Source organism: Microbaculum mangrovi, from assembly GCF_051390635.1.
Classification (GTDB): Bacteria; Pseudomonadota; Alphaproteobacteria; order Rhizobiales; family Tepidamorphaceae; genus Microbaculum.
The window spans coordinates 66,877-123,014 of record NZ_JBPODT010000001.1; the positions used below are offsets into that span (position 1 = coordinate 66,877).

The 56,138-nt window shown below is 67.8% G+C and carries 54 protein-coding genes (1 of these 54 running past the window's edge); 28 read left to right on the forward strand and 26 right to left on the reverse strand.

From position 1 onward, the window contains the following. Positions 1-238: 238 nt before the first annotated feature. The 4 genes from ACSF9G_RS00320 to ACSF9G_RS00335 all read right to left on the reverse strand — a co-directional run bounded on the left by ACSF9G_RS00320 (position 239) and on the right by ACSF9G_RS00335 (position 6,195). Positions 239-1,441, reverse strand: a complete 1,203-nt coding sequence (locus ACSF9G_RS00320; protein WP_436636962.1) for a glycosyltransferase family 4 protein — start codon at positions 1,439-1,441, stop codon at positions 239-241. Between the two features lie 19 nt (positions 1,442-1,460). Continuing rightward, on the reverse strand, positions 1,461-2,606 hold the full coding sequence (gene wecB, locus ACSF9G_RS00325; RefSeq protein WP_436636964.1) for a non-hydrolyzing UDP-N-acetylglucosamine 2-epimerase: 1,146 nt from the start codon (positions 2,604-2,606) through the stop codon (positions 1,461-1,463). Then, positions 2,603-3,763: a polysaccharide biosynthesis C-terminal domain-containing protein gene (locus ACSF9G_RS00330; RefSeq protein WP_436636966.1), complete on the reverse strand. Its 1,161-nt coding sequence runs from the start codon at positions 3,761-3,763 to the stop codon at positions 2,603-2,605. Before ACSF9G_RS00330 ends, wecB begins: the two co-directional genes overlap by 4 nt. A gap of 74 nt (positions 3,764-3,837) precedes the next feature. Continuing rightward, positions 3,838-6,195 carry a DEAD/DEAH box helicase gene (locus ACSF9G_RS00335; RefSeq protein WP_436636968.1) on the reverse strand — a complete coding sequence of 786 codons (2,358 nt, stop codon included), beginning with the start codon at positions 6,193-6,195 and terminating at the stop codon, positions 3,838-3,840. Between the two features lie 376 nt (positions 6,196-6,571). On the opposite strand from ACSF9G_RS00335, the gene ACSF9G_RS00340 reads away from it, so the two are divergent. From ACSF9G_RS00340 to ACSF9G_RS00350, 3 genes are all read left to right on the forward strand, one after another. Next, a complete protein-coding gene (locus tag ACSF9G_RS00340; protein WP_436636970.1) occupies positions 6,572-7,369 on the forward strand; it encodes an adenylate/guanylate cyclase domain-containing protein in 798 nt (265 codons plus the stop codon). Positions 7,370-7,471: 102 nt separating this feature from the next. After that, on the forward strand, positions 7,472-8,482 hold the full coding sequence (locus ACSF9G_RS00345; RefSeq protein ID WP_436636972.1) for a polysaccharide biosynthesis protein: 1,011 nt from the start codon (positions 7,472-7,474) through the stop codon (positions 8,480-8,482). A 68-nt stretch (positions 8,483-8,550) separates the two neighbouring features. After that, entirely contained in the window at positions 8,551-9,459 is a 909-nt protein-coding gene (locus tag ACSF9G_RS00350; RefSeq protein WP_436636974.1) for a pirin family protein, read from the forward strand. A gap of 70 nt (positions 9,460-9,529) precedes the next feature. Here ACSF9G_RS00350 and ACSF9G_RS00355 read toward each other — a convergent pair whose 3' ends face one another. From ACSF9G_RS00355 to ACSF9G_RS00365, 3 genes are read right to left on the reverse strand one after another with little or no spacing between them, the layout of a single operon-like run. Beyond that, positions 9,530-10,123, reverse strand: a complete 594-nt coding sequence (locus ACSF9G_RS00355; protein ID WP_436636976.1) for a sugar transferase — start codon at positions 10,121-10,123, stop codon at positions 9,530-9,532. Between the two features lie 9 nt (positions 10,124-10,132). Next, complete coding sequence (locus ACSF9G_RS00360) at positions 10,133-11,005, reverse strand: sulfotransferase family protein (RefSeq protein ID WP_436636978.1); 873 nt, start codon at positions 11,003-11,005, stop codon at positions 10,133-10,135. A 7-nt stretch (positions 11,006-11,012) separates the two neighbouring features. Next, on the reverse strand, positions 11,013-12,194 hold the full coding sequence (locus tag ACSF9G_RS00365; protein ID WP_436636980.1) for a DegT/DnrJ/EryC1/StrS family aminotransferase: 1,182 nt from the start codon (positions 12,192-12,194) through the stop codon (positions 11,013-11,015). Positions 12,195-12,377: 183 nt separating this feature from the next. Here ACSF9G_RS00365 and ACSF9G_RS00370 point away from each other — a divergent pair, with 183 nt between their 5' ends. The 3 genes from ACSF9G_RS00370 (at position 12,378) to ACSF9G_RS00380 (ending at position 16,813) form a co-directional block, all read left to right on the forward strand. Further along, a complete protein-coding gene (locus ACSF9G_RS00370; protein ID WP_436636982.1) occupies positions 12,378-13,673 on the forward strand; it encodes an O-antigen ligase family protein in 1,296 nt (431 codons plus the stop codon). Positions 13,674-13,859: 186 nt separating this feature from the next. Beyond that, positions 13,860-15,728, forward strand: coding sequence for a polysaccharide biosynthesis protein (locus ACSF9G_RS00375; protein WP_436636984.1), 1,869 nt, complete (start codon positions 13,860-13,862; stop codon positions 15,726-15,728). Positions 15,729-15,772: 44 nt separating this feature from the next. Then, positions 15,773-16,813 carry a ribonuclease Z gene (locus ACSF9G_RS00380; RefSeq protein WP_436636986.1) on the forward strand — a complete coding sequence of 347 codons (1,041 nt, stop codon included), beginning with the start codon at positions 15,773-15,775 and terminating at the stop codon, positions 16,811-16,813. Here the strand turns inward: ACSF9G_RS00380 and cutA are convergent. Next, on the reverse strand, positions 16,791-17,123 hold the full coding sequence (gene cutA, locus ACSF9G_RS00385; protein ID WP_436636988.1) for a divalent-cation tolerance protein CutA: 333 nt from the start codon (positions 17,121-17,123) through the stop codon (positions 16,791-16,793). The two genes, ACSF9G_RS00380 and cutA, sit on opposite strands and share 23 nt — an antisense overlap. A gap of 74 nt (positions 17,124-17,197) precedes the next feature. Here cutA and ACSF9G_RS00390 point away from each other — a divergent pair, with 74 nt between their 5' ends. Further along, positions 17,198-17,992 (forward strand): NAD kinase, encoded by a 795-nt coding sequence (locus tag ACSF9G_RS00390; RefSeq protein WP_436636990.1) that lies wholly within the window; start codon positions 17,198-17,200, stop codon positions 17,990-17,992. A gap of 139 nt (positions 17,993-18,131) precedes the next feature. Further along, positions 18,132-18,524, forward strand: coding sequence for a hypothetical protein (locus ACSF9G_RS00395; RefSeq protein ID WP_436636992.1), 393 nt, complete (start codon positions 18,132-18,134; stop codon positions 18,522-18,524). A 33-nt stretch (positions 18,525-18,557) separates the two neighbouring features. Here ACSF9G_RS00395 and ACSF9G_RS00400 read toward each other — a convergent pair whose 3' ends face one another. Then, positions 18,558-19,700, reverse strand: a complete 1,143-nt coding sequence (locus ACSF9G_RS00400) for a DUF2336 domain-containing protein (RefSeq protein WP_436636994.1) — start codon at positions 19,698-19,700, stop codon at positions 18,558-18,560. Between the two features lie 118 nt (positions 19,701-19,818). After that, on the reverse strand, positions 19,819-20,820 hold the full coding sequence (locus ACSF9G_RS00405) for a transglycosylase SLT domain-containing protein (RefSeq protein ID WP_436636996.1): 1,002 nt from the start codon (positions 20,818-20,820) through the stop codon (positions 19,819-19,821). A gap of 144 nt (positions 20,821-20,964) precedes the next feature. Between ACSF9G_RS00405 and ACSF9G_RS00410 the strand changes: the two genes are divergently transcribed. Continuing rightward, entirely contained in the window at positions 20,965-21,423 is a 459-nt protein-coding gene (locus tag ACSF9G_RS00410) for a MaoC family dehydratase (RefSeq protein ID WP_436636998.1), read from the forward strand. Between the two features lie 7 nt (positions 21,424-21,430). Next, positions 21,431-22,321, forward strand: coding sequence for an HpcH/HpaI aldolase/citrate lyase family protein (locus tag ACSF9G_RS00415; RefSeq protein ID WP_436637000.1), 891 nt, complete (start codon positions 21,431-21,433; stop codon positions 22,319-22,321). Positions 22,322-22,328: 7 nt separating this feature from the next. On the opposite strand, the gene ACSF9G_RS00420 is transcribed toward ACSF9G_RS00415, so the two are convergent. The 4 genes from ACSF9G_RS00420 to ACSF9G_RS00435 form a co-directional block, all read right to left on the reverse strand. Further along, a complete protein-coding gene (locus ACSF9G_RS00420) occupies positions 22,329-25,580 on the reverse strand; it encodes an adenylate/guanylate cyclase domain-containing protein (protein ID WP_436637002.1) in 3,252 nt (1,083 codons plus the stop codon). A 139-nt stretch (positions 25,581-25,719) separates the two neighbouring features. Beyond that, entirely contained in the window at positions 25,720-27,663 is a 1,944-nt protein-coding gene (gene thrS / locus ACSF9G_RS00425; protein WP_436637004.1) for a threonine--tRNA ligase, read from the reverse strand. Between the two features lie 202 nt (positions 27,664-27,865). After that, positions 27,866-28,207, reverse strand: a complete 342-nt coding sequence (yidD, locus tag ACSF9G_RS00430) for a membrane protein insertion efficiency factor YidD (RefSeq protein WP_436637006.1) — start codon at positions 28,205-28,207, stop codon at positions 27,866-27,868. Beyond that, positions 28,204-28,653, reverse strand: coding sequence for an iron-sulfur cluster assembly scaffold protein (locus ACSF9G_RS00435; RefSeq protein WP_436637008.1), 450 nt, complete (start codon positions 28,651-28,653; stop codon positions 28,204-28,206). Before ACSF9G_RS00435 ends, yidD begins: the two co-directional genes overlap by 4 nt. A gap of 237 nt (positions 28,654-28,890) precedes the next feature. Between ACSF9G_RS00435 and folE the strand changes: the two genes are divergently transcribed. The 3 genes from folE to ACSF9G_RS00450 all read left to right on the forward strand — a co-directional run bounded on the left by folE (position 28,891) and on the right by ACSF9G_RS00450 (position 31,834). Then, complete coding sequence (gene folE / locus ACSF9G_RS00440; protein WP_261618353.1) at positions 28,891-29,520, forward strand: GTP cyclohydrolase I FolE; 630 nt, start codon at positions 28,891-28,893, stop codon at positions 29,518-29,520. A gap of 698 nt (positions 29,521-30,218) precedes the next feature. Next, the gene (gene hisI, locus ACSF9G_RS00445) at positions 30,219-30,647 is read left to right on the forward strand and encodes a phosphoribosyl-AMP cyclohydrolase (protein ID WP_436637010.1); all 429 of its coding nucleotides are present in this window, start codon (positions 30,219-30,221) and stop codon (positions 30,645-30,647) included. 218 nt (positions 30,648-30,865) lie between these two features. Beyond that, positions 30,866-31,834, forward strand: coding sequence for a patatin-like phospholipase family protein (locus ACSF9G_RS00450; protein WP_436637012.1), 969 nt, complete (start codon positions 30,866-30,868; stop codon positions 31,832-31,834). A 58-nt stretch (positions 31,835-31,892) separates the two neighbouring features. On the opposite strand, the gene ACSF9G_RS00455 is transcribed toward ACSF9G_RS00450, so the two are convergent. Further along, entirely contained in the window at positions 31,893-32,321 is a 429-nt protein-coding gene (locus ACSF9G_RS00455) for a CBS domain-containing protein (protein ID WP_436637014.1), read from the reverse strand. A gap of 122 nt (positions 32,322-32,443) precedes the next feature. On the opposite strand from ACSF9G_RS00455, the gene ACSF9G_RS00460 reads away from it, so the two are divergent. Further along, entirely contained in the window at positions 32,444-33,769 is a 1,326-nt protein-coding gene (locus ACSF9G_RS00460; protein WP_436637016.1) for a DUF2157 domain-containing protein, read from the forward strand. Further along, positions 33,766-34,377 (forward strand): GDYXXLXY domain-containing protein, encoded by a 612-nt coding sequence (locus ACSF9G_RS00465; RefSeq protein WP_436637018.1) that lies wholly within the window; start codon positions 33,766-33,768, stop codon positions 34,375-34,377. Before ACSF9G_RS00460 ends, ACSF9G_RS00465 begins: the two co-directional genes overlap by 4 nt. Here the strand turns inward: ACSF9G_RS00465 and ACSF9G_RS00470 are convergent. After that, positions 34,374-35,132 carry a rhomboid family intramembrane serine protease gene (locus ACSF9G_RS00470; RefSeq protein ID WP_436637020.1) on the reverse strand — a complete coding sequence of 253 codons (759 nt, stop codon included), beginning with the start codon at positions 35,130-35,132 and terminating at the stop codon, positions 34,374-34,376. The genes ACSF9G_RS00465 and ACSF9G_RS00470 overlap by 4 nt on opposite strands. A 136-nt stretch (positions 35,133-35,268) precedes the next feature. Here ACSF9G_RS00470 and ACSF9G_RS00475 point away from each other — a divergent pair, with 136 nt between their 5' ends. From ACSF9G_RS00475 to ACSF9G_RS00505, 7 genes are all read left to right on the forward strand, one after another. Then, a complete protein-coding gene (locus tag ACSF9G_RS00475) occupies positions 35,269-35,913 on the forward strand; it encodes a PAS domain-containing protein (RefSeq protein WP_436637022.1) in 645 nt (214 codons plus the stop codon). Positions 35,914-36,221: 308 nt separating this feature from the next. Continuing rightward, positions 36,222-37,739, forward strand: a complete 1,518-nt coding sequence (locus ACSF9G_RS00480; protein WP_436637024.1) for a DUF4153 domain-containing protein — start codon at positions 36,222-36,224, stop codon at positions 37,737-37,739. A gap of 34 nt (positions 37,740-37,773) precedes the next feature. After that, positions 37,774-38,472 carry a response regulator transcription factor gene (locus tag ACSF9G_RS00485; protein WP_436637026.1) on the forward strand — a complete coding sequence of 233 codons (699 nt, stop codon included), beginning with the start codon at positions 37,774-37,776 and terminating at the stop codon, positions 38,470-38,472. Continuing rightward, positions 38,469-39,476 carry a HAMP domain-containing sensor histidine kinase gene (locus ACSF9G_RS00490; protein WP_436637028.1) on the forward strand — a complete coding sequence of 336 codons (1,008 nt, stop codon included), beginning with the start codon at positions 38,469-38,471 and terminating at the stop codon, positions 39,474-39,476. Before ACSF9G_RS00485 ends, ACSF9G_RS00490 begins: the two co-directional genes overlap by 4 nt. A 123-nt stretch (positions 39,477-39,599) precedes the next feature. Continuing rightward, positions 39,600-41,120: a fused MFS/spermidine synthase gene (locus ACSF9G_RS00495; protein WP_436637030.1), complete on the forward strand. Its 1,521-nt coding sequence runs from the start codon at positions 39,600-39,602 to the stop codon at positions 41,118-41,120. A gap of 98 nt (positions 41,121-41,218) precedes the next feature. Further along, entirely contained in the window at positions 41,219-41,863 is a 645-nt protein-coding gene (locus tag ACSF9G_RS00500; protein ID WP_436637032.1) for a PilZ domain-containing protein, read from the forward strand. Between the two features lie 292 nt (positions 41,864-42,155). Then, positions 42,156-42,794 carry a transglutaminase-like cysteine peptidase gene (locus tag ACSF9G_RS00505; RefSeq protein ID WP_436637034.1) on the forward strand — a complete coding sequence of 213 codons (639 nt, stop codon included), beginning with the start codon at positions 42,156-42,158 and terminating at the stop codon, positions 42,792-42,794. Positions 42,795-42,937: 143 nt separating this feature from the next. Here ACSF9G_RS00505 and ACSF9G_RS00510 read toward each other — a convergent pair whose 3' ends face one another. Further along, a complete protein-coding gene (locus ACSF9G_RS00510) occupies positions 42,938-43,465 on the reverse strand; it encodes a gamma carbonic anhydrase family protein (protein WP_436637036.1) in 528 nt (175 codons plus the stop codon). Between the two features lie 69 nt (positions 43,466-43,534). Next, the gene (locus ACSF9G_RS00515) at positions 43,535-43,852 is read right to left on the reverse strand and encodes a DUF6949 family protein (protein WP_436637038.1); all 318 of its coding nucleotides are present in this window, start codon (positions 43,850-43,852) and stop codon (positions 43,535-43,537) included. 213 nt (positions 43,853-44,065) lie between these two features. Here ACSF9G_RS00515 and ACSF9G_RS00520 point away from each other — a divergent pair, with 213 nt between their 5' ends. Next, on the forward strand, positions 44,066-44,758 hold the full coding sequence (locus ACSF9G_RS00520) for a hypothetical protein (RefSeq protein WP_436637040.1): 693 nt from the start codon (positions 44,066-44,068) through the stop codon (positions 44,756-44,758). A gap of 83 nt (positions 44,759-44,841) precedes the next feature. On the opposite strand, the gene ACSF9G_RS00525 is transcribed toward ACSF9G_RS00520, so the two are convergent. The 4 genes from ACSF9G_RS00525 to ACSF9G_RS00540 all read right to left on the reverse strand — a co-directional run bounded on the left by ACSF9G_RS00525 (position 44,842) and on the right by ACSF9G_RS00540 (position 47,902). After that, the gene (locus tag ACSF9G_RS00525) at positions 44,842-45,051 is read right to left on the reverse strand and encodes a DUF3126 family protein (protein WP_436637042.1); all 210 of its coding nucleotides are present in this window, start codon (positions 45,049-45,051) and stop codon (positions 44,842-44,844) included. A gap of 72 nt (positions 45,052-45,123) precedes the next feature. Beyond that, a complete protein-coding gene (gene cysE, locus ACSF9G_RS00530; protein ID WP_436637044.1) occupies positions 45,124-45,960 on the reverse strand; it encodes a serine O-acetyltransferase in 837 nt (278 codons plus the stop codon). A gap of 303 nt (positions 45,961-46,263) precedes the next feature. Further along, positions 46,264-47,136: an alpha/beta fold hydrolase gene (locus ACSF9G_RS00535; RefSeq protein WP_436637046.1), complete on the reverse strand. Its 873-nt coding sequence runs from the start codon at positions 47,134-47,136 to the stop codon at positions 46,264-46,266. Positions 47,137-47,143: 7 nt separating this feature from the next. Continuing rightward, positions 47,144-47,902: an alpha/beta fold hydrolase gene (locus tag ACSF9G_RS00540; RefSeq protein WP_436637048.1), complete on the reverse strand. Its 759-nt coding sequence runs from the start codon at positions 47,900-47,902 to the stop codon at positions 47,144-47,146. A 207-nt stretch (positions 47,903-48,109) separates the two neighbouring features. On the opposite strand from ACSF9G_RS00540, the gene ACSF9G_RS00545 reads away from it, so the two are divergent. Beyond that, on the forward strand, positions 48,110-48,355 hold the full coding sequence (locus ACSF9G_RS00545) for a zinc-finger domain-containing protein (protein WP_436637050.1): 246 nt from the start codon (positions 48,110-48,112) through the stop codon (positions 48,353-48,355). A gap of 25 nt (positions 48,356-48,380) precedes the next feature. Continuing rightward, entirely contained in the window at positions 48,381-49,625 is a 1,245-nt protein-coding gene (locus ACSF9G_RS00550; RefSeq protein ID WP_436637052.1) for an FAD-dependent monooxygenase, read from the forward strand. Between the two features lie 42 nt (positions 49,626-49,667). Here the strand turns inward: ACSF9G_RS00550 and ACSF9G_RS00555 are convergent, their stop codons facing one another. From ACSF9G_RS00555 to ACSF9G_RS00565, 3 genes are read right to left on the reverse strand one after another with little or no spacing between them, the layout of a single operon-like run. Beyond that, complete coding sequence (locus ACSF9G_RS00555; RefSeq protein ID WP_436637054.1) at positions 49,668-50,462, reverse strand: ABC transporter ATP-binding protein; 795 nt, start codon at positions 50,460-50,462, stop codon at positions 49,668-49,670. Then, a complete protein-coding gene (locus ACSF9G_RS00560) occupies positions 50,459-51,340 on the reverse strand; it encodes an ABC transporter permease (protein WP_436637056.1) in 882 nt (293 codons plus the stop codon). Before ACSF9G_RS00560 ends, ACSF9G_RS00555 begins: the two co-directional genes overlap by 4 nt. A gap of 56 nt (positions 51,341-51,396) precedes the next feature. Continuing rightward, entirely contained in the window at positions 51,397-52,350 is a 954-nt protein-coding gene (locus ACSF9G_RS00565; protein WP_436637058.1) for an ABC transporter substrate-binding protein, read from the reverse strand. A 336-nt stretch (positions 52,351-52,686) separates the two neighbouring features. Here ACSF9G_RS00565 and ACSF9G_RS00570 point away from each other — a divergent pair, with 336 nt between their 5' ends. Beyond that, a complete protein-coding gene (locus ACSF9G_RS00570; protein WP_436637064.1) occupies positions 52,687-53,256 on the forward strand; it encodes a hypothetical protein in 570 nt (189 codons plus the stop codon). A 58-nt stretch (positions 53,257-53,314) separates the two neighbouring features. On the opposite strand, the gene ACSF9G_RS00575 is transcribed toward ACSF9G_RS00570, so the two are convergent. Continuing rightward, positions 53,315-54,760: a TrkH family potassium uptake protein gene (locus ACSF9G_RS00575; RefSeq protein WP_436637078.1), complete on the reverse strand. Its 1,446-nt coding sequence runs from the start codon at positions 54,758-54,760 to the stop codon at positions 53,315-53,317. A gap of 351 nt (positions 54,761-55,111) precedes the next feature. Between ACSF9G_RS00575 and ACSF9G_RS00580 the strand changes: the two genes are divergently transcribed. Together ACSF9G_RS00580 and ACSF9G_RS00585 are read left to right on the forward strand one after the other, a co-directional pair. After that, entirely contained in the window at positions 55,112-55,525 is a 414-nt protein-coding gene (locus tag ACSF9G_RS00580; RefSeq protein ID WP_436637080.1) for a hypothetical protein, read from the forward strand. Between the two features lie 144 nt (positions 55,526-55,669). Continuing rightward, positions 55,670-56,138, forward strand: the 5' portion of a protein-coding gene (locus tag ACSF9G_RS00585) for a hypothetical protein (protein ID WP_436637082.1). Its footprint extends 11 nt past the window's final position; only the first 469 of its 480 coding nucleotides appear in the window; the start codon lies at positions 55,670-55,672; its stop codon lies off the right edge, out of view.

Consider the following 56,138-nt stretch of genomic DNA (forward strand, 5'->3'; position numbering starts at 1 on the left):
CCTTTGTTCGTGGGGCACTGCCAGAGCAACAAATACAAGCCGCGTGTACCGGGCTTGTCCCGGGACCCATACGGCCATACCGCGCGGAGATTCGGTGGTGTCGCGATCCGGGTTCGTCACGCGCGTTGCGCGCCCCTCCCACGTCATTGCCGGGCGTGACCCGGCAATCCCGGGCGTATGGCACGAGATGCCGGGGTCACGCCCGGGCATGACGAGTGTTTGGATAGGGCACGGCCCCTCAATCCGACACGAACGTATCGATGAGGTGCGTCCAGCGTTCGCAGGCGGCCTTGCGGCCGAAATCGCGCTCGGCGAGCGCCGCGATGCGGGGCTTGAGGCCCTGGTCCGCCGCGAAACGATCCCGCGCCGCGCGGATGGCAGCGGCGACCGCCGCCGCGTCGCCCTGAACGGCGATGCCGGCATCGTTGTCGTCGAGATAGTGCGCCAGCGCGCTGTCGGTCTCCATCAGCGCCAGCACCGGCAGGCCGGCGGCCATGTAGGTCATCAGCTTGCTCGGATAGGAGACGCGGTGCATGTCGGGAACGAGCGAGATCACGCCGAGATCGGCGGCGCGCGTCAGCCGGAAGGCCTCGTTGGAGGGCAGCCGCGGGGTGAAGCCGACATGGGCGAGGCCGCGCCGCGTCACCGTCTCGCGCAGCTTGTCCTCGGCAACGCCAGAGCCGATGAACTGAAGCGTGATCCCCTCGTCCGGCCTGATCAGCGCCATCGCCTCGACCAGCAGGTCGAGATTCTGGAAGCGGCCGAGATTGCCGGAGAACACCAGCCGGAAGATAGCGTCGTCCCGCGGCGGCGGCGGTTCGTCGCCGGACAGTTCGGCCTGGACGAAGTTGTTGACGACGTGGAACGCCACCGCCCCGTTGCCGCCCCTGTCGGCGATGGTGCGCATCATGTCGTCGGACAGGACGACGACGGCGGCCGAGCGCCGGCAGGTCCACGAGTCGACGGAGGCCAGCAGCCGGATCCAGAAGCGCTTCAGCGCGCCCGGGGTCTCGCCCGAGGCGTAGCGCCAGACCTCCGGATAGATGTCCTGGACGTGATAGAGGAAGCGGGCGCCGGACCCGCGCGCGGACAGCGCTCCGTAGAGCCCGCCGACAATCGGCGGCAGCGTGTTGGTCCACACCAGGTTGAACCGGTGGCGCGCCGCATAGGACAGCACCGCGCTTTCGAACAGGACCACGTTGAGAAGGCGGCGCAGGAAGCCGCCGGTTTCCCGCAGTAGCGGCAGTCGGATGATGCGCACGCCGCCCTTGAACTCGCGTTTCGGCAGCGTCTCGCCCTGCCGGCCCTGATAGGAGGGCTGGCCGGTCACGACATAGACCCGGTGCCCGCGCCCGGCGAGGTGCTCCGCCAGCGTGCGCAGCATCGAGCCGAGCGGCGGCGTGTCCGGCCAGTAATGCCGATAGATGATGAGGATCTTCACCCCGCCCCCCGACGCGCGATCAGGAGGGGCGCGGATCGATGCCGACCCAGCGATGCATCAGGCCCGCGGTGCCGAGCACCAGCGACACGACCCGTGCCGACGTGTCCGCGATCGTGTAGTCGGGCGGGCACACCGGCCGCTCGCCGGCGGCGAACCGCGCCGTCTGCCAGGACACCGCGTCGACGACGGTCTGCGCGTCGATCCCGGTCAGGAGCATCGCGCCAGCCTCGACGCCTTCGGGCCGCTCGGTGGCGTTCCGGAGCGACACCGCCGGAAAGCCGAGCATCGCCGCCTCCTCCGACAGCGTCCCGGAATCCGAGATCGTGCAGAAGGCGTTCTTCTGCAGCTTGACGTAGTCGAGCAGCCCGAACGGCTCGTGGAAGCGGACGCCGCCACCGATTCCGGTGCCACCGATCTTGGTGTCGCCGGCCTCCTCCAGCCGCCGCTTCAGGCGCGGATGGGTCGACACCAGCACCGGGCGCTCGAAGGTCTCCGACAGCCGCGTCAGCGTCTCGGCCACCTTTGAAAGATGCGCCGGGTTGTCGACGGTCTCCTCGCGGTGGACGCTGGCGACGAGATAGTCGCGCGGCGCGATCTCCAGTCGCGACAGCACGTCGGAGGCCTCGATCCGGTCGGCGTAATGCTCCAGCACCTCGCGCATCGGCGAGCCGGTCAGTGCTATTTGGCGAGCGGGCAGCCCCTCGGCGATCAGGTTGCGGCGGGCGTGCTCGGTATAGACAAGATTGACGTCGGCGATGTGGTCGATCATCCGCCGGTTGATCTCTTCCGGCACGTTCCAGTCAAAGCAGCGGTTGCCCGCCTCCATGTGATAGATGGGCACGCGCATGCGCTTGGCCATGATCGCCGACAGCGCCGAATTGGTGTCCCCGAGCACGACCAGCGCGTCGGGCCGTTCCGCCGTCAGCACGCGCTCCGCGCCCGCCAGGATGTTGCCGAGCTGGGCGGCGAGGCTGTCCGCCTTGACGTCGAGATGGTGGTCAGGGGCGCGCAGGCCCAGGTCCTCGAAGAACACGTCCGACAGCGTCCGGTCGTGGCTCTGGCCGGTATGCACCAGCACGTGCTCGCACGCCTCGTCGAGCCGGGCGATAACGCGCGACAGGCGGATGATCTCCGGCCGCGTGCCGAGGATGGTCATCACTTTCATCGCGCGATCGCCTTTTCGGGGGGCTCGTTAACCGCCGCCTCCAACTCGACCGGCACCCGGTAGGTGTCCGGCGCGGCGGGGTCGAAAAGCTCGTTGGACCAGAACATCGCGATCATATCGCCGGACCCGATATTGGTCAGGTTGTGGGTATGCAAGGTCGGCATATCGACATAGACGGGGTTTTCGCCGGAGACCCGGAAGCGCATGATCTCCGCGCCGCAGATGCGCCGGATCGCGATCTCGGCCTCGCCGGAGATGACGACGAAGCGCTCCACCTTGCGGAAATGGAAGTGTTCGCCGCGGGTGAAGCCCGGGTGCGTGTTGGAATAGTGGATCTGCCCGCCATTGCCCTCGCGGATCGCTTCGACCAGCGTGCCGCGCTGGTCGGTGTGCCGCTCGAACGCGACCGGGTAGTGGTCGGGATAGAGATAGCTGCGATAGGTGTTGAACAGGTCGCGGGCGAAGGGATCGCGCAGATCGGGAATGAAGTGCGCGCGGTAGCCCGAATCCATTTGCTTCAGCGTGTCGAGCAGCGCCGAAACCGTGATCCGGGTCCCGGACGGCCGCCACTCTTCCGTGGCCCCCTGCGCGATCAAGTCGCCAATTCCGCGGGCCACCTGATGGGCATGCAGGAACGCGATCTCGTTGTCGACATCGACCGTCGGTTCGCCGCCGGTCGCCAGCAGGTGGCAGAAGGTCGAGACCACCGAGTTGTGGAACGGCCTGCCGCCCTCGCCAAACACGTTCGGCAGGATCATGTCGGTGAACGCGCCACCGGACGTCGCCGCCCATCGCGACAGGATCTCCGAGGACTCACGCTTCGACCGGCCATAGGCCCCGTGCGTGCCGGTGTCGCGCTCGGCCAGCGTCGACGACGAATGCAGCACGTGCGGCGTTTCGCCGAGACGATCGAGCGCGTCCACGAGCGTGCGTGCAAGTCGCACGTTGGTTTCGCGAATCTCCGCGTCCGCGCCGCGATTCATCGCCGCCAGATGCACGACGGCGCCGCAGCCCGCGAGCAGCCCGGCGAGCGACTCCGCGTCGTTCCACGCGGCTTTCGGCACGCGCACGACCTGTGTTTCCGGCTGTACCGACAGCCAGGCGCGCGTATGCCAGCCGATCAGGCCCCTGGCGCCGGTGATGGCGATCTTTCTCATGAGCGCGAAAAGGACGGTGTGGGCGTCCCAGAGTCAAGACGGCGCACTCGGGACGCGCGCCCGACGAGCCACGATCAGCGCGGCGTGCCCGGCCCCGACTTCCGCTTCAGCCCGCCGGCCCCGGACGTACCACCGGACACACTGCCCTTGCCGCCCTTCGGCCGGAACGCCTTCGCGGCACCGGGCTTGCCACCCGGTTTGCCACCCGGTTTGCCCGCGGGCTTGCCACCCGGTTTTCCGGGCCGCTTGCCCGCCGGCTTTCCGGTCGCCTTCCGGCCGGGCTTCCAGTTTGGATCGAGCGCGGGATTCGGTCCCTTGCGCGCCGGCCGCTCATCACCCGACCGACGTTCCGAATCGTCGGTGCGCTTCGGTTTCGGGGCGCCGTGGTCGTCCTGCGCGCGGTCGTCGCGTTCGCGGGGATCGTAGGGCTTCGTTGCGAACGGCTTCTTCTCGTAGGGCTTCTTCTCGTACGGTTTCTTGTCGAACGGCTTCTTGTCGCTGCGCGGCGGCCGGTCTCCATAGGGTTTCTTCTCCCCGAAGACTGTCTTCTCATCGGAGACTGGCTTATCTCCATACGGCTTCCGATCGCCGTAGGGCTTCCTGTCCCCGTAGGGCTTCCTGTCGCCATACGGCTTTTTGTCGCCATACGGCTTTTTGTCGCCATACGGTTTCTTGTCGCCGTACGGCTTCTTGTCTCCGTAAGGTTTCTTGTCCCGGGGCGGCCCCTTTCGCGCATAGGGCTTCCGCTCACCGTCCGCGTGCCCCTCGGATGCATCCCGGGCCTCCGGCCGCGGCGCACGGGTCAGGTCCGGCATGCCCTCCAGGCGCGACACGCCGACGTTGCGCTCCAGCATCATCTCGGGGCCGAGCGCGGCCTCGAAGGCATCCGCGCTCTCCGCCGCGATCTGGATATAAGTCGCCTCGTCCTGCAGCTTGATTGCCCCGACGTCGCGCTTGGTGATCCCGCCGGCACGGCACACCATCGGCAGGATCCAGCGCGGCTCGGCGCGCTGCCTGCGCCCGATAGACAGAGAAAACCAGACGCTGTCGTCGAAGTCCTCGCGTGACCGTCTCGGCACCTCCGGCGCCCTCTTTTCCGGCTTTCTCAGGTCTTGCGGGGCGATTTCGGCCAGTTCCTCCGGAGCCGATTGACCGGCGCGGCAGCGGCGCAGGAAGGCGGCGGCCACCTGTTCGGCGCCATGGCGCGCGAGCAGGTCCTGAACGAGCGTCTGCTCCTCCTCCAGCACAGGGTCGCTGAGGGAGGGGTCGGCCAGCAGGCGCTCGTCGTCGCGCCGGCGCACCTCGTCGGCGGTCGGCGGCTTGCACCAGTCGGCATCGATGCCGCCATTGGCCAGCAGGCGCTCGGCCTGCCGGCGCCGGTTGTTGGGCACGATCAGGACGCTGACACCCTTGCGCCCGGCCCGGCCCGTCCGGCCGCTGCGATGCACCATGGTTTCGGCGTTCGTCGGCAGGTCGGCGTGGATGACGAGCTCCAGGTTCGGCAGGTCGATGCCGCGCGCGGCCACGTCGGTGGCGATGCACACCCGGGCGCGCCCGTCGCGCATGGCCTGCAGCGCGTGCGTCCGCTCGCTCTGGCTCAGTTCGCCCGACAGCGCCACCACGGCGAACCCGCGATTGTTGAACCGCGCGGTCAGGTGGGTGACTGTGGCGCGCGTCGCGCAGAACACGAGGGCGTTCCTGGCCTCGTGGAAGCGCAGCACGTTGATGATCGCGTTTTCCTTGTCGTAGGACGCGACCGGATGCACGCGGTATTCGATGTCCAGGTGCTGCGCCTGTTCTTCCGTAGTGGTGACGCGCACCGCGTCGCGCTGAAATGTCTTGGCCAGTTTGGCGATGGTGGGCGGCACCGTGGCCGAGAACAGCAGCGTGCGCCGCTCGGACGGCGCGGATTCCAGGATGAACTCGAGGTCCTCGCGAAAGCCCAGATCGAGCATCTCGTCGGCCTCGTCGAGCACCACCGCCCGCAGCGCGGAGGTATCCAGCGATCCGCGGCGGATGTGGTCGCACAGGCGGCCCGGCGTGCCGACGACGATATGGGCGCCGCGATCGAGCGCGCGCCGCTCGGTCCGGTAGTCCATGCCGCCGACACAGGAGGCGAGCCGCGCCCCCGTCTCGCCGTAGAGCCACTCGAGCTCGCGCCCCACCTGCATCGCCAGTTCCCGGGTCGGGGCGACGACCAGCGCCAGCGGGGCGTCCGGCTGGTCGAACTGGCCGGCGTCGTCGAGCAGGGTCGGCGCCAGGGCCAGACCGAACGCGACGGTCTTGCCGGACCCCGTCTGCGCCGAGACCAGCAGGTCCGCGCCGCTCAGTTCGGGCGCCAGAACGGCCTTCTGCACGGGCGTCAACGCAGTATAGCCGCGCTTTTCGAGCGCAGCGCCGAGCGCCGGAACGACGCCTTCAAAATCTGTCATGTCGTGTCTTTCGGGATTCCTGTTTCAGGCGCCTGCCCGTGGCCAGTCACGGGAAAGGCACCTGTCGCCGCGATCTTGAAGAAGGCGGATCGATGTCGTCCGGCTTAGTTAAGTGTCGGCGCGTTGAATGTACAGAACGACGCGCACCGCCTGTCGTCCGGTCAATCGCTAAAAGCGCCGGTGACGACGATCCGTCTCATGGCGGCGAAAAGGACGGCGTGAGGGGCGTAAAGTCAAGGTGCCACAGAGGGAAATACGCGCGATCGATTCGCCAGCCTCCGTTCTAGGCCCGCACCCCCTCCGGCCCCCCGACACCACCAAGACGCGTGATGACCGGGTCGCGGAAACGTGCTATTGATTAGGTGGCGAAATAGCCATGTCACAGCAACCCAACACCGGCGAAGAAGCCAAACTGGAGGCGTGGCGGGAGGTTCTGAGCGAGGGCCACCCGTTTCACAAGAACCTGCGCCGCGCGATGCATCTTCTGCCCGGCACGCCGCGCTGCAAGATCTGTCACAACCCCTTCGGCGGCGTCGGCGGCCGTATCTGCGCCGTGCTCGGCTTCCGGCCGTCCAAGAAGAACCCCCATATCTGCAGCCTGTGTTGCGAGAAGATGCCCTTGGGCGGGGCGGAAATCGAGACCGCGATCCTCTTCGCCGACGTTCGCGGCTCGACGGAGTTGGCCGAAAAGCTCGGCCCCGCGCGGTTCGCCGAGATCCTGAACCGGTTCTACGTGACCGCCACCGAGGTTCTGATCCGTCACGACGCGACGGTGGACAAGCTCATCGGCGACGAGGTGATGGCGTTCTTCATTCCCGGCTTCTCGGGTCCCGACTTCAAGATAAAGGCGGTCGAGGCCGGCATGGACCTGCTGCGCGCGCTCGGCTACGACGGTCGCCATTCCCCTCTGTTGCCCGTGGGGATCGGCATCGACGCCGGCACGGCCTTCGTCGGCAATGTCGGCCGCGAGGATTACTTCGACTTCACAGCGCTCGGAGATCCGGTCAATACCGCCGCGCGCATCCAGGCGGCTGCCGCCCCCGGCGAATTGCTGATCGGCGAAACCGTGTTCAGGGCCGTTGCCGCGCGGTATCCGGGCTGCGAAGCCCGAATGATCCGGGTCGCCGGCAAACAGGAGCCGCTTTCGGTCCATTCCCTGCCCCTTGCCGCCTAGACGGCCGCTCCCCGTATACCGCACCGCGCCGCGCGGGCGGAAACCTCTCAATTGCGCCCCGCGTCCGCTTGTGGCACATGAGCAGCCGCACAAGGCGTTGATATGCAAGGCAAGACCATCCTCATCACCGGCGGCACCGGCTCCTTCGGCGGGGTCATGGTGCGGCATGCGCTGGCGCAGGGCGCCGGCGAGATCCGCATCCTGTCGCGCGACGAGGAGAAGCAGGACGCCATGCGCAACCGTCTGCGCGAGCCGCGGCTGTCGTTCTACATCGGCGACGTGCGCGATCCCGGCAGCGTCGACATGGCGATGGCCGGCGCCGACATGGTGTTTCATGCCGCCGCGCTGAAGCAGGTGCCCTCCTGCGAGTTCTTCCCGATGGAGGCCGTCCGCACCAACGTCGTCGGCTCCTCCAACGTCATCGAGTCCGCGATCAAGTATGACGTCGATCGGGTCGTGTGCCTGTCGACCGACAAGGCCGTGCTGCCGATCAACGCCATGGGCATGTCCAAGGCGATGATGGAGAAGCTCGTCCAGGCCGCCTCGCGCCGCCGCAACGGTGAAGGCACCGTCGTCGCCTGCGTCCGCTACGGCAACGTCATGTACTCGCGCGGCTCGGTGATCCCGCTGTTCCTGAAGCAGCTCCGCGACGGCGGGCCGATCACCGTCACCAATCCGCAGATGACGCGGTTTTTGCTACCGCTGATCGATTCCGTCGCCCTCGTCGAGCACGCCCTCACCCACGCCGAGCCCGGCGACGTGTTCATCAAGAAGGCGCCCGCCTGCACCATCGGCACGCTGGCCGAGGCGATGAAGGCGCTGTTCGAGGCCGACGTCGATATCCGCACCATCGGCGTCCGCCACGGCGAGAAGCTGTTCGAGACGCTGGCGACCGCCGACGAGCTGGCGGGCGCCGAGGACCAGGGCGACTACTGGCGCATCCGCATGGACGGCCGCGACCTCGATTACGCGTCCTATTTCTCCGAAGGAAACCCGGACGTCGCCGAGATCGAGGACTACACCTCGCACAACACCGAACAGCTCGATCTGGAAGGTGTCGTCGACCTCTTGTTGACCCTGCCGGAGATCAGGGCGGAGCTGGGCACGGCCTAGGGACTGGACAGCCGGCGTTCCGTCCCCATCTATGGCGGTACCGACCAGTAACACCCCGGAGGTCTTCGATGTCCATCCGCCCCGTCAAGAGCATCCACGAGGCAAGCCCGACGATGGAGGGCGCCGGCGTCAAGCTGCACCGCGCCTTCGGCTTCGGCAACACCAGCGAATTCGATCCCTTCCTGCTGTTCGACGATTTCCGTAACGAACGGCCCGAGGACTACCTCAAGGGCTTTCCCTGGCATCCCCATCGCGGCATCGAGACGATCACCTACGTCCTCTCGGGCACCGTCGACCATGGCGACAGCCTCGGCAACACCGGTACGCTGGGCGCCGGCGACGTGCAGTGGATGACGGCCGGCAGCGGCATCATGCACCAGGAAATGCCCAAGGGCGACGCCAAGGGACAGATGCACGGCTTCCAGCTCTGGGCCAACCTGCCCTCGTCGCTGAAGATGACCGAGCCACGCTATCAGGACATCGAGTCCGCCGCGATTCCCGAGATCATCGACGACGACGGCACCATCGTCCGCGTCGTCTGCGGCGACTTCTGGGGCAAGCGCGGCCCCGTCGACGGCATCGCCGCCGATCCGCGCTATCTCGACGTGTTCGTGCCCGCCGGCGTCCGCAAGCGGCTTCCGGTGGAAACCTACCGGCAGGCCTTCGCCTACGTGTTCGAGGGCTCGGGCACGTTCCGCGACGCGTCGAAACCGTTCGGCGTCCTGACCGAGCGCGGCACGCCCGAAAACGAGGTGCTGGTGCGCGAGCAGACCGGGAATCGCTCCCTGGTGCTGTTCGATTCCGGCGACGAGGTGACCGTCCAGGCCGGCGACGAAGGCATTCGCTTCCTGCTGGTCTCCGGCAAGCCGCTGAAGGAGCCGGTCGCCTGGTACGGGCCCATCGTCATGAACACCCGCGACGAACTGCGCCAGGCGGTCTCCGAGCTGAACGACGGGACGTTCATCAAGCACCGCTAAAGGCTTGCAAGGGACCCGTGTCGCGCCGCCAGCCGGGCGCCGCCGACCGGGCCCCGTCAGCCGGGCCCCGTCAGCCGAACAGCCCCTTTATCGTCCGGCCAATGATCGCCAGGTCGAGGCCGAAGCTGCGCCGATCGAGATAGTCGAGGTAAAGCGCGATCTTCTTCGGCACGACCTCCTCGAGATAGACCGTCTCCGGATCGGTGGCGCCGGCGAGCACCGCCTCCTCGTCGCGGAACTCGAGCGTGGCGAGATCGGTGATGCCCGGCCGCACCGAGGTGATCCGCTCGCGTGCCTCGGCGGGATAATAGGCAAACATTCCAGGCACTTCCGGCCGGGGGCCGACAAACGACATCGCCCCGCGCAGGACGTCCCAGAGCTGCGGCAGCTCGTCGAGCTTGGTGCGGCGCAGCACCGCGCCGACGCGGGTGATGCGCGGATCGCCGCCCGCGGTGACCTTCGGGCCCGCGACCGGCCGCATGGTGCGGAACTTGTGGATGCGGAAGAGGCGCCCCCGCAGCCCCACCCGATCCTGGCTGAACAGCACCGGTGCGCCGGAATCGACCAGGATCGCGACCGAGATCGCGACCAGCACCGGCGACAGCACGATCAGCCCGGCCAGGCTCGCGGCGATATCGAAGGCCCGTTTGGCGAAATCCTGCACAGTTTCCCCTCAGCCGTAGCCGTATTCGGCGATCAGCGCCTCGACGGCGCGCCGCGTGTCGCCCTCGATCGCTTCGGGCAGCGCCGATTGGCGGTTGCCCGACGCCCTGACGCGCTCGGAGAACACGCGCGCGGCAAGCGCGTCGTCGTCAACGCCGAGGAACGACCAGATCCGCCGCAGATCCTCGGGGCCGCCGACGAGTGCCTCGTAGTTGACCGAAATCCCGCGCTCGGGCGGCAGATCCGCGAAAAACCGGTCGATCGTCCGCACCGACGAGAGCCACTGGCGGGCGCAGACGGTCTCCAGGCTCTCGGTTTCCAGATCGGCGCGAATGCCGGGATAGCGCGCGCCCCACATGTGCAGGCCGCGCTTGTGGCCGAGGCGGCCGCTGAGCGCGTTCAGCGCGTACCAGCCCATGTAGCCCAGGTCGGCGGGCCCGAACAGCCGCAGCTTGCGCCGGAGATGGCCGGTATCCGGCGGCGCCCTCCAGGCGTCGATGGTCGACCCGATGACGCGGCGCGGATCGCGCGTGATCCGCACGTAAAGCGCGTCCGGCAGAACCGCCTCGACGAAATCCGGCCTGAGCGCGTTGCCGACGGTCTTTTCCACGACGAACCGCACCTGCGGCCACGACGCACCGGCATTGCGGCGGGCAATGCCGGTCAGCCGGTCGCGTATCCGCCGTGCCACGGCCGGGGTCGCGGTGCCCGGCGCGAACGCATCGTCGGGCCGGCGGTCGTTGCCGATCCGCCAGATATGGTTGACGTCGAAGGGAATGGCGGCGATCCGCGGATGCGCGGCGATCAGGTCGCGCAGCATCGAGGTGCCCGAGCGCGCGGCCCCCAGCACCACGACGAAGCGGCGATCCGGATTGCCCGCCACGGCGGCCTCAGGCCCCGGCGACGGCGCGCCGGCCGGCCGTCAGCGTGTCGCGCACCGCGCCGATCACCGCCCCGATCTCGGCCTCCGTCATGTCCGGGAACAGCGGCAGCGTGACGAGGCTGTTGAACGCGTCCTCGGAAACCGGGAAATCCTCCGGCTTCAGGTCGTAGCGGTCCTTCCAGTAGGTCATCTGGTGCAGCGGCGCGTAGTGCATGCTGGTGCCGATGCCGATCTCCGTCATCCGGGCGATGAAGGCGTCGCGGTCGAGCGGCGCATCCGCGTTCAGGCGGATCGGAAACAGGTGCCAGGAATGCCCGCCCTGCTCGCCCCTCACCGGCAGCCGCGCCGGCAGGTCGGCGAAGGCGTCGAGATAGCGCTCGGCGATGGCCGCGCGCTTCTTGCAGAGGCCGTCGGTCTTCTCAAGCTGGCGCACGCCGACGGCGGCGGCGAGATCGGACAGGTTGTACTTGAACCCGGGCGCGACGATGTCGTAGCGCCAGCCGGCCCCGGGCGTGCGGAAGCGGTCGAAGGCGTCGCGGTCGATGCCGTGCAGCCGCATGATCCGCGCCCGTTCCGCCAGGTCCCGGCGAGGCGTCACCAGCATGCCGCCCTCGCCGGTCGTGATCGTCTTGTTGGCGTAGAAGCTGAAGACGGTCGCCGCCGTGCCGTGCGACCCGATCAGCCGGCCCTGCCAGCGCGTCGGCAGCGCGTGGGCGGCATCCTCGACGATTTCGATGCCATGGCGGTCGCAAATCGCCGAAATCCGGTCCAGATCGCAGGAAAGTCCGCCGTAATGCACCGGCATGACCGCCTTCGTGCGCTCGGTAATCACCGCTTCCAAGGCCGCCGGATCGAGGCACAGGGTCTCGGGATCGACGTCGACGAGCCTGACTTCGGCACCCAGATACCGCACCACCTCCGCGCTCGCGGTGAAGGTGAGATCCGGCACCACGACCTCGTCGCCGGGGCCGATGGCAAGCGCCTCGAGCGCGAGATGAAGCCCCGCCGTCGCCGAATTGACCGCGATCGCCTCGACATCGCCGCCCAGATAGGCGCGGAAGCCCTCCTCGAACCGACGCGCGCGGTCGCCGGTCGTCAGCCAGCCGCCGCGAAGCGTGGCCACGACCTCTTCGATCTCCTCCTCGCCGATCGAGGGTCGGAAAAACGGAACCTTGATGCTCTCGCTCATCGATGCTACCGGCGCATCCTGCGTTACGTTGGGCCGAGAAAGCGCGGCGACCGCGAACCGCGCCGGCAGCTAAACGCCCAAGGGACGCCCGATCAACACTTTTCCCACCAAGACACCGACCGCAGAAGCCGGTAGTCTCGCCGAACAATCAGGTCCCCGCGACGTATGGCATCGACGATCAGCTTGATTTGGCGGCACATTGCGGATGATGCCCGGCAGTGGTGGCGCGCGATCGAGAGGGTCGCCGCGACGATCGGCGCGAAATGGCTGCGCGATGCCTGCATGACCACCCTGTTCGTGGTCGCACCGGTGGTGATTCTCTATTCCAGCCGATCCCTGCCTACGATCGTCGGTTTCGGCCTCGCGTTTGCCGTGGCATTCGCGCTCGCCGCCCATGTCACGCGCGGCGAGGCCTCGCTGGGACGCAAGATACTCGCAAGCCTCAACCCGGCGAACCACCCGTGGTGGGTGTCGTGTACCCTGGTGCTGCTCGTCTACGCGGCCGCGTCCAGCAGCTGGGCGCTGGGCCCCGAGATGGCCCTCGAGCAGTCGATCAAGATGATCTCGATGTTCTTCGCGATCATGATCCTGCATGGACTGGCGCCTCCGCTCGAACGGCAGGCCCAACGGGTCGGTGCCGCCGTCGGCATCGCCCTGGCCGCCCTCGTCCTGATTTTCGAGCTATCGACGAACATCGGCTTTAGGACGGCGATCTACGGCCCCAATCCGGCCTACATGAACCGGTCCGTCGTCACCCTGAGCCTGCTGATGTGGCCGACGCTTGCCCTGACGACAGGGCCGTACCGGCACTGGATCCGCGCGGCCCTCGTCGTTCTGGTCGCCGTCGCCGTCTTCATTTCCAAGAGCGATTCCGCGCTGCTCGCGATCGCCGCCGGCCTGTTCGTGACCAGTCTGGCGCTGGTCTCCAACCGGCTCGCGGCCATCGGCGTGCTCGTCGTCGCCGCCGTGGCCTTCATCGCGATGCCGCTGACCGTCCAGGTGATGGCCGATCTCGCCGCCGAAACCGGTGCCGACGCCGTGGTCAATCTCAGCACCGAGCGGCGGCTGGAAATCTGGCGCGAGTTCTCGCAGGTGGCGCTGGTGCACCCTGTCCTGGGATGGGGCCTGGAATCCTCGCGATACTTCGGAATGTGGGACATTCCCGGCGTCGACTGGTCGATCGGCCCCGTTCACCATCCGCACAACCCGATTCTGCAGATCTGGGTCGAACTGGGCGCCATCGGCGTCGCGCTGGCCGGCCTAATCATGATCGGGATCGTGCTGTCGATCCCCAGCCTGCCCGGGCGCCGGCGGTCCTTCGCCTACGGTGCGATAACGGCGACGCTGGCGATCTCGAGCGTCAGCCACGGTGCCTGGCAGATTTGGTGGATCTGCGTGCTGATGCTGGTCGTCGCCCTGTTCGCGGTCAAGGAGCACTACCCGGACGACACGCCGCCGCCTGCCGAAACCGCCCGATAGAGCGCAATTTTGCCGCGCTAGCGCCCGTTTTCCACTGCATAAGACTGTCACATACAGGTTGGACCTGAAAGCGCGCAGGGTGTAAGGACTGCGGGTTGTTTACGTCCCGACATGCTGAACCGGATGCGATTCGCCCCTAGCCCTTTGACGCCCAAGAGGCTCGCCGCCTTTACTCATGACCTGGTGATGACGGCTGCGGCTATCGTCATCGGCTATTACCTGCGCTTCGGCACGGGCGCGTTCATCTTCCGTCTCGACGACATGGCCATCCTGTTCGCGACGGTTCTTCCCTTCGCGGGCGTGGTCTACTGGGCGTTCGGGCTCTATGCCGGCATCTGGCGGTTCGCCTCGATTCCCGACCTGATAAACATCATCAAGGCGGTGACCACGGTCACCGTGTTCCTGGTGGTGCTCGACTTTGCCTCGCGCGGCGACATCGTCGTGCCGCGAACCATCGTGTTCTCGACCTGGTTCATCCTCTGCGCCCTGCTGGGCGGCCCGCGGATGCTCTACCGCATCTATCGCGACCAGAGGCTCCTGAAGCGCGGCCACCGCCGGGGCCACGGCGCGATTCCCGTGCTGATCGCCGGCTCGGGGAACGAAGCCGAGATCATCATCCGCTCGCTGGAGACCAACGGCTCGGAGCTGATGACGCCGGTCGGCATGATCTCGTCGAAACAGGCCCATGTCGGCCAGCGCATCCGCAACGTGCCGGTGCTCGGCCATTCCGAGGACCTCGAGCGCGTCGTCCAGCGCCTCACCCAGCGTGGGCAGGCGCCGCGCCGGCTGATCCTCACCAACGAGGCGCTGACCAAGGAAAAGGACATCGAGTCGCTGATCTCCACGGCGCGCAAGCTCGGCCTGAGCGTCGAGCGCCTGCTGCGGCCGGCCATGGAAGGCGCCGACGGCGACGGCCGCATCCGCCTGACCCCGATCAACATCGAGGACCTGCTCGGCCGCTCCACCCGCGAGCTCGACTACACGATGATCCGCAAGCTGGTCGCCGGCCAGCGCATCCTGGTGACCGGCGGCGGCGGCACGATCGGCAGCGAGTTGTGCCGGCAGATCGCGTCGATGAGCTGCAAGCGGCTGATGATCGTCGAGAACGCCGAGTTCGCGCTTTACGCCATCACCAAGGACCTGCAGCGCGATTACCCCGGCGTCCCCGTCGAGGGGCGGCTGTGCGACGTGCGCGACCGCGTCAAGATCACGGCGCTGGTCGAGACGTTCGTGCCGGACATCGTTTTCCATGCCGCCGCCCTCAAGCATGTGCCGATCGTCGAAAGACACATCGCCGAGGGCATCCGCACCAATACGGTCGGCACGGTGAACGTCGCCGACGCGGCGCGCAAGATCGGCGCCAAGGCGATGGTGATGATCTCGACCGATAAGGCCGTTCAGCCGACCTCGGTGATGGGCGCCACCAAGCGTGCCGCCGAAAGCTATTGCGAGGCGCTCGACGCCCTTGCCTACGCGGCCAGCAACCGCGTCAACGGCAACGGCAACCGCGAGACCCGCTTCATGTCGGTGCGCTTCGGCAATGTCCTGGGATCGAGCGGCTCCGTCGTGCCGCTGTTCCGGGAGCAACTGGAACAGGGCGGCCCGATCACCGTCACCCATCCGGACATGAAGCGCTACTTCATGACCATCAAGGAAGCGGTCAGCCTGGTGCTGATGGCCTCCGCGCTCGGGCTCAACAGCCGCGAGCGCATCTCGATCTTCGTCCTCGACATGGGCCAGCCGGTCAAGATCGTCGATCTGGCCGAGCAGATGATCCGGCTCGCCGGCTATGAGCCCAACGAGGACATCGCCATCGAGTTCACCGGCGTGCGCGAGGGGGAGAAGCTGCACGAGGAACTGTTCGACGCCAGCGAGCCCCTGCATCCGACCTCGCTCGACGGCATCATGGCCGCGGAGCCGCGTGCGCTGGTCCCCGAGACGCTGATCGAGGAAATCAAGCGCCTGCAGGCCGCAACCAAGGACGGCGACGACGAGACCATGCTGTCGCGGTTGTCCGCCGTGGTCCCGGAATTCACCCGGCACCGGCTGAACTGACCCCGGCGGCGACAGTCGCCCCCGAAATCCGCTAGAAGGACGTCATGTCCTCGCGGTTCCACCCGGTCCTCGTCAACGAGCCGTTCTCCGATCCGGGCCTGTATATCGAGCTCATGTTCGAGAAGCGGGCGATCCTGTTCGATCTCGGCGATCTGGGCGCCCTTTCGCCACGAAAACTGCTGCGGGTGAGCGACGTCTTCGTCTCCCACATGCATATGGACCATTTCTGCGGCTTCGAACGGCTCCTGCGCATCGTCCTGGGCCGCAAGCCCACGCTCAGGCTCTATGGCCCGCCGGGCTTCGTCGGGGCCGTCGGCCACAAGCTCGCCGCCTATACCTGGAACCTGGTCGAAAACTACGACACCGACCTGACGCTGGTCGTGACCGAGATCGCGGACGGCGGCGACTGCCGCACCGTCGATTTCCGCTGCCGCGCCCGGTTCCGGCCCGAGAACGAGCGCTTCGATGCCGCCGCCAACGGTCGGCTTCTGGCCGAGACCGGCTTCTCCGTCCGCGCCGCCGTCCTCGACCACGGCATTCCCTGCCTCGCCTTCGCGCTGGAGGAACGGGCCCACGTCAACGTCTGGAAGAACCGCATCGAGGACCGCGGGCTGCGGGTCGGCCCCTGGCTGCGCGACCTCAAGGACGCGATCCTGCGCGACGATCCCGACGATACCCCGATCCACGCCCGCTGGCGGGGCGAGGACGGCCCCGTCGAGCGTACCGTTCCCCTCGGCGCGCTACGGGGCGACGCAGCAACCGTCACCACCGGCGCCAGGATCGTCTACGTGGCCGACGCCGCCCCGAGCGAAGCCAACATCGCCCGCATCCTCGACCTCGCAAGGGACGCGACGGTGCTGTTCATCGAGTCGGCCTTCCTCGACCAGGACGCCGATCGCGCCAGCGAGCGCCGCCACCTCACCGCCCGGATCGCCGGCGACATCGCCGCCCGCGCCGGCGCGCAGCGCATCGTCACCTTCCACTATTCGCCGCGCTACGAGGGCCGCGCCGACGAACTGGCGGCCGAGGCGGAGGCTGCCTTTCGCAAGGCCCGTCAGGCGCCTATGACGCCGTCTGCCCCCTGAGCCAATCGGCATACGGAACGTTCACCGCCTCGGGCGCCAGCGTGATCATCGCCGGCACCTCGTAGGGGTGCAGCTCGGCAAGCGCCTCGAGCGCGGCCGCCAGCCGCCCCGCCCGGGTCTTCACCAGCATCACCACCTCGTCGTCGCGGGAAAGCTCGCCCTGCCATTCGTAGATCGAGACCATGCGCGGCAGGATGTTGACGCAGGCCGCCAGCCTGCGTTCGACCAGCGCGCCGCCGCAGTGCTCAGCATCTTCCAGCGTTCCGAAGGTCGTGTAGATCAGCCGGATCGGTTCGGTCCTGTCGGCCATCGCTTCCAAAGCCTCCGTTGGCATTACCCGATGTATCGCTATAGTGCCGCCAGCATTCGTCGGGAAAAAGTCGCATGGCCGCGCCAGCACACCCCTCACGCAACAATTTTCGCTCGATCGCGTTTCTGGCGAGCCCGATCGACGAGGCCGAGGACGCGCACGACCGGCTGATCACCCGCTACGGCGGCGTCGATCCCGACGACGCCGATGTCATCGTCGCGCTCGGCGGCGACGGCTTCATGCTGCAAACCCTGCACCGGTTCATGAACTCGGGAAAGCCGATCTACGGCATGAACCGCGGCTCGGTCGGATTCCTGATGAACGAGTATTCCGAGGACGACCTCATCGAGCATCTCCAGGAAGCCGAGACCGCCGTGATCCGCCCCCTTTCGATGCGGGCGACCGACAGCGACGGCCGCGAGCACACCGCTCTCGCGATCAACGAGGTTTCGCTGCTGCGCCAGACCTATCAGGCCGCCAAGCTGCGCATCCTGATCGACGGCAAGGTGCGCCTCGGCGAGCTGATCTGCGACGGTATTCTGGTCGCCACACCGGCCGGATCGACGGCCTACAACCTGTCCGCCCACGGCCCGATCATTCCGATCAACTCGCCGCTGCTCGCCCTGACCCCGATCAGCCCGTTCCGCCCGCGCCGCTGGCGCGGCGCGCTGCTGCCGAGCGAAGCCAGGATCGACATCGAGATCCTTGAGGCGGACAAGCGGCCGACCAATGCCGTCGCCGACCACACCGAGATCCGCTCGGTCGTCCACGTCCATGTCGAGGAAGCCAAGGGCGCCTCGGCGCTGATGCTGTTCGATCCGGGCCACAACCTCGACGAACGCATCCTGGCAGAGCAGTTCGGCTACTAGCGTTTTTCGGACAGAACGTGGCCGTTCTGGCCGAAAAGGCTCTGGATTCTCTCGAATGCCACCGTTTCCGTTCAGCCTTCGTTAAGTCTGGCCGCGCAATTGTGTGGACGGGTCGCGTCTTTTACGGAGACGCTGAGTTATGCGTAGCGACAAGGTTGACGGGGCGGAAAAGAATCACGGAGCGGTTGGTTCCGCGCGGGTCGAGATTCACCCGTCGGCCAACACTGCCGCCCAGGGGCTCATGACAGCGATGGCCGTGGAGTTCGACCGTTGGATGGCGGACGAAGTGGAGGAGCTGGCCGAGACCGTTTCGGTCGTCGCCGGCTCCGCCGAGTCCGAGCATATGCGCGGCCACCTGCATCAACTCGCCGAACAGCTCGTCCGCCAGGCCGAACTGCTCGGGTATCCCGATGTGATGCGGATCGCCGAGCGCCTCAAGCGCCAGTTCGATCCCACTGTGGCCGGGTCGCTTGTCGACCTCAGCGAGATCGATCTGCGGATCGTCGAGTTGCGCGAGATCCTGCGGCGATAGCCGCTTCCCTCAGGCTGCGGCGATAACCGCCCCTCAGGCAGCCCAGAAATAACCGCCGGTCTCGCTGCGCGCTTCCTCGCGCGCGGCCTCCGCGGCCAGCCGCCCGATCAGCGCGAAGAATTCGTCGACCTCGCCCTTCGTGAAGGACTGGTGCAGCGTCAGCGCCCGTTCGAGCATTCGCTGGCCCATGCGCACCTGCCGGCGCAGGCTTCCGTCCGGCGCGTCCTCGCGCAGCACGGCGACGACGGCGCGCAGCGCCGGCAGAGAGGCCGCAGGCAGCTTGGCACGCCGGTAGAGCGCTGCCAGGCCGCGTCCACTGCGGTCGTCGATCAGCGCCAGCACCCGTTTGACAGGCGTTCCCGACAGGACGGACAGCGCCTCCTCAACGAGCTGGACATTGCCCAGGCACAGGGCGCGGATCATCAGGGCCGGCGTCATCCGCCGCTCCGCGGCGAGCATTTCCACCAGCGAGCGCAGGCGCGCCGGCTCGCACGTCATCGCCAGGTCGACGACGGCGCGGTCGCGCGCGTCCGACATCACCTTGCCGGCACGCTCCGGCGGCATCCATTCGTGGAGCGCGACAAGCTCGCCGAGTGCCTCCGACAGGCCGTCGATCAGCTTCTGGCGCAGCGTCACCGGCAGTTCGGGCCGCTCCAGCAGCGCGTTCCGCACCGTCGCGTCGTGCCGGTGCCGGTCGACCATGCGCCGCAGCGCCGTCACCGTAACCGTCGCACCGGGATTGTCGACGAGCGCGACGCAGGCATCCGGCCCGCCGACTTCGGCGATCGCCGCCGCCAGGCCGACGCTCACCTGCGGCCGCGTGGCGATCGCGACCCGGGCGCGCTCGTAGCCGCCGCCGACGATATCGACCAGCTCCGATTCACTGAGCACCGGCGAGCGCGATAGGATGATGGCCGCGATATCGGCTTGATCCTCGGCGAGCGCGCGAATGACCACCGGCGGCGCGTCCGGCGTATCCGCCAAGCCTTCCGCCATGACCCGGCGCACCCGGGCCGAAGGGTCGTCGAGGATCGCCGTCAAAGCGATGATCGCGTCCGCCCGGTTCCGCTCGTCCAGCTGCGCTTCCAGAAAGACGCGCACCAGCGCCCGAACGATGTCCGCGCGTTCGGACGAATTGCCTTGCGAAAGCCTATCGAGAAAACGCCTGACAAGCATCGACCGGTACCCTGGCTTGCGCCCGCCCGACGCCGGACGGACTATTCGACTGATGCCCTATGGTCGACGGAAACACTTAAGGAACCGTTCACCATAAAAACCAAGGTTTTTTGGGATTTCAGCGAACCGGCAGCGACGGATCGGCGGCCCACTGGCCGTAACCGCGCCGCCCGCCGCCTTCGCCCGCGTCACGGGCAGCGGGCAGGGATCGCGGGTCGGATGGCAGATCGGGTTGCGGATCGGCCTGGACGCGAATCGTCGCCTGTCCGGTGCGGCGGTCGGTTGCCACCGTGGCCGAACCGGGGTCGCGCGTCATGCCGTGGGCCTCGGGCTTGCCGGAAACGCCGGCCCAGAACCCGGACGCCATTCTGCCGATCGGCCCGAGCCCCTCGCTGTCCGAGCGGAACAGGCCGTGGAAGGCATGATCCTCGGCCGACCGTCCCGGCGCGAACGCCAGATAGGTCGCGTTTTGTGGCACCGCCGGCGTCGCGTCGTAGCCGGCGGTGATCTTGGCATAGACCTCCCGGGCGCTCCGCGGACGTCCGGCGTCGTAGAAGATCGCGCGGTTGGACTTGGCGGCGGCCGGAAACCGCTCGGCGGCGGGCGTGCCCGGTGCCGTCTCGACGAGGCGCACAAGCTCCACCGCGCCCCCCGCCCCGAGGAAATGGGCCGCGTAGAGCTCGCCCTCGCTCGCCGGCCGCCCGAGCGCCGTCTGCAGCGTCTCCGCGTTGCGGGCTGTGAACTCGCCCGCCATCAGCGCGGCCGCCTTCGGGTCTTCCCGCAGGTCCAGGATCTGCCTGCGCGCCGCCGCGTCGCTCACCGCGTAGCCGCCGCCGGTCGTCGGCTGGATCTTGTCGGCCAGCTCGCCATAGCCGTGGCGCCCGCCCGCCTGCTTGAGCATGCCGAGCCAGGTGCGCTCGATGAACTGGAACAGCCCCGTAGCCGACGAGGTCGGGGCCTTGGCCTGCGGATCGAGGTTGGATTCGCGCTTGGCGGTCGTCTTCAGATAGTCGAGATCGACGCCCGTGCGCCGGCTTGCGTACTGCAGCGCCGACCCGACGTCGCCCGTTTTGCCGCCCGACAGGCCGCCCGACAGGCCGAATGAGGAGAAAAAGGACATCGCGCGGTCTTCGTCCGCTCTTCCAAAATCGCCTATGGTGCAAGGCACCGCCGCTGTTGCGGACAGCTTGGCGAAACATGGTAAACGGGGAATTAACGGCACGGCCGTGCCTTAACGAACCGACAACGGATCGGAGGAGCTTGGATGGGTGGACTTTGGTACGAGGAATTCGACCCCGGGAGGGTCTTCCAGCACGCCATCAGGCGCACCGTGACCGAGAGCGACAACGTGCTGTTCTCCTGTCTCACCCATAATCCCCAGCCGCTGCACATCGACTTCGACTTCGCCGAGAAGCACAGCGAGTTCGGCAAGCCGCTGGTCAACAGCCTGTTCACGCTCGGCCTGATGGTCGGCATCTCGGTCAACGACACCACGCTCGGCACCACCATCGCCAACCTGGGGATGACCGACGTGCGCTTCCCCAAGCCGGTCTTCCACGGCGACACGATCCGGGTCGAGACCGAGGTGATCTCGCGGCGCGAATCGAAATCCCGCCCGGACGCCGGCATCGTCGAGTTCGAGCATCGCGCCTACAATCAGCACGGCGACCAGGTCGGCATCTGCCGCCGCCAGGCGTTCATGCGCAAGAAACCTGCGGAGTAGTTGTCCCGTGCGATCCATGCTTTTCGTTCCCGGCGACAGCCGCAAGAAGCTCGCCAAGTCGCTCGACTGCGGTGCCGACGCGCTGATCGTCGACCTGGAGGATTCCGTCGCCCCGGCCGCCAAGGCCGACGCGCGCGCCGTCACGGCGGAGTTCCTGGCCGGTCTGCCGGCCCGCGAGGCCCGGCCGCGGATCTATGTCCGCGTTAACGCGCTCGACACCGGCCTGACCGACGACGACCTCGACGCCGTCGTTCCGCACGGGCCGGACGGCATCATGCTGCCCAAGGCCACCTGTGGCGCCGACGTCATGCTGGTCGACGCCAAGATCACCACGTCGGAAGCCCTGGCCGGCATCGACGACGGGGCGACGCGCATCGTCGCGATCGCCACTGAGACCGGCGGCTCCCTGTTCGAGATGGGAAGCTACAAGGGATCGAGCGCCCGCCTGGAAGGCCTGACCTGGGGCGCCGAGGACCTCTCCGCCGATATCGGCGCGCTGACCAACCGCGACGCCGACGGCGCCTACACCGACCTCTACCGGCTCGCCCGCGCGCTTTGCCTGGCCGCATCCGCCGGCGCCGCCGTCATGGCCATCGATTCCGTCTTCGTCGACTTCCGCGACGATACCGGCCTGCGCGCCGACTGCGAGGAGGGCGTGCGCGACGGCTATGTCGCCAAGATGGCGATCCATCCCGCCCAGGTCGCCACCATCAACGACGTCTTCACACCCTCCGACGTGGCGATCGACGAGGCCGAGGCGATCGTCAGGGCCATGGCCGAGGCCGGCGGCGCCGGCGTCGCGAGCCTCGACGGCCGGATGATCGACCGTCCCCACCTGCGCCGCGCCGAGCGGCTGCTCGCGCGCGCCCGGGCGGCGGGAAAGCCGGTGTCGGTGTAGGGCCGCTTCAGGCCGCCGGAACCCTGGCGGCCAGCCAGTGCAGGCCGATCCGCCGTCCCTCGGCGGCAAGCGTCGCCAGCGCCACGCCGTCGGGCCGCGCGCCGCGGCCCGCGCACGCCGCCATGGCCCGGCCCCACCGCGACACGTAGCTCGTCCAGGCACAGGGCTCGATGGCCGTCGCCGCGTCCAGCGCGTCGGCCCATTCGACGACCCGGGCGGCCCGCCCGGTGTCGACATCGGCGTCGATATCGGCCTCGATCATCGCCCGGTAGAAGAACGAGTAGCAGTGCGACAGCGCCTGTCCGGCGAGGATGTCACGGGCCTCGGCGATCGCCGTCTCGACCTCGCCCGCATCGTCGCTCGACGCCGCCACCTGGCCGAGCACCACCGGCAGCATGTAGTACCGCGAGGCCTCGTCGCTCAGCGCCCGGCCCTCCCGCGCCACCCGCAGCGCCTCGGCGCGATTGCCCCCATAACGCAGCGCCCACGACAGGAAGGCCCGGTTCTCCGACTGGAACCGCGTCGCGCCGAGGCCTGCGGCAATCTCCTCGGCCCGGTCGATCTCGGCCCGCGCCGTCGCCACGTCGCCGGCCTCGATCGCCACCATGAAGCGGGCGTGCCGGCAGATCATCTCCGGCCGCACCGCGCCCGCGCGCCGGCATGCCCGCAACGCCTCGTCAGCGACCGTGCGCGAGGCCTCGGGATCCCCCGAGACCATTTCCATCAGCGCCAGCATCGGCGCATTGGCGAGCGCGACCCGGCCGAGCCCCGAGGCGCGCGCGAGCGCGATGCAGTTGGCGAAGATGTCGCGCGCGGTGCGCATTTTGCCGATCGCGTAGTTGGCGTCGCCCAGCCCGCCGAGCGCGGCCACCTCCACGTCGGCGGATCCGGCCTCGCGGGCGAGCGCCAGCGCGGTCTCGTGCTCCGCCAGGCACTCGGCGATGCGGCCCTGCGGAAACAGCAGGTTTCCGCGCAGGTGGTGGATGCGTGCCCGTTCCAGCGTCAGCCCGGCGGCGCGGGCGCGCGCCTCGGCGCGCTGCAGCACCGCCTCGGCCTCGGCCAGCGCGTCGGTGACCCGCAGGCACTGCGCGATGCCGATCTCGGCGCGGCAGCGGGCGGCATCGTCGCCGGCGAGCCTCTCGGCGTCCTCGAACGCCGAGCGCGCCGCCGTCACGTCGCCGGTCGTCAGCGCGATCTCGCCGCGCTGCTCGGTCAGCGCGAACCGGTCGGCGGCGTCCTCGGCGATCGCCAGGCCGCGCGCGTTGAGCGCCAGCGCCCGGGCGAAATTGCCAAGCCGCATCTCGTCGCCGGCGACCTCCAGGAAGAACGCCGCCGCGGCGGGATCCTCGGCGCGCTCCAGGTGCTCGGCCTGCAGCAGTCGGTCGCGATCGGCGAACAGGGCCGCGGCCTTCCGGTGCAGCGCGGTTCGCCGGCTGGGCGGCAGGCTCTCGTAGACCGCCTCTCGGATCAGCGCATGGGCGAACTGGTGGCCCTCGCCGGCCGGCCGCAGCAGATAGGCGGCAACGAGCGGAGCGGGATCGAGGCGGGCGTCCTCGGCCAGCGCCCGCAGGTCGTCGAGGGCGAAGCGGTTGCCCAGGATCGCGGCGACCTGCAGCGTCGCCTTGTCCCCGGCGGCGAGCCTGTCGAGCCGGGCGAACACCAGGCTCTGGATCGTCGTCGGCAACGCCCCGCGGGCCAAGTCGCCGATGTGATGGGCGAGCTGGACCAGGAACAGCGGATTGCCCTCCGCCCGCCGCACCAGGTCCTCGGTGCTACCGGGGCCGACGGCGCCCGCCGCGCGCGCCAGTTCCGCCGCATCGCCGGCGCTGAGCGGACCCAAGTCGATCGTCGCCAGCGGCGTCTCGCCGATCGCCAGCCGGAAGCCGTGATCGACCGGGTCGTCGTCCGGCCGGCCGGTCAGCAGCAGCGCGACCGGCAGGGCCGAGACGGCGGCCGCGGCCGCGCCGATCCCCGCCAGCACCTCTGCGTCGGCCCAATGCACGTCTTCGAGCACGATCAGATGCGGCACGGCCCGGCCGGCCGCCGCCGCCAGCTTGCCCATGAGGTCCGCGCGCCGCCGCCGGCGCGTCTCCGGCGCCAGCTGGTCGCGAAAAGTCACCAGATCGTCCGGCACCGCCTCGCCCGTCAGCTCGGCGCAGAACACGCGGTCCTCGTTGGCGATCGCCCCTGCCGCGACGGCGTTCGATATCGCCGCCTCGATGTCCTCTGCGGCGGTTCCTTGCGACGCGTCCGACGAGATGCCGAGCAGGCCCTGGACCAGTACCCGCGCGGCGTCCTGCCGGCGGCCGGCGCCGAAATCGAGGGCGCCCGCCTTGACGATCCGGAAGCCATCGGCGCGGGCGCGCTCCTCGATCGCTTCCACCAGCCGCGTCTTGCCGATGCCGGCGTCGCCGCGCACATAGACCACCTGCCCGGCGCGGCTCTCGAGGCAATCCGCGAGCAGGCCGACCGCCTGGCGCAGCTCGCGCCGACGCCCGATGAGCGGCAGCGCCGGCCGGCCGTCGGCTGCCGCCACCGCCCGGACACGGGCAACCGCGACGGGCGCGTCGAAGCCAGCCACCGCCATGGCCGCAGCCGGATCGAGATCGAAATCGCCGGCGAGCAGGCGCACGAGATCGCCCGATACCAGGATCTCGCCGCCCACGGCGGCATCGCACAGCCGCGCGGCGAGGTTCACCGACGGCCCGATAACCGTGTAGTCGCGCCGCACGCCGCTGCCCGACGCCGCCGCCATCACCATGCCGTTGGCGACGCCGGAATGGACGCCGACGCCGGCAAGCCGCCGCTCATCGGCCAGCCGCGCGACGCCCTGGCGGATCTCCACGGCCGCCGCCACCGCCCGGCGCGCGTCGTCGGCATGCGCCACCGGCGCGCCGAACACGCCCATGGTGCAGTCGCCGATGTGCTTGTCGACCGTGCCGCCGTGCCGGGCGATGGTGCCGTCCGCGATCTCGAAGAACGCATCCAGGATCGCGCCCGTCGCTTCCGGATCGATCCGGTTGGACAGTTCGGTGAAGCCCGACAGATCGGAAAAGAGCACGGTAACCGGCCGCATCTCGCCGGCGGGCGCGGCGGCCTCCGCCGTATCGGGAAGTGCGCTCCCGCAGGCGCCGCAGAAGCGGTCCCCAGGCTCGACGGGCGCGCCGCAGGCCGGACAGCCGGCGGCGAGCGCGGCGCCGCAGGCGGCACAGAAGCGCCGCCCCTCCTTGTTGTCAGCACCACAGGCCGCGCACTGCATCCCTTTGCTCCGCGAGAACCGGAACGGGCCGCATTATGCGCCGACTATGGATTTGACGCCAAGGCCGGGCGCCAAGACCGGGCGCCCCCTCCCGGGCGCAATGACCGGGCACAGTCCGGCGCCCGGTCGGATTTTCGGCTCAGGCGACCTTCGCCACCCCGGCCCGTTTCAGGTCGGGCGGCGTCGCCTCGTCGACGAACGCGGTGATGGCCTGATCCAGCGGCAGCAGCGCTTGGTCCTTGGAGCCGAGCCGGCGTACGTTGACCGTGCCCTCCTCGGCCTCGCGCTTGCCGCAGACGACGATCGCCGGCACCTTGGCCAGCGAGTGCTCGCGCACCTTGTAGTTGATCTTCTCGTTGCGAAGATCGATCTCGGCGCGGACGCCCGCCGCCTCCAGCCGGTCGAGGACCTGCCGGGCGTAGTCGTCGGCGTCCGAGGTGATGGTGGCGACCACCACCTGCACCGGCGACAGCCACAGCGGCAGGTGGCCGGCATAGTTCTCGATCAGGATGCCGGTGAACCGCTCCAGCGAGCCGAACATCGCCCGGTGCAGCATGACCGGAACGTGCTTCTCGCCGTCCGCGCCGATGTAGAACGCACCGAGACGGTCCGGCAGGTTGAAGTCGACCTGCAGCGTGCCGCACTGCCAGTCGCGGCCGATGGCGTCGCGCAGCACGTACTCGAGCTTCGGCCCGTAGAAGGCGCCCTCGCCCGGATTGAGCTCCCAGGCGATGCCGGCCGCCTCGCAGGCCTTCTTCAGCGCGTCCTCGGCCTTGTCCCACACCGCGTCCGAGCCGACCCGCTTCTCCGGCCGGTCCGAGAACTTGATGCGCACGTCCTCGAAGCCGAAGTCGCGGTAGATCGACAGGATCAGCGCGTTCACCGAGATGCATTCCTCGGTGATCTGGTCCTCGGTGCAGAAGATGTGCGCGTCGTCCTGGGTGAAGTGGCGCACGCGCATCAGCCCGTGCAGCGCGCCGGAAGGCTCATAGCGATGCACCTTGCCGAATTCGGCGATGCGCAGCGGCAGGTCGCGGTAGCTCTTCAGGCCGTTCTTGAAGATCTGCACGTGACCGGGACAGTTCATCGGCTTGCAGCAATGCACCCGCTCGTCCGGCGTGATCGTCGTGAACATGTTCTCGCCGAACTTTTCCCAGTGGCCCGAGGTCTCCCACAGGCCGCGCTCCATCATGTCGGGCGTGTTCACCTCGACGAACCCGCCCTCGTGCTGGCGCCGGCGCATGTAGGCGATCAGCGCCTGGAACAGGGTCCAGCCGTTGGCGTGCCAGAACACCGCGCCGGGCGCCTCCTCCTGGAAGTGGAACAGGTCCATCTCGCGGCCGAGGCGGCGATGGTCGCGCTTTTCCGCCTCCTCCAGCATGGTCAGGTAGGCCTTGAGGTCGTTGTCGTTGGCCCAGGCCGTGCCGTAGATGCGCTGGAGCATCGGATTGTTGGAATCGCCGCGCCAGTAGGCGCCGGCCAGCTTCAGCAGCTTGAAGGCGTTGCCGATCTTGCCCGTCGACGGCCCGTGCGGGCCGCGGCACAGGTCGGTCCACGCGCCCTGGCTGTAGAAGCGGATGTCCTGATCCTGCGGGATCGCGTCGATCAGCTCGACCTTGTAGGCCTCGCCCTTCTCGCCGAAATAGCGGCGCGCCTCGTCCCGGTCCCAGACCTTCTTGGTGAAGGCGGCGTCGCGGCCGATGATCTCGCGCATCTTCGCCTCGATCTTCGGGAAGTCGTCGGGATGGAACGGCTCCTCGCGGGCGAAGTCGTAGTAGAAACCGTTGTCGATCACCGGGCCGATGGTCACCTGGGTGCCGGGAAACAGCTCCTGCACCGCCTCGGCGAGCACGTGCGCGCAGTCGTGCCGGATGATCTCCAGCGCGTCGGGCAGGTCGCGCGTGACGATCTCGATGCGCGCGTCGGCGGTGATCGGTTCGGCGAGGTCGGTGAGTTCGCCGTCGAGCTTCACCACCATCGCCTTCTTGGCCAGCGACTTGGAGATGCCCTCGGCGATCTCGGCGCCCGTGACGCCGTCGGGGAATTCGCGCTTGGATTCGTCGGGGAAGGTAAGCGTAATCATGGTCTTCTCCTGCTCAACTCCTGCAAACCACGCAGGTAAGCGGTTTTGTCGGGTGGCCGCCGCGCGCGGCAGACACCGGTTTTCCTATGCCCCGCCCGGTTGTCCCGCGCGGGCGCGGCCCGGGCATTTCATGTCCCTTCGACGCAATTGCCGGGCAGAGCCCGGCAATGACGGAATGGGGCATCCCGATCACCGCGCCGGATCAGTCCGCATCCGGGCGAAGCGTGATGTGACGGCCGCTCCAGCGACCGTAGCGCCACGGCTTATACCAGCGCGCATCCTCCGGCAAGCCGTCGGGAATCGGATCGAATCCGGACGATCCCCACGGATTGCAGCGCGAAAACCGGGCTATACCCATCCACAGGCCGGGCCAGGCGCCATAGGTCGTGATCGCGTCCTCGGTGTATTCCGAGCAGGTCGGCAGATAGCGGCAGCGCCGGCCGATCAGCATCGACAGCGTGTAGCGGTAGACGCGGATGAGCCCGATCAGCAGGCCGCCGGCGATCCGCGACGCGATACCCGGCTTTGCGGCGGGCGACGTCAACAGGCCGCGGATTCCTTCTGCTTCGCCAGCGCCATCTCGACAGCCTCGACCGTGGCGTTGAAGGTCAGCATGGTGGAGGCGTGCCGCGCCTTGAAGTCGCGCACCGGTTCCAGCACCGCGCAGTCGGCCCAGCGTCCGTCCGGCGGCGGCCCGTTTTCCTTGAGCATCGCCTGCATCGCGTCGCGCACCGCGATCAGCTCGGGCAGCGTCGCGCCGATCACGTGCTGCGCCATGATCGACGAGGCGGATTGCCCCAGCGCGCAGGCCTTCACCTCGTGGGCGAAGTCCGACACCTGGTCGCCGTCCATCTTCACGTCGACCGTCACGGTGGAGCCGCACAGGCGCGAATGACCGGTCGCGGTCCCGTCGGGATCGGACAGCCGGCCCAGCCGCGGGATATTGCCGGCCAGTTCGAGAATGCGCTTGTTGTAGATGTCGTCGAGCATCGTCGGAATCTTCCGGTTTCCGTTACCGGTACCGCAAGGCTGGCTTTTGGCCCCTCTCCTTGCGGGGGGGAGTGCGCCCCTATATATCGAGACGGAAGGGTGGCGCGGCAAGCCGTTTATGGAATCGGCGAATTTTGGCCCTATAATTGATCCGTTCCGGACCACGCGTCGTTTGAGTCCGGAACGCAACACAGAAGGGTGCTGACCGCCATGTCCGATAGCTCCGGCAAGAACTCGATGGACGCGATCCTGCGCAACCTGTCGACGTCGTCCGTCGAGACCCGCGAGCGCGACGCCGCGGCCCGGCCGAGCCGCGAGCAGGTCGAGGCGGCGGTGCGCACGCTGCTCGCCTGGACCGGAGACAACCCCAAGCGCGAGGGCCTGATCGACACGCCGCATCGCGTGGCCAAGGCCTACGAGGAGCTGTACGGCGGCTATTTCGAATGCCCGATCGAGGCCCTGTCGCGCACCTTCGAGGAAGTCGGCGGCTACGACGACATCGTGCTTCTGCGCGACATTCCGGTGCAGTCGCACTGCGAGCACCACATGCTGCCCTTCGTCGGCAAGACGCACATCGCCTACTATCCGGAGGGCCGCGTCGTCGGCCTGTCGAAGCTCGCCCGCGTCGTCGACATCTATGCCCGGCGCCTGCAGACCCAGGAAAACCTCACCGCGCAGATCGCCACCACCATCGACGAGGTGCTGCAGCCGCGCGGCGTCGCGATCCTGATGGAAGCGCAGCACATGTGCATGAGCCTGCGCGGCGTGCGTAAGCACGACGTCTCGACGATCACGACCCAGTTCACCGGCCTGTTCCGCGACGACCCGGACGAGCAGGACCGCTTTCTGCGCCTGATCCGCAACTAGCCGGCGCCACCGCGCACCGCCCCCTGTCCGCCGGAAGCGACGGCCGCATGGGTCCCGGATCACGTCCGGGACACGCGTTTGGTCGGGGGCAGCAGCGGTGATCCAAATATAAGCCGCGTGCTCCGGGCTTGACCCGGAGCCTAGGGGCCTCGGCCGGATCGCCGAGCCGTCTCCATTCACGCGTCATGCCCGGGCTTGACCCGGGCATCTCGTGCCATACGCCTGAGATTGCCGGATCAGGCCCGGCAATGACGTGCAAGGGGGAGGGACACCCAATTTCGACGTCGGCGGCCATGTCGCGCGGAGGGGCCGAATGGGTCCCGGATCAAGTCCGGGACACGCGTTTCGTCGGGGGCAGCAGCGGTGATCCAAATAGAAGCCGCGTGCTCCGGGCTTGACCCGGAGCCTAGGGGCCTCGGCCGTATCGCCGTAACCTCTCCCTTCCCCGTCAAGCCCGGCAATGACGTAAAAGTGGCCGGCTCTCCGGCTTTTCGGGCATCAGCAAGGACGGCGGCTTCCTCTCCACGTCATGCCCGGGCTTGACCCGGGCATCTCGTGCCACACGCCCGGGATTGCCGGGTCAATCCCGGGCATGACGCTGCAGAGGGCGCCCTGCGCGCGCACTGCCGTCGTTTGCCGTCCGTCCCCGCACGGCTCCCGATTGACATTCGCCGCGCCGGACGCTTTGTGTCGACGCCATGGATACGCTCTTCCCCGCTCCCGGCGACAAGGCCGCACTCGAAGACGGCGACCGGCTGACGCCCCGGTTCGGCCCCGACGGCCTCGTCACCTGCGTCGCGACCGACGCGGCGACCGGCGAGGTGCTGATGCTCGCCCACATGAACGCCGAAGCGCTGGCGAAATCCATCGAGACCGGCATCGCCCACTACTGGAGCCGTTCCCGCCGCGAGCTGTGGCGCAAGGGCGATACCAGCGGACAGGTGCAGACCATCGTCGAGATGCGGGTCGACTGCGACCAGGACGCCGTCTGGATCAGGGTGAGGGTCGGCGGCGACGGCAACAGCTGCCACACCGGCCGCCGCTCCTGCTTCTATCGCGGCGTGCCGCTTGGTGCGGATCCCGCCGAAGGCGTGGTTCTGCGCTTCGATCGGGCCGACGACGCCTAGAAATCGCCGGACCAGCCCGAGCAGGCCGGTTTCGCCCCCGAATCGGCGCATTTTGCTGCGTTCATGCCGCCGACGGGGCCAGCAATGCCATCTCCTTTGGCGTCAGTCTTGCGTGGCAGACCGGGAACCGAGCGCCGGTTGAAGTCAGCGTCCTTCTGGGGGACATCGTGTTCCAGGCTGTTACACGTCGGGTCAGAGTAGTACGTCGGGTGAAAACAATGTCGACGGTCGACAAGCCGACGGAAGACGGACCGCGTCCGGCAAGGTCCGGCCGCCCGACGATCGGCATCGCCCTTGGCGGCGGCGCGGCGCGCGGCTGGTCGCATATCGGCGTGCTGCGCACCCTGGAGGCCGCCGGCTACGCGCCCGACATCATCGCCGGAACCTCGATCGGCGCCGTGGTCGGCGGCTGCTATGCCGCCGGCAGGCTCGATGGTCTCGAGGACTTCGCCCTCGGCCTCAACCGCCGGCGCATGTTCGGGCTGATGGACTTCAATCTCGGCGGTTCCGGCCTGATCACCGGTACCCGCCTGAGCGATCTGCTGGAAAAGCAGTTCGGCGACACCCGGACCGAGTCGCTGTCGCGAAAATTCTGCGCCATCGCCACCGAGCTCAACACCGGTCACGAGATCTGGCTGTCGCAGGGCAGCCTGGTCGATGCGATGCGGGCCTCCTACGCCCTGCCCGGCGTATTCCGGCCGGTGAAACTCGCCAACCGCTGGCTGATCGACGGCGCGCTGGTCAATCCGGTCCCGGTTTCGGTCTGCCGCGCCATGGGCGCGCGGCTGGTGATCGCGGTCAACCTGCACGCCGACGTCTTCGGCCGCGGCACCATCCAGCCCTATTGGGACGAGGCCCAGGCCGAGAACGGAGCCGAGCCGATGGCGCCGCCGCCCCGGTCCGCCGGGCGCATGGTGCGGCGCCAGATGTTCGGCCATCGCGACGGCGCGCCGGGCATTTCCTCGGTCATGATCGATGCCTTCAACATCACCCAGGACCGCATCGCCCGCGCCCGCCTCGGCGGCGATCCGCCCGACGTCACCATCGCCCCGCGCATGCGCAAGATCGGCCTGTTCGAGTTCCACCGCGCCCGCGAGGCGATCGCGGGCGGCATCGAGGCGACCGAACGCGCGCTCGAGGAGATCGCCGAAGCGGTCGAGACGCTCGGTCAGGCCGAAAGAGCCTGACCGCCCCGTGGACTGCCGGGTGAGTCACGGGATGATCCACGGGTCGGGCGATGGGGCCTCAGGCGGTGATATATTCGCGCATGGCCATCGCTTCGGCTTCGGCCTCGGCGATACGGTGCTTCACCACGTCGCCGATCGAGATGACGCCGGCGAGCCGGCCGTCCTCGACAACCGGCAGATGGCGGAACTTGCCTTCGGTCATCCTGCGCATGACGTTCGCGACCAGATCGTCGGGCTCGCAGGTGACGACCGCCTTGGTCATATAGTCGCGCACCGGGCGCTCGAGCGCCGCCGATCCCTGGCGCGCGACGGCGCGCACGAAATCGCGCTCGGAGAAGATTCCGTCTATCCGGCTGCCGTCATGGCTGATGACGACGGCGCCGATCCCCTTCGTCTCCAGGAGATCGCATATGTCCGACACGCGGCTGTCCGGTCTGGCGGTGACGACATCGCGTCCCTTACGGGTAAGAATTACGGCTACGGTCATTCACAATACCTCCCTGGAATCGGCTCTCCTTGGGTGGCTAGGTCGGCTATGATGCGCCCGACTCGGGAAAGGTGCAATCGTTCGCCCGAAAAACGTGTGATTCGCTCGGCGGCAATACCGTGATGCTGGACGCCCTCTACAAACGACGCTTGGAAGCCGATCTGCGGACGTGGCGCGAACGCGGATGGGTCACCCAGGAGTCCGCCCAGTCGATCCTCGACACCGTGAAGGTGGACGGCGGCCCGCGCACGGCCATCGTCATCGGCTTTCTCGGCGCGATCCTGATCGCCTTCGCCGCGATCGCCTTCGTCGCCGCCAACTGGTCCGAGATCGCCCGCCCGCTGCGCCTCGCTATTCTCGTCGGCGGCATGGCGGTCTGCTACGGATCGGCGGTCCTGTTCGACCGCGCCCGCCATCCCTGGTTCGCCGACGCCGCGATATTCGCCGGCGCCGCCCTGTTCGGCGCCGCGATCATGCTGGTCGCCCAGAGCTATCATATTTCCGGCGACTATCCCGATGCCCTGCTGATGTGGGGCGCCGGCGCCTTCTTCGCCGCCGTCCTCGGCCCCTCTCGCGCCGCCCTGCCGCTCGCCCTTGGCGTGCTCGGCCTGTGGAGCTGGTACGAGATGATCGAGTTCGACTGGACCGTCCACTGGCCCTTCCTGATCCCGCTGGCGCTGATGGCCGTCGTCGTCAGCGCGTGGAACTGGCGGCCGGGCATGCACCTCGTCGTGCTGGCGCTGATGGGCTGGATCGTCGTGGTGGTGTTCAAGCTTGCCGACACCGCGGACCTGGCCTTCGCCACTTCGGTCGGCCTGTGCGCCGCCGCCGCGCTGGCGATGTTCGGAACCGGGCGTTTCACCGCGTCGCGCGCGGAGGGAACGAAGACCGGACGGTTGGGCTCGGTTCTGTCGACCTACGGCCTGTTCGCGTTCCTGGCGTCGCTGATAGTTCTGCAATTCGCCCTGCGCGACAGCCCGACACCCGAAATCGGCGACGAGGGCATGGCGCTGATCGCCGCGGCGGTCATCGCCGTGATCGGATCGCTGCTCCTCGCCGCGGCCGCCTCCGGCCTTCGCGCAATCGCGCTCGACGCCGCGATGCCGATCCTCGCCGCCGTCGGGGCGGCCGGCCTGACGCTCGCGGCGGCGAACAGCACGGAGTTCGCCAATTCGCTGACGCTGCAGGTGCTGCTCGGCATCCTGGTGATCGCCGCCAGCGTCTGGGCGGCCGCCTACGGGACGCGACACCACAGCCGTTCGGCGGCGACGTTCGGCCTGCTCGCCTTCGCCGGCGAGGTGCTCTACCTCTATTTCGTCACGTTCGGGACGCTTCTGGATACCGCGCTGTTCTTCCTGGTCGGCGGCCTCCTGCTGATCGGGCTCGCCGCCATCCTCGTGCGCCTTCAGCGACGCCTTAGCCCTCCGATTCAGGGAGAACCGGCATGACGGCCCCGTCCCGTAGCTGGAAGGGCGTGGCGCTGCGCCTGTTCGTCGTGCTGGTGCTTCAGACCGCCGCGCTCGGCTGGATGGTGATGAGCCGCGCCGACCTGCTGCGCACCGGCACCGAGGTGACGCTCAACGTGGTGCCTGTAGATCCGCGCGACCTGTTCCGCGGCGATTTCGTGTGGCTTCAATACGACATCACCACGCTGCGCCCCGGTGTGATCGGCGGGGATTCGGATTTCAGGGTCAACGATGCGATCTGGGTCGTGCTGGATACCAGCCTCGCCGGCCCGGCGCGGCCGGCCGGCGTGTTCAAGCATCAGCCGCCGGCCCTGCCCGAGCGCACGGTGATCCGCGGCCGGGTCACGTCGGCCTACGAAGGCCCCCCGCCCGTCGACGATCCGGAGGGCTGCCCCACGCCCTGCCGCACGCTGCGCGTCGAATACGGCATTGAGCAGTATTTCGTGCCGGAAGGCGAAGGCCGCAATCTCGAGAACGTGCGAAACGATGGCCGCGTCACGGTGGTGGCCGCTGTCGATACCGACGGTCGCGCCGCGATCAAGAAGCTGCTCGTCGACGGGATCGAGCGCTACCAGGAACCGTTGTTCTAGTGCCCCTGCTCACCGCCGTCGGCGCCGGTTCCTCGTATCGACTTCGGCGGCCGCGCCGGATCGAAGATCCCGAACAGCAGCAGGCCGACCAGGAATCCCCCGATATGCGCCTGCCAGGCGATCGGCGCGTCCTGGCCGGGGATCATCGGCGTCGCCCCGAACGCGAGATTGACGGCGAACCAGATCACCACGAAGGCGAGCACGCGAATGTCGCGGAACGCCTCGACAAGCGGCTCGGCGGGCTGTTTCCAGCGCTCGTCGTTGTCGTCGGGATTGCCGAACAGCACGGGGCGCTGGAAGGCGAAGCGCACCGCCGCGCCCATCTGCCCCGAGATTGCCGCCGAAGCGCCGATCATCGGCACCGCCTCGCCCCAGTGGGTGGCCAGATGCAGCGCTGCGCCGGCGACGGCGGCGGCCCCCGACAGGACGAGGAAGCGGATCGTCCCGAAGCGACGAAGCACGGGCGTTCCGAACGCCACCATCCAGGCGACGTTGATGCCCAGATGCATCCAGCTGCCGTGCAGGAACGCATAGCTGACGAACGTCCAGGCATCGGCCGCGAGCCCGCCGGGCAATTGCCCGTAATACGCGAAAGCGGGGTCGTAGCGCGCCGGCAGGAACCCGAACGTGACCACGGTCCACACCCACGAGTCCGGGCTCAGAAAAAGGGTCAGGCTGTGGATTACGGTAAGAACAACGCCGATCACGACGATGGCCGCAGGCAGGTTGAAGATCGGCTCGCGTCGATTTTGCACCGCGTTTCAAACCCTTGCGTCGGAATGTGCCGGCGGGCAGGTCCGATTGGCACGCAACCTGCGATTCACCCTTTCGCTAAGCACCTGATTGGCAAGGCGGTGTCAACCGGGGACAGATCGGATCGGAGGGAGACGTATGTGGAAGTCACCTGAGTTCCGTGGTGGTCGCCATGGAACAAGTATCAGACACGCTGCCAATCGCACCTTGTATCGTTATTGGGACGGCTTGCGAGGCGAGCGGCCGGCGCCGATGCGCCACGAGATCGAGCCCACGGAGATCGGCGCCATGCTGTCGGACACCTTCATCCTGGAGGTGACGGCGGACCGAGAATACGCCTACCGGCTCGCCGGCACCCGTGTCTGCGGCTATTTCGGCCATGAGCTCAAGGGCACGGACTGGCTCGACGGCTGGTCGGACCACGCGCGCGAGGCGCTGTCGACGCTCATGCGCACCGTCGTTTCGGAAGGCACCGGCGCCCTTGTGGGCTTCACCGGCCAGACCGAACGCGGTCACGCCTGTCCATTCGAAACGCTGGTGCTGCCACTCGTCAATCGCGGCGCCTCCTTCACCCGCATGATCGGCGCCACCATGCCGCTGGACCAGCCCTATTGGCTCGGCGCCTATCCGGTCGTGAACCTGGACCTGACCGCGCTGGACGTCCTGTGGCCGAACAATTCCAGCCACTTCCGTCCACCGCCGCGCAAGCCGGGCGCCGCCGGCGACTTCCCGCTGCTGCGCAAGGGCCATTTGGCGCTCTACGACGGCGGGCGAACGGACTGAGACCGTCTCGTCGCCGGCGCCCGACACCGGGTGCCGGCGCCCCGCGTCTGCACGATTTCTGCTGAAAAAATCCGCGGTTCCTGACCGCCTGCGCTGCAATTCCTGCATCCGCGCCCGCCATAACGGGCGCATGGAACGCACGCACCGAACACCCTCCCGGCAACGCCTGTCCCCGCCCCCCTCGCTCTTGCGGGACGGCTGGTGGCTCGTCGCCGCGCCACCGCCGCCGCAACCGTCGCGCCCCGCCGCGATCGTCATCCCGTTCCCCGACCCGAACCGACCACCAGCCAAGACCGGGGAGATCGCCGATGACCGGCCCTGATGCCGCAATCGCCGTAGCGCAAGGCACGAACGACCCGGTCCCGCGCGCCGCGATCGCAGCGCTCGCAATGGTCGCCGCCGCCGATTGGCTCCTCTATGGCGAACCGCAGCCGGGCATTTCGATCGTCCTGTTTTTCGTCGTCCTCGCCGTGGCGGTGGCATGGACGAATGCCGCGACCCTGTCCCCTCGCAACGGTCTCGTCGGGTCGACCACCCTCGCCCTCGCGCTGCTGCCGGGCGTCGAGAATTCCGGCCTGATCCAATTCGTGTTCGCCGCCTGCGGCACCGCCGTTTTCGCCCTGGCGGCCACGGATCGGTTCCACGGCGCGCCGGCCGAGCGCGCGACCCGACTTGCCGGCCTGATCCTGCTCGGTCCCCTTCGGCTGATCCCCGACGTGATCCGTTCGCGCGCGATCTGGCGGCGAAAACTCGTCGGCCGTCTTTCCGTGGGGCAGATGACGGCATCGATCCTTCCCGTAATCCTGTTCGCCGTTTTCGCGGCCCTGTTCGCCACGGCCAATCCGGTGTTCGACCGGTGGCTTGCCGCCGTCGACATATCCGCCCTCTTGTCAGGTCCGGACGCCGTCAGGCTCGTCTTCTGGTTTCTCGCCGCCTCCTTCGTCTGGCCGTTCATCCGCCTAGGGTTCGCACCGGAGCGCGAACACGTCGCTCGCCCCGCCGCCGCGCCCGCTCCCGTTCCCGGCCAGCTGCTCGGCGCATCGATCGTTTTGCGGTCCCTGCTGGCCTTCAATCTGCTGTTCGCGGTCCAGACCGCCCTGGATCTCGCCTATCTGTGGGGCGATCTGGAGCTCCCGGACGGGATCACCCACGCGGATTACGCCCATCGCGGCGCCTATCCGTTGATCGTCGTCGCCCTACTTTCCGCCGCCTTCGTGCTGGTGGCCATGCGGCCCGGCGGCGATACCGACCGTGCCCCTGCGGTTCGGGCGCTGGTGCTCGTCTGGATCGGCCAGAACGTCCTGCTGGTCGTCTCCGCCGTCCTTCGGCTGGACCTCTACATCCAGACCTACTCCCTGACGATGCTGCGGGTCGCCGCCTTCATCTGGATGGGAGTGGTCGCCGCCGGACTGGTCCTGATCGTCGTCCGCATCCTGTTCGCCAGATCCAACGGCTGGCTCGTCGGGGCCAATGCACTCGTCCTGGCCATCACGCTGTATGCGGCCTGTTTCGTGAACTGGCCCTTCGTGATCGCGCGCTATAACGTGGACCACAGCTTCGAGATCGCGCACGAAGGTCCCTCGCTGGACGTCCGCTATCTCTACCGGCTCGGCCCTCAGACCATCCCCGTCCTCGAGGGGTTCGTCGCGCGGCTGGACGGCAAACCGTTCAAGAAACGCGAATTGGCCAAAACCTATGCAAGAAGACTGCGCGACGGCTTTGCGTATTCCAGAAACGGCTGGCGGCGCTGGACTCTGCGCGATCAGCGCCTGGCGGGCTACCTGGCTGGCGAACCGGATGGTAAAGCCGGGCGGAAAGACGACTGATAGTTCCCGGGCGTCCTGACGAGAGGCGAAAGCCGTGCACCGCATCCTGGTTGTCGACGACGATACGCATATCCGCGACGTCATCTGCTTCGCGCTGGACAAGGCCGGCTACGCGACATCCGTCGCAAGGGACGGGGTGGAGGCCCTGTCCCGGTTCTCCGCCGACCGGCCCAGTCTGATCGTTCTGGACGTCGGAATGCCTGAGATCGACGGGCTGGAGGTCTGCCGCCGGATCCGAAAGTCATCCGAGGTGCCGATCCTGTTCCTGTCGGCCCGGGACGACGAGGTGGACCGCGTCATCGGCCTGGAGATCGGTGGCGACGACTACGTTACCAAGCCCTTCAGCCCGCGCGAGCTCGTTGCCCGCGTCGGCGTCATTCTGAAGCGGACCGGCAAGCCCGAAGCCGCTCCGCATAACGACAGACCGCTGAAACATGGCGACATCGTTCTCGATCCGGCCCGTCACGAGGCGCGCCTGGACGGCATCGCCATCCACCTGACCGGGCTCGAATTCGCGATCCTTCGGGCCTTCTTCTCGCGGCCGGGCATGATCTTCACCCGCGATCAGATCGTCGGCTCGGCCTACGGTGACAACTTCCATATCTCCAGCCGCACGGTCGACAGCCACGTCCGCAACATCCGCGCGAAATTCGCGGACGCCGGCTGCAGGGCGGTCATCGAGACTGTCCACGGCGTCGGCTTTCGCCTCGCGTCCTGCACGGTGGATGCATGACCCGCCGGTTTGTCTCCGACAAATGGCGCCCGAACCTGGGCATGATCGTCTTCGCCGTGCTGGCGGTCGTCGCCGCCCTGCCCTTCACGGCGGCGGTTCTTCTCGAGTTCGACGAAAACCGCTTTCAGGGCCGCTATGGCGCCGCTCCCGAGATCCTCGGCGTCCTCGCCGTCGCGGCTGTCACGCTTCTCGTCGGGCTCGTCTTCCTGCGCACAACCACGCGACCCATCGCCGAGTTGCGCCGGCGCATGAGCGCCATCGGCAACGGCGACCGCGATGCGATCGCGCCGATGGCCCAGGCGGGCACCGTCGAGATCGCCGACCTCGCCGAAGGCGTGCTGACGATGGCCGAGAGCCTGTCGTCGCGATCCGACTACGTCTCGACGCTCGCCGCGCACGTCTCGCACGAGTTCAAGTCGCCGCTGACATCGATCCGCGGCGCCGTCGAACTCCTGAAGGATTCCGGCGCGACCATGAGCGAGGCCGAGCGCGCCAGGTTCCTCGACAACATCGAGGCCGATGCCGACCGGCTGACGGCCCTGGTCCGCCGCCTCCGGGAGTTCGCGATGGCGGAAACCCCCAGCGCCGGAGGCGTCGCCGCGCTCGAGGCCGTCATTCGCGCCATCCCCGACGCGACCCCCGACTTGCGCATCGAGCGCCACCTCGATCCGGACCTGAAGATCCGCATGGGCCGGGAAAGCGCGCTAATCGTGTTCTCCCATCTGGTCGACAACGCCGCGCAGCACGGCGCGGCCGTCGTCACCATCACCGCAGCCAACGAGGACGGAACGGCGCGGATTGTCGTCGCCGACGATGGTGCGGGCATTTCCCCGCACAACCGCGACAAGCTGTTCGATGCCTTCTTCACGACCCGGCGCGATAGCGGCGGCACCGGCATGGGCCTGAACGTCGTGCAATCCATGCTGCGCGCGCACGGGGGAAGCATCCGCTTGCTGGAGGGCGAAGGCGGCGCGGCGTTCGAGATACGCCTGCCGGCGGGGTGATGGCCGGCCCGCATCCGGCTTCCGCCACGCAATCAGCACAGGACATCGGCCCGGCGCCCGACTAGTCTACCGGCACAGGCTACGGCATGGGCTACGGGGCGGGCAGGCGGTTCGGGACGGCGAATGGTGACGAGAACGGCGTTCCACTACCTGGTTGTCGTGACGGTGTCGTCCGCCTGCGGGCTCGCGGTCGAGATCACCGCCGGCCGTCTGATCGCGCCCTATCTCGGGATGTCGTTGTATACCTGGACGGCGGTCATCGCGGTCGTTCTCGCCGGTTTTTCCCTCGGGCACTGGATCGGCGGCCACATCGCGGAGGCGCCGCAGGAGACGGTCAGGCGACGGGTCGCCTGGGCGCTGCTGCTCGCCGGCCTGTCGACCGCGGCCAGCCTCGTCCTCATCCGGCTCGTGTCCGGCCCGATCGTCGCCGCCGGCATGACGCCGGTCCCGACGATCCTCGCCCTGACGATGGCGCTGTTCTTCCTGCCGAGCGTCTTCGTCGGCATCCCCTCGCCGGCCCTGGTGAAGCTGGCCATCGACGAAAATCCGCCGCGCATCGGCCGCCTGCTCGGCCTGTTTTACGCCGGCGGCGCGATCGGCGCCATCGTCGGCACCCTGGCGACGGGCTACCTGTTTATCTCGTGGCTCGGCAGCACCCGCACGCTGCTGCTCGTGGCCGCGCTCTATCTGGCGATGGGCGCCTCGCTGCTTGTGGTGCGGCCGCAAACCCAGCCGGCCGGCGCAGTGACGGTTCCCCTCGTCGTGGTCGCCGTCCTGGGCGCCGCGATCGCCGCCGGCGGCATGCGTGTGTCCGCCTTCACCGGCAACTGCGACGTGGAAAGCGACTACTATTGCATCCGCACGCTCGACGTCAGCGATGAGGTCGGCACCGAGGCGCGCCTGATGGTGCTCGATCATCTCGGCCACAGCATCAGCAGCCGGGACGAGCCGCAGAGCTTCCTGATGCCCTATGTCGATGCCCAGGACATGCTGGCGCGGATGCACAGCGGCAGGCGCACGCCGTTCCGCGCCTTCTTCATCGGCGGCGGCGGCTTCACGCTGCCGCGGGCCTGGCTCGCCGCGCGGCCCGACGCCGAGATCACCGTCGCCGAGATCGACCCCGCCGTCACCGCCGTGGCCATCGGCGAGATGTGGCTGCGCCCGGACGAGCGACTGACGATCGTCCATCAGGACGCACGCCAGGTGCTGTCGCACGACCGGGCCGAGCGCTACGACGTCATCGTCGGCGATGCCTTCCACGATATCGCCGTTCCGCCGCATCTGGTGACCAGCGAGTTCTTCGCGCTCGTCCGCGCGCGGCTGGCCGACGACGGCATCTTCCTGATGAACGTCATCGACAGCATCTGGCGGCCGCGTCTCGCCCTGTCGATCGCCGAAGCCCTGAAGCCGAGCTTCGCCCGGATCGAGATCTGGGCGCTGCAGCCTTCCGGCGAACGGACCACGTTCGTGATCGCCGCGCTTGACGCACCGAGCCCGGTCGACCGCCTGCCGCTGCGCAGCGATCCCGCGCAGGCCTTCGTGCGCCTGTCCGCCGACGCCGTCGAGGCGCTTGTCGCCGCGATCGACCCGGTAATGCTGACAGACGACTACGCGCCCGTGGACAGGCTCATCGGCGTCGAGTGACCCCGGAGACGTCCATTACAAAACCTTTGCCGGCAATTACGGCCTGTTAACCAGAATAATCTAGCGTGCGGGTTGGCATGATCCGCCGGCTGTAGGGTATGGCTGGCAATTTCTGGAGTCCGAACCCGGTGATGGGCGCGAAAGCTGCGGCGATACTGCCACTCAGCGAGGAAAAGCGGCGCTTCCAGCGCGTCCGAGTGAATATACTCGGCCGGTACATGCTGCCCAACAAGCGCGAATACCCCTGCCAGGTCGTCGACATGTCGCCGGGCGGCGCCCGTCTCGTGGCGCCCGAGGTCGGCGAGGTCCATGATCGCGTCATCGCCTATCTCGACCATATCGGCCGCGTCGAGGGGCAGATCGCCCGCGTGTTCGACGGCGGGTTCGCCATCTCCATCAACGCCACCACGCACAAGCGCGACAAGCTGGCCAGCCAGCTCACCTGGCTCGCCAACCGCGACCTAGGCCTGCCCGAGGATCGCCGCCACGCCCGCCTGGTGCCGCGCAATCCCTATTCCGAGATATCGCTCGCCGACGGCCGCAGGTACCGCTGCAAGGTGCTCGACATGTCGCTGTCGGGCGCCGCGATCGCCTGCGAGATCTGCCCCGCCCCCGGCACCCCGGTGCGCATGGGCAATACCGAGGGCGTCGTCGTGCGCCAGATCGAGGGCGGCTTCGCCATCGAGTTCTCGACCGTCCAGTCGATGGAAACGCTGACCCGGCAGTTCGGGCAGATCCAGTAGGCGCCGCGCGCGCCTAACCCTTCCCCGTCTCGTGACTTGATCCGGCCCGTGGTGCGTCCCCCGGGCACCGACCGCCTTTGCCTGCATCCACGTCCGCGCCGTCGCGCATGATCGCCAGCGCAGAACGTCGCGGATCGCCCGCCCGGGCATGGTTAACTCAAGATGAAATCTATCTTAAGTTTTGGTTTAAAACAAAACTCAAGCTTGCTTCAAATAAATCCGCGCCGATTTCTCGTATCTAAAAACGTCTCTGGCATATTCCCCTTCAACGATCAAGACAGGGGGCTGTCAGATGAAGTTTCGTTTAGCGGCATCGGTGCTGTTTCTCGGTTTGCTCGGCGCCACCGCCCACGCTTCCCCGAATCCCGGACAGAACGCCGGACAGGACACCGACGAGACGCGCATGTCGGAATACGCCGCCACGCGCCCGCCGATCGGCTATGTCCAGTTCTGCCGCCAGAACCCGGCCGACTGCGACATGCAGTCCGTCGGCGCGCATCGCCCGACCCTGTCGCCGGCGCGCCTGCAGCAGCTCACCGAGATCAACAACCTCGTCAACAAGGCGATCGCCCCGATCACCGACCAGGCCCTGTACGGCGTGCCCGAGATGTGGACCTACCCGTATGATCGCGGCGATTGCGAGGACTACGTGCTGCTCAAGCGCCGCCTGCTGATGGAGCGCGGCTGGCCGGCCTCCTCGCTGCTGATCACCGTCGTTCGCGACGCCCAGGGCGGCCACGCGGTGCTGACGGTGACCACGGCCGCCGGCGACCTCGTGCTCGACAATCAGGAATCGGAGATCCGCTTCTGGCGCGACACGCCCTACGAATACCTGAAGCGGCAGTCCAAGGTCGATCCGAACCGCTGGGTGTCGCTGCGCCAGCTGACCGACCGTCCCGATATCGCCGTCGGCGGCACCACGCGCCGCTGAGCCCGGCGCGAGCCAACAGGAGAGTTCTGACGCAAGAGTTTTGACCCGGTCGTGTCCCCACCCCTCCGTCCGTCGAGACCGGGTCTTACGGAGCCGGCCCTTCCCCCCAGGGCCGGCTCCACATTTTTTAGGGCGGTGACGTCCTAGATTTCCTTCAGGCCGGCGGCGTAGCGGCGCGCGTTGTCGGCATAGTGCTGGGCCGAGACCTTCAGGCCGGCGATTTCGGCCTCCGTGAGCACGCGCACGATCTTCGCCGGGCTGCCGAGCACCAGCGACCCGTTCGGGATCTCGCGGCCCTCAGGCACCAGCGCGTTGGCGCCGATCAGGCAGTTCTCGCCGACCCTCACCCCGTTCAGCACCGTCGCCCCCATGCCGACCAGCGAGCACGGCCCGATCGTGCAGCCGTGCAGGATGGCCATGTGGCCGATGGTGCAGTCGTCGGCGATGGTCAGGGGAAAGCCCATGTCGGTGTGAAGGACGCAGCCGTCCTGGACGTTCGAGCGTTCGCCGACCTCGATCCATTCGTTGTCGCCGCGCAGCACGGCGCCGAACCAGACGCTGGCGTCCGCCTTCAGCCGCACCTTGCCCATCACGCTGGCGTTCGGCGCGATCCAGTAGCGCCCGTCCTGCGGCAGATCGGGGCCCACCCCGTCGAGCGAATAGACCGTCATGTCGTGCCTCCCCTTGGCGTCCCGTTTATCCGCCCTGTTTAGGCGGTCGGGCGGGGCGGCGGCAAGGCGTCAGGCGAACTGCCCGAGAAGATGGGCGAGGAAGACGCCGGAAAAGAAGCACCACAGGCTGGAGATCACGGTGGTGGCGACCAGGAACCCGACCGGCCTGTGCTCGATCAGGCGCCCGCGAACGGCGTTGCGCATCAGCACCAGCGGCCCGCCGAACACGAGCACGAGAACTTGGCCGAAGGCGCCGGTCGCCGTTGTCGGACGGGCCTGGAAGCTGGGCTGTGCATTCGTCACCAGCCGGTAGCCGCTGACGGTAACGCCCCCGGCCACCAGGCCGACCAGCACCAGATAGACGTAGATCATGACGCTTTCGAGCATAATCGGCATCCCCGCAAGCATGTAGCGAACCGGGATTCGGCTCGCGGACGGAACCGATAGCCGCAAAAGCCATGCCGCCCGGGATGGCCGAAATCGGCGGCCCGTGCTGATCCAGACCGGGACAGGTCGTCCCGGCAACGGATCATTAACCATGTTAATGGCTTTCTTCGTCTCATGCCGGACGTCGCACGTACGTCCCGTCAGGATTGGTCGATGTATCACCTCGTCATGCGCCGGGACCCGCGGGTGCCGCTTGTTGCGCTTCTCTATGCGTTGAGTTTCGTGGCCGTGCTGGTCCTGGGCCGGCTCGCGCTGACGACCTACGACACCCTCGTGGGGGGACTCGACGTCGAAATCGACCCGAATCCGATCGCGCTTTCGGTCGGCCCGGTCGCGCTGGACGTGCCGCGCAACATGATCCGCAACCATCCGTTCGCGCGGGGCAGCGTGTCGGAACTGGAGTTGCGGATGCACTGGCCGACGATGGAGGGGTTCTCGGATCTGCGCGCCGAAGCGTTCCGCACCAACGACGACCGCTCGACGATCATCTACGCGACGCTTCGGCCTTCCAGCGGCTCGCTGTCGCCACAGGACCGCCTGCGGCTCGTCTATTCCCGGCTGCTCGCCTATCCGCCGGCCAGCGGTCCGAACGGACTGATCGCCACGCCCTTCGCCGAAGGCAGTGGCTACGACGGCGAAATCCTGTACACCGCCGGCGATACGTCCAGCCCGTTTGCCGCGCGCTGCGCGCCGGAGGAAGGCGGCGTGCCGGCGAGCTGCACGGTCGAATTCCTGACCGACAACGGGATCGAGGTGATCTACCGGTTCCGCCGCCACCTTCTGTCGCGCTGGCGGGCCATCGACGCGGCCATGCGTGACACGGTCGCGTCCTTCATGCGGGGATAGAGAGTGTCCTGGTCGCCAGGACCCGTTCCGGCGGGCTTGTCCCGAAGCGCCTGGGCGCAGCGGCTGCCCGGCCGGGTGCCCGTTCAGGCGAGATCGAATTCCAGTATAGCCATCTGGAAATTGTACGAGAGGTCTTCGTCCTCGTCGTCGCGGAAGATCACGCCGACGAACTCGTCGCCGATGTAGACCTCTGCGGAATCGTCCTTCTGCGGGCGTGCTTTCACCTGGATCGCCGGCAGCTTGAACGTCTTCTGCAAGTATGCCTCTAGCTTGGCGATTTCTCTTGGTTCCAAGAGGGACCCCTTTTTGGTCTTGTCTGGATTGGTGTGCCGGCGGCGAGTCCGCCGACGCTCGACGCCTGCGTTCTAACCGTTGTCGTCGCGCCCGTCGATCATCTGATCCATCGAAAGCGCCGGTTCCGAACACCCCGCCTGGCCGACGACCTTTGCCGGCACGCCGGCGACGGTGGATTTCGGCGGCACATCCTTGAGAACGACCGACCCCGCGGCAACGCGCGAGCACGCACCCACCTCGATATTGCCGAGGATCTTGGCCCCTGCCCCGATCAGCACGCCGAAGCGCACCTTCGGATGGCGGTCGCCGGACTCCTTGCCGGTCCCGCCGAGCGTGACGTCGTGCAGCATCGACACGGCGTCCTCCACGACGGCGGTTTCGCCGATGACGATCGAGTGGGCGTGGTCGATGAAGATGCCGCGCCCGATCCTCGCGCCGGGATGGATGTCGATGCTGAACGCCGACGACACCCGGCTCTGCAGGTAGGCGGCATAGTCCTGGCGGCCGGTGGTCCACAGCCAGTGGCCCAGCCGATAGGCCTGCAGCGCATGGAAGCCCTTGAAATAGAGCAGCGGCTCTATGTAGCGATGGCAGGCCGGGTCGCGTTCGAAGACGGCGGCGAGATCGGCCCGGAAGGCCTCGCCGATCCCCGGCTGGTCCTTCAGCGCCTCGCGGAACTCGTGGGCGATGAACTGGCTGCCGAGCGCGTTGTGGTCGAGCCGGGAGGCCACGCGGAACGACACCGCCTCTTCCAGCGTATCGTGATTGAGCACCGTCTCCAGGACGAAGGCGGCGAGTGCCGGCTCGCGCTCCAGGATCTCTCCGGCTTCCTCGCGGATGCGCTGCCAGACCGGATCGCACGTAGCGATCGGCGTTTTGCGCTCGAGCCTCTGTGATCCGCTAACCATGACCACCTCCGCGGGCCTTCGACGGCCCCTGCTGTTTATATCGCAAACCTAACATATGTGTCGCGGGTTACTAAAAATGGAAGAGCGCGATCGTCAACGTATAGGTGCCCTGTGCCGGGCGCAGGATCTGGAAAACCCGCAAAACGATTGCAGGGACAGCGCTCCCGCCGGCTTTGTTGATTCAGAACATTCGTGCGCTGAATCAGACTCTTAAGTCGCTGAATCGGCGCCTCAGCGGACGCGGCCAAGCGATTCTTCCGACTCGGGAATCCCGCCTCGACCGAACCTGATTCCAGTCCACTGTCAGGCCGCTTCCAGCCGCCCAAGGAAATCGATCACGGCCTGGGCGAAGACATCGTTCTTGTCGCCGACCACCATGTGCCCGGCGCCGCTCACGTCGGCATAGGCGGCGTGCGGCACCAGCGAGAGGAACTCGTCGGCGTGCTCCTCGCTGACCAGCTCGCTCATCCGGCCGCGCACCAGCAACGTCGGAACGGAGACCCGCGATGCGGCCTCGAGCAGCACGTCCGGGTTGCGCTCGGCTCCGGAGGACACGGGCCTGGGGCCAGACAGGAAGCGCGGGTCCCAGTGCCAGCGGTAGCGGCCGTCCGCGTCGAGGCGCAGGTTCTTGCGCAGCCCGTCCAGCGAGCGCGGCCGCGGCCGGTGCGGCAGGTATTCGGCCACCGCGTCGGCGGCCTCCTCGAGGCTTTGGAAGCCGCTGTCCATGCGCGCGCCCATGAACTGCAGGACCCCGGCGACGCCATTCGGGTCCATCCGCGGCGTCACGTCGACGAGCACCAGCGCCGCCATCGGCGGCCTGTCCTCGCCCGCGACCAGCAGCGAGCTCAAGCCCCCCAGCGAGGCGCCGATCGCCACCGGGGCCGTCCCGTATCGCTCGCCGACCTGACGGAACACCGCGCCGGCATCGTCGGCGAAGTCGCGAAAGCTGTAGTGACCCGGCTCGCTGCGCGCGCTCTCGCCGTGGCCACGCTGGTCGACGGTGATCGCCCGCCAGCCGGACTGGGCAAGCTGCGCCGCCGTTCCGCCCCAGGAATGGCGCGTCTGGCCGCCGCCATGCAGCAGCACCGCGACCGGTCCGTGCCCCTCGCCCCAGAGGTCGGCGGCCAGCCGGTTGCCTTCCGCGCCGGAAAAGGAAATCGGTTTGCGTTCGCTCATGCCCGCGTCAGCTCCCTTCCGCCAGAAACGCGACGACCGCGGCCTTGTTGGTCCTGTCCCCGACGGCCTTCATGTGGTCCCTGCCCTGGATGTGGAACGCCCGCCCCTTCGGGATCATCGCCGCCAGCTCGTCCGGGTTGCCGGCGATGTCGTCGTCCGTTCCCACGGCCACCAGGACCGGCATCGGCAGGCCGGCCAGCAGCTCCGGGGTGATCCGCACCCGCGCGGAGCGGATGCAGGCGGCCAGCGCCTTCAGGTCGCTGCCGGTCTGCTCGGCGAAATAGCGGAATGCCCGCCCCTTCGGATCGCTCACGTCGTCGTGCGACGCCGCTTCCAGCGCCTGGGCGATCGGTTCCGGCGCGCCGACGCCGCGCACCATGCCGACGCCCAGTCCGCCGAAGACGGCGCGGCTGACCCGTTCGGGATGGTTCAGCGCCAGGAACGCCGTGATCCGCGCGCCCATCGAGTAGCCGACGACGGCGGCCGTCTCGATGCCCAGATGCTGGAGCAACCGGTAGGCGTCCTCCGCCATGATCGGCGCGCCATAGTCGGCGAGGTCGTGGAGCTTCTCGCTCTTGCCGTGGCCGCGGTTGTCGATGGCGATTACCCGGTGGCCGGCCTTTTTCAGGATATCGACCCAGCCCGTATCCACCCAGTTGGCCCGGATATTGGACGCAAAGCCGTGGATCAGCAGGACCGGCGATCCCTCGCCCTCGTCGATATAGGCGATATCGACGCCGTTCGAGTCGAAATGGTGGGTGTCCATGGAACGCCTTCGCTGAAACGCCTTCATTTTGCTGAACCGCCTTTTTAGCTTCCGTTGACGCGAAGGGAAACCGGAAATTAGAAGGGCGGGCCACTAGGAAGCGGTCGCCTATCTCGCTATGGTCCGCTTCGCCGCGCAGGCAAGTCGCCGCAAAGGCAAATCGCCGTGAATGCAAATCGCCGTGAATGCAAATCGAGGACGATCCGGATGGCCGACCACGTGATACCGCACTTCCACAACGCCGGCGGCGTGTCCAGCATCCGCATCGGCGCCCGCGAGTTCCAGTGCATCGGCGCGCTGCCGCCCTTCGACCATCCCCATGTCTATCTCGACATGGGCGACGAGGACGAGATCGTCTGCCCCTATTGCTCGACGCACTACAAGCACGACCCGTCGCTCAAGCCTGCCGAGGCCGTGCCGGCGGAAAGCGCCTGGCGCGCCGACGCGGCCTGAGCCGGCCGCCCGAAATCCGTCAGTAATGGCCGCCGACCGCCATATCGCCGTCGCCGGCGGCGGAATCGCCGGGCTGACCGCGGCCCTGGCGATCGCCGGTCCGGATTCCCGCGGCCCCACACGCGTCACCATCTACGAGCAGGCCGCCCGGCTGGAAGAGGTCGGCGCCGGCCTGCAGGTTTCCCCCAACGCCTGGCGCGTCCTCGACGCCCTCGGCGTCGCCGAGGCCATCGTGCCGCGCTCGGTCGCCCCGAAAGCGATCCTGATGCGCCGCGGCCGCGACGGCCGGGTGATCGCCCGGATCCCGCTCGGCGACACCGCCACCGCCCGCTGGGGCGCGCCCTACCGCGTCGTCCATCGCGCCGACCTGCAGGCCGCCCTCGTCGCCGCGATCGACACCAATCCGAACATCGACATCCGGCTATCGTCGCACCTCGAGGGGTTCCGCATCGGCAAGGCCGACGTTGCCCTACATTTCGCCGCCGGAGCCGACGCCAATGCCGACGCCCGAGCCGACGCCAGGGCCGACGCTGATGCCGACATTCGCGCCGACGGGCTGATCGGCGCCGACGGGCTCTGGTCCGCCGTCCGCCGCCAGGTCTGCGGCGAGGCCGATCCGGTCTATTCCGGCAAGGTCGCCTGGCGCGCCACCGTTCCCGCCGACGCGGTTCCCGCCGGCATAGATCCCTGGGAAACCGGCCTCTGGCTCGGCCGCGACGCCCACCTCGTCCACTACGGCGTGCGCGGCGGCGCCGAGGTCAACGTGGTCGCGATCTTCGCCGACGACTGGACCGAGCCGGGCTGGAGCGCACCGGGAAAACGCGAGGATGTTCTAAGCCGTTACGCCCGCTGGCACCGCCTTGCCGGCGCGCTCGTCGAGGCCCCGGACCACTGGGTCAAATGGGCGCTGGCCGACCGCGAGCCGCTGTCGCGCTGGGGTCTGGGGCCGGTGACCCTGGCCGGCGACGCCGCCCATCCGATGCTGCCGTTCATGGCCCAGGGCGCGGCGATGGGCATCGAAGACGGCTGGGTTCTGGGGCAGGTTCTGGCCGATGGCTACGACGTCCCCCAGGCCTTCCGCCTCTACGAGAACCGCCGCATGCGCCGCACCGCCCGCGTCCAGAAGGACGCCCGCTCTAACGGCGAGATCTATCATCTCGGCGGCATCGCCGCCGCCGGCCGCGACGCCGCGCTTGGCCTGCTGGGACCGCAGCGCCTGCTCGCCCGCTTCGACTGGCTCTACGGTTGGGGGCGGTCGGCGGGCACCTAGCGTCCCGCCGCGCGGACGAACCGCCTACTCGATCAGACGGGCCTACTCGATCAGCAGGCTGTCGTCGTCGATATCCTGCCCGCGCACCTTGCGGAACATGTGGATCAGGTCCTCGACGTCGAGGCTCGCGCGCTCCTCGCCGGCCACGTCGAGGATGATCTTGCCCTCGTGCAGCATCACCGTGCGATCGCCGAGATCGAGCGCCTGGCGCATCGAGTGCGTCACCATCAGCGTGGCGACCTTCCGTTCCCCGACCACCCGGCGAGTCAGATCGAGCACGAACTCCGCCATCGCCGGATCGAGCGCGGCGGTATGCTCGTCGAGCAGCAGCACGTCGGCGTCCGACAGCGTCGCCATGACCAGCGCCAGCGCCTGCCGCTGGCCGCCCGACAATAGCGCCATCTGGTCGTCCAACCGATTTTCCAGGCCCAGGCCGAGTTCGGCCAGCCGCTGCCGGAACAGGTGGCGGCGGCTGCGCGAGATGGCGAGACCGAGCCCGCGCCGCCTGCCGCGCGCGGCGGCGATCGCCAGGTTTTCCTCGATCGTCAGTCGGCCGCAGCTTCCCGCCAGCGGGTCCTGGAAGACCCGCGCGACCTTGGCGGCCCGGATCGCCGTCGGCAGCCGCGAGACATCCTGGCCGCCGATCTCGATCTTGCCGGCCTCCGGCAGCACATCGCCGGCGATCGCCGCCAGCAGGGTCGACTTGCCGGCGCCGTTAGATCCGATCACCGAGACGAACTGGTGATCGGGGACCGTGAGATCGACGCCGCGAAGCGCCCGTTTCTCCAGTGGCGTTCCCTTGCCGAAGATGATGTCGAGGCCGGTGACGCGGATCATGTCTCGACCTTTCGGCCGCGCAGGCGCGGCAGGATCAGTGCCACGGCGACCAGCACCGCGGTGACCAGATTGAGATCGGAAGCCTTCAGGCCGATCGCATCGGCCCCCAGCGCGAACTGGATGGCGATGCGGTAGAGCACCGACCCGACGATACAGCCGATCAGCGCCCACATGATGGTGCGCGGGCGGAACAGGGTCTCGCCGACGATCACCGCGGCCAGTCCCACGACGATCGTGCCGATGCCCGTCGTCACATCGGCGAAACCGTTGGTCTGGGCGAACAGCGCACCGGCGAGGCCTACGAGACCGTTGGCAAGCGCCATGCCCACATAGATATGCACGCTCGTGCGCACGCCCTGCGCGCGGGCCATCTTCGGATTGACGCCGGTCGCCCGCATGGCGAGACCGAAGTCGGACGCCAGGAACCGCGCGACCAGGAAGGCGACGATAACGACCAGGACAAGGATCACGAGCGGCCGGACGTAATGATCCGGCATCCCCAGGCCGTAGAACGGCGACAGCACCGTTTCCTGATTGATGAGCGCCACGTTCGGCCGCCCCATGATCCGCAGGTTTATCGAGAACAGCGCGATCATGGTGAGGATCGAGGCGAGCAGATGCAGAATGCCGAAGCGCTGGTTCAGGAACGCGGTGACGAGGCCGGCGAGCGCGCCGGCGAGGATCGCGGCCAGGCAGCCCGTCCATGGATCAATGCCGCTGGTGATCAGCACGGCGGCCACCGCCGCTCCCAGCGGAAACGAGCCGTCGACCGTCAGATCGGGAAAATCGAGCACCCGGAACGCGAGAAGCACGCCTATGGCGACAAAGGCATAGACAAGCCCGATCTCGACGGCGCCGAGGAATGCGATCTCGCTCATGCGGGAATACTACCCGTGAAAATGGCCCGGCCGCGAGGCGGCCGGACCCGAACGCGTCACTGTACGACCGTGTTGGCGCGACTGACGACCGCATCGGGGATCGTTACGCCCATCTTCTTCGCGGCCCCAGGATTGACCACCAGATTGGTTCCCTGCGCCTGCATTACCGGGATCGATCCCGGCTTCTCGCCGTCCAGCACCTTGGCGACGATCGCCGCCGTCTGAAGGCCGATGTCGTAGTAGTTGAAGCCGATCGCCGCGATCGCGCCGCGCGGTACCGAGTCCGTGTCGCCGGCGTAAAGCGGGATACCGTTTTGCTCGGCCACCTGCACGGCAGCCTCGAGCGCGGAAACCACGGTGTTGTCGGTCGGGATATACATCACGTCCACCTTGCCGACCAGCGAACGGGCCGCCTGCTGCACGTCGGCGGTCTTGGTGGTGCTCGCTTCGACGATCTCGTATCCGGCCGCCCCGCCGAGCTCCTTCAGCTTCTCGACCAGCGCGACCGAGTTCGCCTCGCCTGGATTGAAGATGATACCGATGCGCTTGGCGTCGGGGCTGATCTCCTTGATCAGGGCGAGGTGGTCGGCAAGCGGAGACAGGTCGGAAACGCCGGTGACGTTGCCGCCGGGCATCGCCGCGTCCGTGACGAGTTCGGCGCCGACCGGATCGGTGACGGCGGTGAACACCACCGGGATATCCTTGGTGGCGGCGACGACGGCCTGGGCCGACGGCGTCGAGATCGGCACGATCACGGTCGGGGCGTCGCCGACGAACTTGCGGGCGATCTGGGCGGCGGTCGCCGGATTGCCCTGCGCGGACTCGTAGACGAACGTCAGGTTGTCGCCGACCTTGTAGCCGGCATCAGCCAGACCGTCGCGAATGCCGTCGCGGGCGGCATCAAGTGCAGGATGCTCGACGATGGCCGTCACCGCCACGGTGACCTCCGCAGCCTTCGCCGGAACGGCGAGAAGGCCGATTGCCGCAGCCGCGGCGAAATATTTCAACATGCCTGTCCTCCCATTATGCGATCGATCAGCGGACCCACATCCGCCTGTCCCTCGTATGTGTCGAACACCGCCGCGCCGCGGAAGTCAACAGGTGCGCTCAGTCGAGCCGCCCCATCGTTCGCGGCCGGAAAGAACTGAAACAAAACTGATACCTCGCGGAAATTGATCTGCGATGTAGTTCATTTTAACAGAACTCCTCGTTTGCTGAAAATCACGAGCAACGCTCGAACCGGCAAATATCACAACCACACAGGCATTTTCGCGCGGAAGATTCTCATAAGCACCAGAAAGAACGCGAAATTCAATTCAACGACCAAGGAGATAGATATGAGGCCTATGCTGCTTCAGACTCGGAACGTCTTTATAGCCGCGGGCATCGCTGCCGCCCTTCTCACTGCCGCCGGCACCGGACCGGCAGCAGCAGCCCAGAACGAAGGCAAGGGCTCCGGCGCGCCACTCGTCGAGCCGGCCGCCAAGGAGAAGGTGACGTATGGCAAGAAGCAGATCCTGCAGCTTACGGCCGTCGATTTCGCGCCCGTGGGAACCGGCGCTGACTACAAGTATTGTGGCGACGGCGGCGTCTGCGCAACGGCCGGCTCCGAATACTTCAATACCGGACTGCGCCTGCCGGCCGGCACCCGGATCCTGAAGGTCATCGTCTACGTGAACCCGAACGGGTCTCCCGTCGACGTGTCCTTCACGAGCTACAAGCCGACGGTTCCCACCTACCAGATCATCAAGGAGGCCAGCTCCACCGCCGGGACGGCGGTAGAGGCCGTCCCCATCAAAGTCGGACACGTCCTGCGGAAAGGGTGGAACTACCGGGTCGACAACATCCGCCTGTCGGCGGGCCAGGCGACCCTGTATGGCGCCAAGGTGGTCTACCGCGAGCGCGAGACGAACTAGCCGCCGCCTTTTTGTGCCCGGTTCGTCGACCTATTCGACGGATCGGGCCCTCGCCCCCCTAGCCCCGCCAGAATTCGGGATCGAGCATCACGATCAGCGTGAAGAGCTCCAGCCGGCCGAGCAGCATCGCCGCCGTCAGCACCCATTTGGCCGGGTCCGGAACCGTCGTGAAGTTGCCGGCAGGTCCCACGATGGGGCCGAGACCGGGACCGACGTTGCCGATGGCGGTGGCCGCCGACGAGATCGCGGTGACGAAATCCAGCCCGGTCATCGCCAGAAGCAGGGTGAACAGCGCGGCCGTGCCGATATAGACGGCCAGAAACGCCAGGACGGACGCGGGAACGTCTTCGGGCAGCCGGCGTCCCCCGAACCGCAGGATCACCAGCCGGCTTGGCCGCACCAGGCGCTGGACATGCGCTTTCACCGTCGCCCACAGAACCTGAAACCGGTAGATCTTGATGCCCCCGGCCGTCGACCCGGTGCAGCCGCCGACGAAGGTCAGCAGGAAGAACAGCGCGACCGCCGGCGCGCCCCACTGCAGGTAGTCGGTGGATGCATAGCCGGTCGTCGTGACGATCGAGACGACATGGAAGGCGGCCAGCCGGACCCCGTCGGCGACAGCCATGCCCTGCGACCGCGCGACCCAGACGCCGAGCACCAGGCTTATCGCGACGACCAGTGTCATCAGCACGCGGATCTGGGGATCACGCCAGAGGCTGAAGGACTCGCGCTTGAGCATCTTGATGTAGGCGACGAACGGAAACGCGCCGGCGAGCATGAAAACGACGGCGAACCATTCGATCTGCGCCGATTGGAAATGCCCCATCGACGCGTCGTAGTTGGCGAAACCGCCCGTCGAAAGCGTGGTCATCGCGTGGCAAACCGCATCGAACGGCGCCATGCCGGCGATCATGTAGGAAACGGCGCAGGCGACTGTCAGCGCGATATAGACCGAGACGATGTAGCCAACGAGTTCGACCGGGCGCGGCACGATCTTCTCCGACCGGTCGGAGCTTTCTGTGTGGAACAGCTGCATGCCGCCAACCCGCAGGAACGGCAGGATGATGATCGCCATGACCACGATGCCGACGCCGCCGATCCATTGCAGAAGCGCGCGCCACAGCAGCAGTCCGGGCGGCAGGCGGTCGAGGCCTACGATGACGGTTGATCCCGTCGTGGTGAACCCCGAAACCGCCTCGAACAGGGCATCGTCGAAATCGAGCCCCAACGCCAGGAACGGCAGCGCCGAGAAGGCCGACAGCGCGATCCAGACGGTCGCCGTCATCAGAAACGCCTGCCGGACGGTCATGCGCATCGTGTCCGGCCGCCGCGTCGCCAGCGCCATCAGCGTGCCGAGCGTCCAGGTCAACAGCGCGGTGGCGGCGAAGATCTGCCAGTCCGGATTGTCGGCGGCCACATCGACGATGGCGGGTAGCAGCATGGCAAGGCCGAGCCCCGCCGTCAGGAGGCCCGTAACGTGCAGAACCGGAAGCAGGAAGATCACGCGGCAGCTCTCATGATGCAGCGACCCGACGACGCCGTTCCCAAGGGTTTTCCCCGAATGGCTGCCACCCACTGGTAGATCGCGGGACCGCCGACTCAGGCCCCGTATCCGCGCCGGTCGGCGATAAAATACCGGCACACCCGGCCGGTGTCGAACCCGTATGTCACCCGCGGGATCACCCGCCCTCCCCCACCGTCCGGCTTCGCGTGTTTCCGGCACAAGGCGCCAAGGGTGCAATGGACCATCCATAAAACTATAACTTGCATATTGTAATTCACACTCGTATAAGTTGGCTAAGGAGACAGCAAAGTCTCAAGGTCGGCATGGACTGGGAACGCGGGGAGGATGAGCATGGCTGAACAGCGCGCGACCACCGACGACAAGAAGGCCGACGCTCTCAAGAAATCCCTATCCGAATGCATCGCGCAGGGAGAGGCCGCCCTCTCGGAACGGCCCGACGACCCGTGCCTTGCCTGTGTCCTGATCGCGCTGAAGGACACGGACGTTCAGGACCACTTCGTCAAGCACCTGTTGGACAACGAGGCGTTCACGCGGGCCTATTGCCTTGGCGGGGTATCGATTCCGGAAGTTCAGCGCGTCGTTTTCGAATTCACCTGCGTGCTTCCGAAGATCTGTCTGTTTCCCGTGCGCTTCATGGTGACCGTGAACGTCATCACCGGGAAGGTCGAGGAGATCGCCGATCCGGCACCGACCTTCGTTCCCGTTAGCGAACAGATGCCCGGGGTGGCGTTCCAGCTGCCTTGAGGGCCGACGAACCGGACCACCGGTTGCATCGGCGTGATTGATCGGGATGGCCTGGGGCCATTTTGAACTGCACCGGCGCCCGACCACCCGGCTTGGTTGTAGGACCTCATCAGAAGGAGTGTGGCGATGTTTGGACTTGGACAAATGGCGACGATGACTCCGGGCCTGGCGACGATGACCCCCGGCCTTGCCGGCCTTACGGGACTGGCGGGCCTCGCGGGCCTGGCCGGGCTGGCGACCATGACGCCCGGTCTCGCCGGGCTGGCGACCATGACCCCGGGTCTGGCCGGCCTCACGACAGCAACGCCGGGCCTGGCTGGCCTTGCAACGATGACCCCGGGGCTCGCCACCATGACGCCCGGTCTCGCGGGCCTCGCGACCATGACGCCGGGCCTCGCCGGCCTCGGGACGATGACCCCAGGTTTGGCAGGGCTCGCAACGATGACTCCGGGTCTCGCCGGACTGACGACGGCAACGCCGGGCCTCGCTGGCCTGGCGACCGCGACGCCGGGGCTCGCCGGTCTTGCGACCATGACCCCGGGCCTCGGCGGCCTCGCGGGCCAGGTCGTTCGCGTTGCCGTCCCGAGCCTGGCCGGACCGGTCTTCATGGACG

Bases quoted from the DNA above. Each gene is read 5' to 3' on its own strand.
- ACSF9G_RS00515 (WP_436637038.1), bottom strand. From the start codon at position 43,852: ATGCTCGAAAGCGTCATGATCTACGTCTATCTGGTGCTGGTCGGCCTG.
- hisI (WP_436637010.1), top strand. From the start codon at position 30,219: ATGGATACGCTCTTCCCCGCTCCCGGCGACAAGGCCGCACTCGAAGAC.
- ACSF9G_RS00465 (WP_436637018.1), top strand. From the start codon at position 33,766: ATGACGGCCCCGTCCCGTAGCTGGAAGGGCGTGGCGCTGCGCCTGTTC.
- cysE (WP_436637044.1), bottom strand. From the start codon at position 45,960: ATGGTTAGCGGATCACAGAGGCTCGAGCGCAAAACGCCGATCGCTACG.
- ACSF9G_RS00455 (WP_436637014.1), bottom strand. From the start codon at position 32,321: ATGACCGTAGCCGTAATTCTTACCCGTAAGGGACGCGATGTCGTCACC.
- wecB (WP_436636964.1), bottom strand. From the start codon at position 2,606: ATGAAAGTGATGACCATCCTCGGCACGCGGCCGGAGATCATCCGCCTG.
- ACSF9G_RS00500 (WP_436637032.1), top strand. From the start codon at position 41,219: ATGGCTGGCAATTTCTGGAGTCCGAACCCGGTGATGGGCGCGAAAGCT.
- ACSF9G_RS00340 (WP_436636970.1), top strand. From the start codon at position 6,572: ATGTCACAGCAACCCAACACCGGCGAAGAAGCCAAACTGGAGGCGTGG.
- ACSF9G_RS00450 (WP_436637012.1), top strand. From the start codon at position 30,866: ATGTCGACGGTCGACAAGCCGACGGAAGACGGACCGCGTCCGGCAAGG.
- ACSF9G_RS00420 (WP_436637002.1), bottom strand. From the start codon at position 25,580: ATGCAGTGCGCGGCCTGTGGTGCTGACAACAAGGAGGGGCGGCGCTTC.
- ACSF9G_RS00555 (WP_436637054.1), bottom strand. From the start codon at position 50,462: ATGATCCGCGTCACCGGCCTCGACATCATCTTCGGCAAGGGAACGCCA.
- ACSF9G_RS00400 (WP_436636994.1), bottom strand. From the start codon at position 19,700: ATGCTTGTCAGGCGTTTTCTCGATAGGCTTTCGCAAGGCAATTCGTCC.
- thrS (WP_436637004.1), bottom strand. From the start codon at position 27,663: ATGATTACGCTTACCTTCCCCGACGAATCCAAGCGCGAATTCCCCGAC.
- ACSF9G_RS00550 (WP_436637052.1), top strand. From the start codon at position 48,381: ATGGCCGCCGACCGCCATATCGCCGTCGCCGGCGGCGGAATCGCCGGG.
- cutA (WP_436636988.1), bottom strand. From the start codon at position 17,123: ATGGCCGACAGGACCGAACCGATCCGGCTGATCTACACGACCTTCGGA.
- ACSF9G_RS00580 (WP_436637080.1), top strand. From the start codon at position 55,112: ATGGCTGAACAGCGCGCGACCACCGACGACAAGAAGGCCGACGCTCTC.
- ACSF9G_RS00375 (WP_436636984.1), top strand. From the start codon at position 13,860: ATGACGGCTGCGGCTATCGTCATCGGCTATTACCTGCGCTTCGGCACG.
- ACSF9G_RS00480 (WP_436637024.1), top strand. From the start codon at position 36,222: ATGACCGGCCCTGATGCCGCAATCGCCGTAGCGCAAGGCACGAACGAC.
- ACSF9G_RS00350 (WP_436636974.1), top strand. From the start codon at position 8,551: ATGTCCATCCGCCCCGTCAAGAGCATCCACGAGGCAAGCCCGACGATG.
- ACSF9G_RS00535 (WP_436637046.1), bottom strand. From the start codon at position 47,136: ATGAGCGAACGCAAACCGATTTCCTTTTCCGGCGCGGAAGGCAACCGG.
- ACSF9G_RS00435 (WP_436637008.1), bottom strand. From the start codon at position 28,653: ATGCTCGACGACATCTACAACAAGCGCATTCTCGAACTGGCCGGCAAT.
- ACSF9G_RS00510 (WP_436637036.1), bottom strand. From the start codon at position 43,465: ATGACGGTCTATTCGCTCGACGGGGTGGGCCCCGATCTGCCGCAGGAC.
- ACSF9G_RS00565 (WP_436637058.1), bottom strand. From the start codon at position 52,350: ATGTTGAAATATTTCGCCGCGGCTGCGGCAATCGGCCTTCTCGCCGTT.
- ACSF9G_RS00405 (WP_436636996.1), bottom strand. From the start codon at position 20,820: ATGTCCTTTTTCTCCTCATTCGGCCTGTCGGGCGGCCTGTCGGGCGGC.
- ACSF9G_RS00335 (WP_436636968.1), bottom strand. From the start codon at position 6,195: ATGACAGATTTTGAAGGCGTCGTTCCGGCGCTCGGCGCTGCGCTCGAA.
- folE (WP_261618353.1), top strand. From the start codon at position 28,891: ATGGACGCGATCCTGCGCAACCTGTCGACGTCGTCCGTCGAGACCCGC.
- ACSF9G_RS00560 (WP_436637056.1), bottom strand. From the start codon at position 51,340: ATGAGCGAGATCGCATTCCTCGGCGCCGTCGAGATCGGGCTTGTCTAT.
- ACSF9G_RS00330 (WP_436636966.1), bottom strand. From the start codon at position 3,763: ATGAGAAAGATCGCCATCACCGGCGCCAGGGGCCTGATCGGCTGGCAT.
- ACSF9G_RS00390 (WP_436636990.1), top strand. From the start codon at position 17,198: ATGGCCGCGCCAGCACACCCCTCACGCAACAATTTTCGCTCGATCGCG.
- ACSF9G_RS00540 (WP_436637048.1), bottom strand. From the start codon at position 47,902: ATGGACACCCACCATTTCGACTCGAACGGCGTCGATATCGCCTATATC.
- ACSF9G_RS00570 (WP_436637064.1), top strand. From the start codon at position 52,687: ATGCTGCTTCAGACTCGGAACGTCTTTATAGCCGCGGGCATCGCTGCC.
- ACSF9G_RS00545 (WP_436637050.1), top strand. From the start codon at position 48,110: ATGGCCGACCACGTGATACCGCACTTCCACAACGCCGGCGGCGTGTCC.
- ACSF9G_RS00395 (WP_436636992.1), top strand. From the start codon at position 18,132: ATGCGTAGCGACAAGGTTGACGGGGCGGAAAAGAATCACGGAGCGGTT.
- ACSF9G_RS00490 (WP_436637028.1), top strand. From the start codon at position 38,469: ATGACCCGCCGGTTTGTCTCCGACAAATGGCGCCCGAACCTGGGCATG.
- ACSF9G_RS00475 (WP_436637022.1), top strand. From the start codon at position 35,269: ATGTGGAAGTCACCTGAGTTCCGTGGTGGTCGCCATGGAACAAGTATC.
- ACSF9G_RS00460 (WP_436637016.1), top strand. From the start codon at position 32,444: ATGCTGGACGCCCTCTACAAACGACGCTTGGAAGCCGATCTGCGGACG.
- ACSF9G_RS00410 (WP_436636998.1), top strand. From the start codon at position 20,965: ATGGGTGGACTTTGGTACGAGGAATTCGACCCCGGGAGGGTCTTCCAG.
- ACSF9G_RS00345 (WP_436636972.1), top strand. From the start codon at position 7,472: ATGCAAGGCAAGACCATCCTCATCACCGGCGGCACCGGCTCCTTCGGC.
- ACSF9G_RS00380 (WP_436636986.1), top strand. From the start codon at position 15,773: ATGTCCTCGCGGTTCCACCCGGTCCTCGTCAACGAGCCGTTCTCCGAT.
- ACSF9G_RS00520 (WP_436637040.1), top strand. From the start codon at position 44,066: ATGTATCACCTCGTCATGCGCCGGGACCCGCGGGTGCCGCTTGTTGCG.
- ACSF9G_RS00365 (WP_436636980.1), bottom strand. From the start codon at position 12,194: ATGAGCGAGAGCATCAAGGTTCCGTTTTTCCGACCCTCGATCGGCGAG.
- ACSF9G_RS00505 (WP_436637034.1), top strand. From the start codon at position 42,156: ATGAAGTTTCGTTTAGCGGCATCGGTGCTGTTTCTCGGTTTGCTCGGC.
- ACSF9G_RS00495 (WP_436637030.1), top strand. From the start codon at position 39,600: ATGGTGACGAGAACGGCGTTCCACTACCTGGTTGTCGTGACGGTGTCG.